The following is a 56,779-nucleotide window of genomic DNA, read 5'->3' as shown; positions in this document are numbered from 1 at the left end:
ACGTGAGCACCGCGTCGCTCGACGATGTCGTGCGCGTATTCGCCGGCAATCCGAACTATGGCTACGGCGTGGCGCCCGAGAACGTGATCGGCCTGCGGCTCGACATGCAGGACGGCAAATACACGAGCACCTATCCGGCCGGCTGGCATTTCAACTGGGGTCCCGGCAAGACGGTGGGCATCCGCAACGTCCTCGCATCGAAGAAGGGCTACGGCCCGCTGCTGGTGTTCGGCGACAGCGACGGCGACGCATGGATGCTGCGCGACTTCAAGGACACCGCGGCCGGTGTGATCGTCAACCGGATGAAGAAGGGCGAGATCGGCGCGGACAGCAAGCTCGCGGCCGAACAGATCGGCAACCCGGACGCCCGCTTCCTGCTGCAGGGCCGCGACGAGCACACGGGCCTGATGATTCCGGACGAGAAGTCGATCAAGTACGGCAAGACCGACCGCAAGCTGCTGGCCTGACGCGGGCCGGGCGCCGGGCCGCCGCGGCCGGGCGCCCGTCGGCATCGGCATCGGCTGCGGCGTCGTGCGGGCCGGCGCCCGCGCGGCTCAATGCTCGCGCGGCGAGCCCAACCGGTCCAGCAGCGCCCCCAGCAGATCGATCGGCAGCGGAAACACGATCGTCGAGTTCTTGTCCGCCGCGATCGTCGTCAGCGTCTGCAGATAGCGCAGCTGCATCGCCTGCGGCTCCTGCGCGAGCCGCTGCGCGGCCTGCAGCAGTTTCTCCGACGCCTGCAGCTCGCCCTCCGCATGAATCACCTTCGCGCGCCGTTCGCGCTCGGCCTCGGCCTGCCGCGCGATCGCGCGCACCATCGTCTCGTTCAGGTCGACGTGCTTGATCTCGACCGTCGACACCTTGATCCCCCACGCATCCGTTTGCGCGTCGAGCGTCTTCTGGATGTCGGCATTCAGCTGCTCGCGCTCGGCCAGCAGCGCATCGAGCTCGTGCTTGCCCAGCACCGAGCGCAGTGTCGTCTGCGAGAGCTGGCTCGTCGCGTCGAAGAAGCGCGCGACCTGGATCACGGCCTTCTCCGGATCGACGACGCGGAAATACACGACCGCATTCACCTTCACCGACACGTTGTCGCGCGTGATCACGTCCTGCGGCGGCACGTCGAACACGACGGTGCGCAGGTCGATCCGCACGACCTGCTGGACGATCGGGATGATCAGCACGAGCCCCGGCCCCTTTACTTTCCAGAAGCGGCCGAGCATGAACACCACGCCGCGCTCGTACTCGCGAAAGATGCGGATCGACGATGCGACGAGCACCACGACGAAGACGATCAGGACGCTGCTGAAGCCAAACGTGTAGCCCATCATGACGGTGCTCCCTGGTGTTGTTGTTCGTGTGCCGGCACGTCGTAGAGCGGTGCGACCGTGAGCGTCAGCCCCTGGCGGCCGGTGACGCGCACGCGGCAGCCCGCGGCGAGCGGCACGCTGCTCGCAACGCGCCAGCGCTCGCCATGCACGCGCGCCCAGCCCGCGGCCGATGGTGCGGGGCCGGCCGCGCCGTGCGGCTGGTCGGCCTGCAAACCGTCGTCGAGCACTTCGCCGATGCTGCCGACCATCGCCTCGGCGCCCGTCACGACCGGCCGCCGCCGCGCGCGCAGCGCGACGCTCGACACGCCCGCGACGAGCAGCCCGCCGCCGAGCGCGAGGCTCCCGATCACGGGCCACGGAATACCGTAGCCGGGCACGTCGGTATCGATCAGCATCAATGCGCCGATCGTAAACGACACGATTCCGCCGAAACCGAGCACGCCGAAGGTCGGCAGGAACGCCTCGGCGACGAGGCAGCCGAGCCCGAGCAGCACGAGCCCGAGGCCCGCATAGCTGATCGGCAGCAATTGCATCGCGAACAGCCCGATCAGCAGGCAGATGGTGCCGGCGACGCCCGGCAGCACGAACCCGGGATTCGCGAATTCGAAGAAGAGACCGTAGATGCCGATCGTCAGCAGGATCAGCGCGACGTTCGGATCGGCAATGATCGACAGGAAGCGGCTGCGCCAGTCGGGCGCGAGCACGACGAGCGGCGCATGCGCGGTCGCGACGTGCAGCGTGCCGGCCGTCGTCGTCACGGTGCGGCCGTCGACTTGGCGCGCGAGGTCGGCCGGGTCCTGCGCGATCAGGTCGACGACATGCTGCGCGCGCGCCTCGGTCGCGGACAGGCTCAATGCCTCGCGCACCGCGCGCTCGGCCCATGCGGCATTGCGTCCGCGCAACTGCGCGAGGCCGCGGATGTACGCGGCGGCGTCCTGGGTCGCCTTGCGGATCTCGGTCGACTGCGTATCGTTCGGCAGCTCGGCCGGCGTCGCGGATGCACCGGCGGCACCCGATGCCCCGGCTGGGGGCGCTCGGGGCGCGCCTGGCGTCCCCGGCGCGCCACCGCCGATCCCGAACTGCACCGGCGACGCCGCGCCGAGATTGGTGCCGGGCGCCATCGCGGCGATGTGGCTCGCGTAGACGATATAGGTACCGGCGCTCGCGGCCCGTGCGCCACCTGGCGCGACGAACGCGGCGACCGGCACCGGCGAGCCGAGGATCGCCTTGATGATCTGCCGCATCGACGTGTCGAGCCCGCCGGGCGTATCGAGTTGCAGGATTGCGAGCGGCGCGTGCTCGCGCGCCGCGCGCTCGAGCGAGCGGACGATGAAGTCGGCGCTGGCCGGCCCGATCGCGCCGTTGACCGGAATCACGAACACCGGCGGCGCGGCCGCGGGTGCGGCGGCGGGGGGCGGGGCGGCAACCGCCGCGCACACGACGAGCAGCGCCGCGAACAGCGCGGCGCGCGCGACCCGCGCGGACAGCGGGTGACGGGGACGGCCGCCGGGCGATACAGGTGCCGGCGGCGGCCCATGACGGTGAATGCGCATCGGGGCGTCCGGGTGGCGCGCAGCCGCACGCCGTCCGGCTCGCGTAAAGGGCGTTGGCCCGATGATTGAAGATTAGGCGGTTTCCGCGGAAAGCGCGAAGGTGCGGCGGCAGGCCGCTGATTCAGCCGGCGCCGCCGCCGCGCGCGAGCGCTTCTTGCCGGTATTCGGCCGGGCTGCGCCCGCTCCATTTGCGAAACGCGCGGTAGAACGCGCTCGGTTCCGCGAAACCGGTGGCCGCTGCGACGTCGGCGATGGTCCGCGACGGATCGGCCAGCGCCTCGAACGCGAGGTCGCGCCGCAGCGTGTCCTTGATCGACTGGTACGCGTGGCCTTCCTGGTGCAGCTTGCGGCGCAGCGTCGCCTCGGCCACGTGCAGCCGCGCGGCCATCCCGTCGGCGCCGGGCCACGCGGCGGGCGGCATGCCGCGCAGCACCGTGCGCACGCGTTGCGCGAGCGCGTTCGGGTTGCGGTACTTGACGATGAAGCTGGCCGGCGCGTTGCGCAGGAACGTTTTCAGCGTCCTGGCGTTCTGCACGACCGGCAGCGTGGCGAATTCGGGATCGAAATCGACATACGAATCGGGCTGGTTGAACCGCATGTCGTCGCACAGCATCGACGGGTATTCGTGGTCGGCCGGCGGCGTGTCGCAACGGAAGCTCGCGTGGAGCAGCGGGATGCGTCGCCCGATCAACCAGCAGGTGAGCCCGTACACGATGATGAAATAGGTCGCGTACGTGAACATCGCGGGCGCCGAGGTGCTGTTGCGGTGCACAAAACGCAGCCGCACGCGCTGCGGGTTGGCGTCGAGCTCCGCGTGCAGGTCGTCGAGCACGCAGTGCATGAAATTCACCGCGCGCGCCATCGCATGCAGCCCGTCCTTCGCGGACAGCGCCGCCTGGCTCATCGCGATGAAGCTGCCGCTGCGCATCGGGTGGCGATCCTGCCCGAAAAACTCGTCGTCGAGCGCGCGCGCAATGGCGTTCCACAGCGCCCCGTACTGCTGCGCGGACACCCGCGCACGCGGCTGCGCGAGCAGCGCGGGCGCGATGCCGGCTTGCGCGAGCAGCGGCTCGGCCGCGACGCCGCGCCGGGTGGCGAGCGCGACGCTGTAGGCGACGAGGCTGATCGCGACGGTTCCCTTGTCTTCCTGCTTCATCGAAGCCGCCGGTATGGCAAAAACGCTCAGTGTAAATGAGCGGCGCGAGCATCGAACAGTCGCGCGCGCTTGCCTACACTTGTTGCATCGAAACGAAAGGTCGGTCGCGGCACGCGGCCGCAGGAGACAGCAGCGCCATGGACGAGCTTTACACCGAAGACCAGCGGATGATCCGCGACGCCGCGCGTGCTTTTGCCACCGAGGTGCTGGCACCGAACGCCGCGCAGTGGGACCACGACGCGCACCTGCCCGACGCCGTCGTCGCGCAGCTCGGCGAACTCGGCCTGCTCGGGATGATCGTGCCGCAGGAGCTGGGCGGCGCATATACGGATTACGTCGCCTACGCGCTGGCGATTGAGGAAATCGCCGCCGGCGATGCCGCGTGCGCGACGCTGATGAGCGTGCACAACTCGGTCGGCTGCGGGCCGATCCTCGGTTTCGGTACGCCCGCGCAGAAGGATCGCTGGCTGGCCGAGATGGCGGCGGGCCGCATCATCGGTGCGTTCTGCCTGACCGAGCCGCAGGCCGGCTCCGAGGCGAACAACCTGCGTACGCGGGCGGAACTGCGCGACGGCAAGTGGGTGTTGAACGGCGCGAAGCAGTTCGTGACCAACGGCCAGCGCGCCGGGGTCGCGATCGTTTTTGCCATGACCGACCCGGAAGCCGGCAAGCGCGGCATTTCCGCGTTCCTGGTGCCGACCGACACGCCGGGCTTCATCGTCGGCAAGCCGGAAAAGAAGATGGGCATCCGCGCATCCGACACATGCCCGATCACGTTCGAGAACTGCGCGATTCCGGAAGAAAACCTGCTCGGCAATCGCGGCGAAGGGCTGAAGATCGCGCTGTCGAACCTGGAAGGCGGGCGCATCGGCATTGCCGCGCAGGCGCTCGGCATCGCGCGTGCCGCGTTCGACAAGGCGCGCCGCTATGCGCGCGAGCGCGTGCAGTTCGGCAAGCCGATCGCCGAGCACCAGGCGATCCAGCAGAAGCTGGCCGACATGGCCACGCAGATCAACGCGGCGCGCCTGCTCGTGCATCACGCGGCAAAGCTGCGCACGGCGGGGCTGCCGTGCCTGTCCGAAGCATCGCAGGCGAAGCTGTTCGCGTCCGAGATGGCCGAGCGCGTGTGTTCGGACGCGATCCAGATCCACGGCGGTTACGGCTACCTCGTCGATTACGAAGTCGAGCGTCACTATCGCGACGCGCGCATCACGCAGATCTACGAGGGCACCAGCGAAGTGCAGCGGATGGTGATCGCGCGAGAGCTTTGAGTCCTGAATCGCGACGCGCGCTCCACCGACAACCACGCGAAGAACCAGACAGGCAGGCAAACAGGCAGGGCACGAAGGCAGCGCGGCAATCGCGGCACGCAACGACGTGACCGTGCGCCGCGCGACACGGAACCGGGCATGCGCTGCAGCACATGCACTGGACCGACCGCACGAGGCATGGGATGAGAGCAAGCGTTGATGCGCCGACTCTCGTCGACAGGAGACAGGAGACGACACGATGACGGTACAGGCATTCCTGGACGCACGCGACTTTCTGCTGCGCCATCGCACCGACTACGAAACCGCATACCGCGATTTCGAATGGCCGGTGCTCGATGCGTTCAACTGGGCGCTCGACTACTTCGACCCGATGGCGCGCGGCAACGACAAGCCCGCGCTGTGGATCGTCGACGCGGCAACCGGCACGGGCGACCCGTATTCGTTCGCGCAGATGTCCGAGCGCTCGTCGCGGGTCGCGAACTGGCTGCGCGGCATCGGCGTCGTGCGCGGCGACCGGATCCTGCTGATGCTGCCGAACCGTGTCGAGCTGTGGGACGCGATGCTCGCCGCGATGAAGCTCGGCGCGATCGTGTTGCCCGCGACCACGCAGCTGTCGGCCGACGACGTGCGCGATCGCGTGCAGATCGGCGGCGCGAAATACGCGATCGTCGACGAGAACGAAACCGCGAAATTCGAACAGGCCGATCTCGGCCTCAAGCAGAAGATCGTCGCCGGCGCGCCGCGCGCGGGCTGGCTCGCGATGAACGACGGCTACGCGGCGAGCGCCGCGTTCGAGCCCGACGCCATCACGCACGCGAACGATCCGATGCTGCTGTACTTCACGTCGGGCACGACCTCGAAGCCGAAGCTCGTCGAGCATACGCACCGCACCTATCCGGTCGGGCACCTGTCGACGATGTACTGGGTTGGCCTGCAGCCGGGCGACATTCACTGGAACATCAGCTCGCCGGGCTGGGCGAAGCACGCGTGGAGCTGCTTCTTCGCGCCATGGAATGCACAGGCGTGCGTGTTCGCGTTCAACTACGCGCGCTTCGAGCCGAAGGTCGTGCTCGACGCGCTCGTCAAATACCAGGTGACCACGCTGTGCGCGCCGCCGACGGTGTGGCGCATGCTCGTGCAGCAGCCGCTCGCGTCGTTCGACGTGAAGCTGCGCGAGATCGTCGGCGCCGGCGAGCCGCTGAATCCCGAGATCATCGAGCGCGTGAAGAAGGCGTGGGGCATCACGATTCGCGACGGCTACGGCCAGACCGAGACGACCTGCCTGATCGGCAACACACCGGGCCAGCCCGTCGTCGCCGGTTCGATGGGGCGCCCGCTGCCCGGCTACCGGATCGCGCTGCTCGACCCGGACGGCGCGCCCGTCAGCGAAGGCGAGGTCGCGCTGCCGATCGGCGCGGGCGTGACGCGCCCGGTCGGCCTGATGAACGGCTATGCGAACAATCCGGACGCGACGGCCCACGCGATGCGCGACGGCCATTACCGCACGTCGGACATCGCGATGCGCGGCGACGACGGCTACTACGTGTACATCGGCCGCGCGGACGACGTGTTCAAGTCGTCCGACTACCGGCTGAGCCCGTTCGAACTCGAAAGCGTGCTGATCGAGCATCCGGCGATCGCGGAAGCGGCCGTCGTGCCGAGCCCGGACCCGGTGCGGCTGTCGGTGCCGAAGACCTTCATCACGCTGCGCCAGGGGTATGAGGAAAGTCCCGCGCTCGCGCTGGAGATCTTCCGCTTCTCGCGCGAGAAACTCGCGCCGTACAAGCGCATCCGGCGCCTGCAGTTCGCGGAGCTGCCGAAGACCATCTCGGGGAAGATCCGCCGCGTCGAGCTGCGCCGCCGCGAGATCGAGCGCGGCGACGATGCAACCACGCGGATGCCCGGCGAATACTGGGAAGAAGATTTCGCCGCCGAACTGAAATGACCTGCCGTGGGCCGCGTGCCGCATGTCGCGGCCGTCGCCCGCGACACCGATTGAACCGGCCGCGCGTTGCATGACGCGACACGGCCCACTGCAAGGAGAGTGCATCGATGAACGCGAATCCGACGCCCCGCACGGGGCAAGACGTGCCGACGGTCAAGCTGCTGATCGACGGCGCCTTCGTCGAGTCCACCACGAGCGAGTGGCGCGACATCGTCAACCCGGCGACGCAGCAGGTCCTCGCGCGCGTGCCGTTCGCGACCGTCGCGGAAGTCGACGCGGCCGTGCAGGCCGCGCACGCCGCGTATGCGACATGGAAGAACACGCCGATTTCCGCGCGCATGCGCATCATGCTGAAGTTCCAGGATCTCGTGCGCGCGAACCTGCAGCGCATCGCGAAGACGCTGACGGCCGAGCAGGGCAAGACGCTGCCCGACGCCGAAGGCGACATCTTCCGCGGCCTCGAAGTGGTCGAGCACGCGTGCTCGGTCGGCACGCTGCAGCTCGGCGAATTCGCGGAGAACGTCGCGGGCGGTGTCGACACCTACACGCTGCGCCAGCCGCTCGGCGTGTGCGCGGGCATCACGCCGTTCAACTTCCCCGCGATGATTCCGCTGTGGATGTTCCCGATGGCGATTGTGTGCGGCAACACGTTCGTGCTGAAACCGTCGGAGCAGGATCCGATGTCGACGATGGCGCTCGTCGAACTGGCGATCGAGGCCGGCGTGCCGAAGGGCGTGCTGAACGTCGTGCACGGCGGCAAGGAAGTGGTCGACGCGATCTGCACGCATCCGCTCGTGAAGGCGATCTCGTTCGTCGGCTCGACCGCCGTCGGCACGCACGTGTACAACCTCGGCAGCCAGCACGGCAAGCGCGTGCAGTCGATGATGGGCGCGAAGAACCACGCGATCCTGCTGCCCGATGCGAACCGCGAGCAGGCGATCAACGCGCTGGTCGGCGCCGGCTTCGGCGCGGCTGGCCAGCGCTGCATGGCGACCTCCGTCGCGGTGCTGGTCGGCAACGCGCGCGAGTGGCTGCCGGACATCGTCGCGAAGGCGAAGCAGCTGAAGGTCAACGCGGGCTCGGAAGCGGGCACCGACGTCGGGCCGGTGGTGTCGCGCGGCGCGAAGGCGCGCATCCTGTCGCTGATCGACACGGGCATCAAGGAAGGCGCGAAGCTCGAACTCGACGGCCGCGACGTGAAGGTCGCCGGCTTCGAGGAAGGCAACTTCATCGGGCCGACGATCTTCTCCGGCGTGAAGACCGACATGACGATCTACACGCATGAAATCTTCGGGCCGGTGCTGGTCGTGATGGAAGTCGACACGCTCGACGAAGCGATCGCGCTCGTCAATGCGAACCCGATGGGTAACGGCGTGGGCATCTTCACGCAGAGCGGCGCGGCCGCGCGCAAGTTCCAGAGCGAGATCGACGTCGGCCAGGTCGGCATCAACATCCCGATTCCGGTGCCCGTGCCGTTCTTCAGCTTCACGGGCTCGCGCGGCTCGAAGCTCGGTGATCTCGGCCCGTACGGCAAGCAGGTCGTGCAGTTCTACACGCAGACGAAGACGGTCACCGCGCGCTGGTTCGACGACGACACGACGGCCGGCCCGGTGAACACGACGATCCGGCTGCATTGAGCCGGGGAGGACACGAACATGAAGATCGGATTTATCGGACTCGGCCACATGGGTGGGCCGATGGCGCTGAACCTCCTGAAGGCTGGCCATGAAGTGCACGCGTTCGACCTGAGCGCCGACGCATTGCGCGCGCTGCAGGACGCCGGCGCGCAGGTGGCCGGGTCGCCGCGCGAAGCCGCATCGGGCGCGACCTTCGTCATCACGATGCTGCCGGCCGCGCCGCACGTGCGCTCGGTGCTCGCCGGCGAGAACGGCGTGCTGGCCGGCCTCGGCGCCGGCGCGACCGTGATCGATTCGAGCACGATCGATCCGGCGAGCGCGCAGGCGTTCGGCGCGCTCGTGCGCGAGCGCGGCGGCGCGTTCGTCGATGCACCTGTGTCGGGCGGCACCGGCGGCGCGGCGGCAGGCACCTTGACCTTCATGGTCGGCGGCAGCGACGCCGATTTCGAGCGCGTGAAGCCCGTGCTCGCCGGCATGGGCAAGAACATCGTCCATTGCGGCGCGACGGGGATGGGGCAGGTCGCGAAGGTATGCAACAACCTCGTGCTCGGCATCTCGATGGCGGCCGTGTCGGAGGCGATGTCGCTCGGCGTCGCGCTCGGCATCGACCCGAAGGTGCTGGCCGGGATCGTCAACACGTCGACGGGCCGTTGCTGGAGCTCGGACACCTACAACCCGTATCCGGGCGTGATCGACACCGCGCCGTCGTCGCGCGGCTACAGCGGCGGCTTCGGCACCGACCTGATGCTGAAGGATCTCGGCCTCGCGAACGACGCCGCGAAGCAGGCGCGCCAGCCCGTCTATCTCGGCGCGCTCGCGCAGCAGCTGTACCAGACGATGAGCAGCCGCGGCGACGGGCAACTCGATTTCTCGGCGGTGATCCGCCTGTACCAACCGGCCACGAAGAAGGACGCCTCATGATCGAACTGGACTACGTCGACGACGGCGCGATCGCGTGCGCGACGCTCAAGCGTCCGCCCGCGAACGCCTTTACCGCCGACGGGCTGCGGCAACTGCAGGAAACCGTCGCCGAACTGAACGCGAACCCGCGCGTGCGCGCGCTGGTGATCACCGGCGACGGCCCGAAGTTCTTCAGTGCGGGCGCCGACCTCAACACGTTCGCCGACGGTGACCGCGCGGTCGCGCGCGCGATGGCCGCGCGCTTTGGCGCGGCGTTCGAGGCGCTGCATGACGCGCGTGTCGTGACGATCGCGGCGATCAACGGCTATGCCATGGGCGGCGGCCTCGAATGCGCACTCGCGTGCGACCTGCGGATCGCGGAGACGCACGCGCAGATGGCGCTGCCCGAACCGTCGGTCGGCCTGCTGCCGTGCGGGCTCGGCACGCAGACACTGCCCTGGCTCGTCGGCGAGGGCTGGGCGAAGAAGATCATCCTGGCCGGCACGCGCGTCGACGCGGCAACGGCGCTCAGGATCGGCCTCGTCGAGGACGTGGTCGAAAGCGGCGCGGCACGCGATGCGGCGCTGGCGCTCGCGCGCAACGTCGCGCGGCAGAGCCCGCACGCGATTGCATACAGCAAGGAACTGATCGGCCTCGCGCGCCGCGGCGTGCCGCGCAGCGCGGCGCTCGCGGTCGAGCGCGAACGCTTCGTCGATCTGTTCGACACGAACGATCCGCGCGAAGGCGTGGCCGCGTTTCTCGGCAAGCGCGCGCCGCAATGGCATACCGATGGAGAGCCGCAACGATGAGCACGCCGGTCAAGACTCATGACAGCTTCGCGCAACCCGCGCCGGAGGTGCTGTTCCGCGTGGTGAACCGCGTGGCGCTCATCACGCTGAACCGGCCGGCCGCGCTCAATGCGTTGTCCTATTCGATGATCGGCGAGCTGGCCGCACACCTCGAACGCTGCCGCACCGATGACCAGATTGTCGCGGTCGTGCTGCGCGGCGCGGGCGAGAAGGGCTTCTGCGCGGGCGGCGACGTGCGCGCGCTGCACCGGATGGTCGCGCAGCGCGAGACGTGGCTGCCGTTCTTCGTCGACGAATACCGGCTCGACTACGCGATCCATGCGTTCCCGAAGCCGGTCGTCGCGCTGATGGACGGCGTGACGATGGGCGGCGGAATGGGGCTTGCGCAAGGGGCGGCGCTGCGCGTCGCGACCGAGCGCAGCAAGATCGCGATGCCGGAGACGCGCATCGGCCTCGTGCCGGACGTCGGCGCGACGCATTTCCTGTCGCGCATGCCGGTCGAACTCGAGCTGTACGTGGGGTTGACGGGCGCGATGCTGTCGGGTGCCGACGCGCTGACCGCGAAGCTCGCCGACCTGTGCGTGCCGTCGTCGTGGCTCGATACGTTCGAGACGCGCATCGAAAGCGTCAAATGGGACGGCGACGTGCTGCCGGCGCTGCGCAAGGTGTTCGAGCCGCCGTGCAACGTCGTGCCGCATTCGGCGCTCGACAGCCAGATGGCGTGGATCGTTCGTCACTTCGACAAGCGCTCGACCGTCGAGCGGATCGTCGCGACGCTGAAGCAGGAGCTTGAACGCGACGAGCTGGCGCGCGAGCATCGCCAATGGCTGCAGGCGACGCTCGACGCACTCACCGGCCATTCGCCGACGATGCTGTGCGTGACGCGCGAAGCGCTGCTGCGCGGCCGTCAGATGACGCTCGCCGAGTCGTTCCGGATGGAGCTCGGCATCGTGGCGCGCGCGATCGAGGAGGGCGACTTCTGCGAAGGCGTGCGCGCGCACCTCGTCGACAAGGATCGCAAGCCGCGCTGGGCGCCGGCGTCGCTCGTCGAACTGCGCGCCGAACGCGTGCGGCATTTCCTGACGTCGCCGTGGAAACTGTTCGCACATCCGCTCGCCGATCTTGGCGCGGCGTGAGTTGACGCGATGCACCGACGCGCCTGTGCGGCGCGTCGGTTTCAACCCATTTCCTTTCTGCGCGTCTGCGCTCAGCGCTCGATCATCGGCGGCACCGCCTGCACGAGCGCGTCGATCACGCAGCGCGTCTTGCGCGGCAGGTAGCGCGTTTTCGGCCAGATCGCGTGGATGTCGCCTTCGCAGACGAAGCAGCGGTCGAGCACGACGACCATTTCGCCGCGCTTCACGTAATGATCGAGCAGCCAGCTCGGCAGCCAAGCGATTCCGAACCCCGAGGCGCCTGCCGCCGCGATTGCCTGCACGTCGTCGAAACTGAGCTGATGCGGCATGTCGATGCGCACCCTCGAGCCGTCCGGCGCGCGCAGGTCCCACGGCTGCGCGACGCCCGAGCGTGAATACGCGATCGTCCGGTGGTTCCTGAGGTCGTCGAGCGATTGCGGCATTCCGTGGCGCGCGAGATACGACGGCGCCGCGCCGAGGCTCCCGTATTGCGTGCCGAGCCGCCGTACCGCGAGGCTTGTGCTGTCCGCGAGCGGGCCGATTCGTACCGCGAGGTCGATCCCTTCCTCGACCAGATCGACGAAACGGTCGGTGATCGACACGTCGATCCGCAGGTGCGGATAGGTGCGCGCGAGATCGAGCACGATCGGCGTCACGCAGTGATGCCCGAATGCGAGCGGCACGCTCAGCCGCAGCTTGCCGCGCGCTTCGTTGCGGCCGCAATCGAGATCGGCTTCGGCCGCTTCCAGCTCCGCGAGCGCGCGCACGCAGCGGTCGTAGTACGCCTGGCCGTCGTCGGTCAGGCTCTGGCTGCGGGTCGTGCGCTGCAGCAGCCGCGCGCCGAGCCGCTTCTCGAGCCGCGCGATCGCCTTGCCGACCGCCGAGCGCGTCATGTCGAGCCGTTCCGCGGCGAGCGCGAAGCTGCCGGATTCCACGACCTGGACGAAGGTCGTTACGCCGTCGAGTCTGTCAGTCATGGCGGGTTGGATCGATTGCGTCCTGTGATTCCCTGGTTCGTGGAAATAGGCGCGTCAATGGGGAGCGAAATTCTCACTATAGTACCGATTCCCGTTCAGCGTGCGTCGCCGGCCGCGCGCGGCGAACCCTTCTCACTGGAGGCGCGCGGCCCGTTGCCGGGCCGGCGCGCAATACGCATGACGCTATCCGACTCCCGCAGGAATGCGGTCGCGCTCGCGGCCGTCTGTCTCACGTCGCTGATGTTCGGCCTCGAGATCTCGAGCGTGCCGGTGATCCTGCCGACGCTCGAACACGTGCTGCACGGCGACTTCAACGGTATGCAGTGGATCATGAACGCGTACACGATCGCGTGCACGACGGTGCTGATGGCGGCCGGCACGCTTGCGGACCGGTTCGGCCGCAAGCGCGTGTACGTGATCGGCACCGTGCTGTTCGGTGCGACGTCGTTGCTGTGCGGGCTCGCGCCGACCGTGCCGGTGCTGGTCGCGGGCCGGCTGCTGCAGGGCGCGAGCGGCGGCGCGATGCTGATCTGCCAGATCGCGGTGCTGTCGCACCAATTCCGCGAAGGGCGCGAGCGCGGCCGCGCGTTCGGGATCTGGGGGATCGTGTTCGGGATCGGTCTCGGCTTCGGGCCGCTCGTCGGCGGCGCGATCGTCGCGCTGGCGAGCTGGCCGTGGGTGTTTCTCGTGCATGCGCCGCTCGCGGCCGTCGCGCTCGTGCTGATCGGCGGCGCGGTGCGGGAGTCGCGCGATCCGCACGCGGGCACGCTCGACGTCGCGGGTATCGTCACGCTGTCGCTTGCCGTGCTCGGTCTCGCGTTCTACATCACGCAGAGCGCGGAGCTGGGGCTCACGAGTGCGGCCGGGCTCGGCGTGCTCGGTGCGACCGTGCTCGCGCTGGCCGGCTTCTTCATCGCGGAGCGCACGAGCGCGCGGCCGATGTTCGACTTCTCCGTGTTCCGGATTCGCGCGTTCACCGGCGCGATCTTCGGCTCGATGGGGATGAACTTCAGCTTCTGGCCGTTCATGATCTACCTGCCGATCTGGTTCCAGGTCGCGCTCGGCTACGACAGCGTGACGGCCGGCCTCGCGCTGCTCGCATACACGCTGCCGACGCTGGTCGCGCCGCCGTTCGGCGAGCGGCTCGCGCTGCGCTATGGGCCCGGTGTCGTGATTCCGGGTGGCCTGTTTACGATCGCGGCCGGCTTTGCGTTGATGCGGATCGGCGGCGGCGTCGAGCATGCCAGCTGGCTCACGATGCTGCCAGGCTGCGTGATCGCCGGCATCGGGCTCGGGCTCACCAACACGCCGGTCACGAACACGACGACGGGCGCGGTGCCGAGCTCGCGCGCCGGGATGGCGTCAGGCATCGACATGAGCGCGCGGATGATCTCGCTCGCGCTGAACATCGCGACGATGGGCTTCGTGCTGGTTGCGGGGATCGTCGCGAGCTTGAAGGCGGGCGTCGCGGGGGCGGTCGATGCGGGGGCGCTGCGCATGCTGGCGCAGCAGATCGCATCGGGCCGCACCGATGGGCTGCAGGCGATCGCGCCGGCGCTCGCAAAGGCCGACCCGACCGGGGCGGCGCTGCACGCGGCGCTCTTGCACGGGTTCGGCTGGGTGATGGTGTACGGCGCGGCTGGCGTGGCCGTGCTCGCGACCGCGAGCGCGGTGGCGTTCGCGCCGGCGAGGCGCGGGGCGACGGTGTGTGAATGACGCGCGCGGTGTCGCGCGCGGGCGGTTCGGGGCGCTTACGCGCCGTTGCCGCGAGCGTCGATTCGGCGTTGCGTGTCCGCGTCGACGATCGCGCGGATCGTGCTGAATAGCGGCGCCGCGTCGGTGTAGCGCCGGCCGTAGCCGAGATTGAACGCGTAGTCGAAATCCGGCGGATTGCTGCCCTGGTTGTGCTGGAGGATCGTTTCGAGCTTGTCGAGTGCCTTCGCGGCGCGCGCTTCCGGTGATGCCGCCGCCTCGTATTCGTCCCACAGTGCGACGATCTCGTCGCGCAGCACGCGATCGAGCCCGGCCGTCAGCGTCAGCAGGTCGTCGCGTTCGTGTGCGTTCTTGTCCGGATGCGCGGCCTGCTCGATCGCAGGGATGTCGCCGTGCAGCGCTTCGCCGAGATCGTGGACGACGCACAGCTTCAGCAGCTTCGTCGTGTCGACGTCGGGTAGCGCATCGGCAAACACGAGCGCCATCAGGCACAGCCGCCAGCTGTGTTCGGCCGTGCTTTCGGCGCGCCCGGTCGACGTATGGCCGCTGCGCAGCACGTCTTTCAGGCGTTCGGCTTCGCGCAGGAAATCGAGCCGCGCGTGGATCGTGTCGAGGTTCATGGCAGGGAAGTGCTTGATTCGAGCCCTCAAGCGTACGTCGCGCGCACGCGATGCGTCCACGCATGAAATATGCGCGCCGCGCTTGCTACAACGTTTCGACGAGCCGCGCGGCGGAGCCGTCCGACAGCGTCATCCGTGTCCATCGGCAGGTGCTGCCGCGGATCGGCACGACGCGCGATGCATTTGCGCCGGTCGCGAATTCGACGCTCGGCGGCCCCGCGCGATCGTGCCAGCCAAGCGGGTCGAGCGCGGCTTCCATGCGGACGATTTCCGGCGTCGCGTAGCGCCACAGCGATGTGCCGAGCAACGTCGGCAGCGGCCGCGAGAACTCGGCCGCGCGCGATGGCGAGCAGGCGAGCAGGCGGTGCGTGAGGTCGCACACGAGATGCATGCGGGCCGTGCTGCTCGCGATCAGCCGGGCGAGCGCGTGGTCGCCCGCTGAATCCAGGCGCGCGGCAAGCAGCCGCTCGGCCATCGCGCGCTCGTCGGGCGACATCTGCTGGATGCCGGCTTCCCAGCGCGAAATCGTCGATTGCGCGACGCCGAACAACTCGGCCGCGTGGCTCTGCTTCATGCGATGCAGCGTGCGCCACCGCTTGAGTTGCGGGCCGAGCGGCGGGGTGTGAAGCGGTGAGGCGCGCATATTCGTGCTCCGTTCGGGATGCGGGCCGCACTGGCGCCGCGTTGCGAAATGGATCAGTAGGCCGTTGTTCCGGGGATGCCTGGATCACGACGAGCTTGACGTCGGGCGTCAGGACTCACCGGAATTGTTTTCGCCAGGCTTTCAACCGGCTCCTCCATATCTTATTATTCGGCGAAAGCGGAGTGCGCCGGCTGTCATTGTTCATGTTGAAACATGATGCGCCGGTCAGCTCTGGCTTCCGACTTCCGCATCGCACGAACGCGCGGTCGGCACGACGCGGGACGCGTGGCCAGCGCGTATCCCGAAAAAACATACGAGGGCGCCATGGTACGACTGGTCTTGCTGCTGCTGGGCATCGAATATCTGCGAACGCGCTCGCGCGGGCTGACCGTGCTGGGCTGGCTGTGGGTCGTCGCGGGCGTCGGCATCTTCGTCGACGCGCTCGACGGTGCGCTGCATTTTCCGATCGAACTGTTCGCCTGGCTGTTCCTGATCGAGGGGCTCGCGACGCTCGCGGTGGCTGGCAGCGGCGTCGGCGGGCAGCGCATCCTGCGCTACGTGAAGGGCATCGCGGTCGTGGTGGCCGCCGGGCTCGTGTTCGCGGGCCATCATCACGGCCACTTCCTCTTGTCGATGATCTTCGGCACGCTGTTCCTCGTCGACGGGCTGCTGCAGTGCACGTCCGCATGGATGGTGCGTTACCGGCGCTGGAACGTTGCATTCGCGTGGGGCGTCGTCGAGATCCTGCTGGCCGTCTTCTTCTATCAGCCGTATCCGACCCACTATGTGGGTACCGTGCCGTACTGCCTTGGCCTGCTGCTGATGTTTGGCGGGATGCACATGCTGAGCCTTGCCGCGCGCGTGCGGCGGCTGACGCGCAATCCCGCGTTCGTCACATCGCCGGCGCCGTCGATCGTGCCCGACATCGACGCGGCGCCCGACGTCCCGCGCTTCACGCAATCGGAATGGGACGGCCCGCCGGCCGACCACGAGCACGCGCTGACCGTGCACGTGTGGACGCCGACCGGCACGTCGAAGGCCGAAGCCCAGCGCTATCCGGTGATCGACCGCTACATCGCGGCGGTGGACGTCAACGGCGTGATCTCCACTGGCCATGCGGCGCTGGAGTCGCCCGAGGGCGTCTACATCAGCCTCTATCCGGCGGTGGAAATCGATCGTTCTCCGGACGAATTCACGCGGATTCTGCGCGCGACGCGCGAGAACGACGTGCCGGGCCTGTTCCAGCCCGACTATGCGACCGAGTCGAAAGCGTGGTGTCCGTCGACCGTGCGCGTGCGGATCCGCAATTACGATCCGGCGAAGCTGGCCGCATTCTGGTCGTCGTATCGGCAGACCGTCACGTACAACCTCACGCACCGCAACTGCTCGAGCACTGTCTCGAACGCGCTCGAAGCGGCACTCGACGGCGCGGTGTGGCGGCTCAGGGGCACGCGTGCCGGGTGGGGCGCATTCATCCGGCTGCTGCTCACGCCCGAGCTGTGGGTCGCCGCGCAGATCCGCAAGCGTGCGGTGACGATGGCCTGGACGCCCGGCCTCACGCTCGACTATGCGCGCGCGCTCAGCATGCTCGCCGATCCGCGGCCGTTCGCGTGGTGGAAGGTCGCGCGCTCGGCCGTGAAGGCGATCATGGCGTCGCGCCGCGCGTGGCGAGCGCAGGACAGCGCGGCACTGTCACCGGGTGAATCGGAAGCCGCGTCGGTGAAATAATCGCGTGGCGCCGGACGAGGCGCCGTGCGCGACAGGCGCCGCCGCCGGACGATCCGGTGTCGTGGCCCGCTATCGGAACTTGCCTGGCGAACAACAACGACGCCACGAGCGCATTCCGCATCCTGATTCCCGTTTGAAGCTCCCCCGTTCCCGATCTCGACGCGGTATGGCTTGCCTGGCCGGGAGGCCGTCATCCTGGGATGCTCCGTCGCAGGATGAAGATGGCGAGAGGGCAGGCCGGCGTCGCAGGCGCAGGAACGTGAGCGTTGGGATCGGTACCGGTGATAACGGGCTCGGCGTTGCACGACGAATTCCTTCGTCGACCTTCATATTGATGCCACGTTGCGCGGACAACAATCGCGGGCAGACATTCGACAATCTTGCGGCGCATCCCGCGACCGCAAGCCTTTTCCGAGGAAACGCCATGCTCAAGACGCTCGCCCGCGCCGCGGCCGCACTCGCCGTCGCATCCGCCTCGCTGCACGCCGTCGCGCAGACCAGCTACGACTACCTGTTGCTCGCGGCTTCGTGGGAGCCCGGCTTCTGCGCGTCGCACGACACGCCGGAGTGTACGAACCTCGCCGGCACGTACGCGGCGACGAGCCTGTCGCTGCACGGCCTGTGGCCGAACAGGTACGACGGCAACCAGCCGTTCTACTGCGGCGTGCCGCAGAGCGACGTCGATCTCGACAACGCGCACCAGTGGTGCAGCATGGATGCGTATCCGGTCAGCACCGCGACGCGCAACACGCTGTCAACCTACATGCCGGGCGTGGCGTCGTGCCTCGACAAGCACGAATGGTTCAAGCATGGCACCTGCTCGAATTCGGCATCGCCCGACGCATACTGGAACGACGCGGCCGGCATGATCAGCCGGCTCGGCAACACGTCGTTCAACGCGTTCCTGCAGGCGAACGCGGGCAAGACCGTGACGCGCAACCAGCTGCTGTCCGCGTTCGAAGGCGCGTTCGGCAGCAATACGCGCAGCGCGGTGTCGCTGAAGTGCACGAAGACCAACGGCGTCAGCTATTTCACGGAAGCGTGGATCACGGTCAAGACGAATGCGACCACGCAGTTTCCGAGCTCGGCCTCGCTCGTGACGGACGGGAATACGCAGGGGACGTGCCCGACGTCGGGCGTGTATATCGCGAAGTAACGCGCGAAGTTGCGCGGGATGCGCCGGTCGGAAGCGTTCCGGCCGGCGTGGCGCGGGTGTTGCACGTCTATGCGAGCAGCAGCAGTGCGTCGGCGAGCGACAGCACTGTCGTGCGCGTCTCGAACGCCGTCGCGAACAGATGCTCGTGCACGACCTGATCCGGGTCGTAGCAGCAGTCCTTAACCGTATACAGCCGGAAATCCGCATCGCTTGCGTGCGCAACCGACGACAGCACGACGCCGGTCGACGCAATTCCGACGAGGATCAGCGTGTCGATGCCCTGCGCGACGAGCCGTGACTGCAGGTCGGTGCGGAAGAACACGCTCGCGCGATGCGCGACGGTCAGCGGCTCGTGGTCCAGCCGTCCGAGTTCCGGGCATGGGCCGTCGTCGACGAAGAGGCCGAGCTGCTTGATCCCTTGCCCGTTCTTGTTGCGTGGACTGACTTCCGGATAGCCCGGGCTGAAACGGAGATTGGCGAAACACACGTGGACGCCGCCCGCCCGGGCTGCATCGCACAGCTTGCGCGTGTTGGCGAGCAGGGTAGGGGCGACCGATGGAAAGAGACCGAGAATGTCGGTCTGGTAGTGCATCACGACCAGTGCGGTTTTTGCCGGCACGATCGGCGGAATCGGTGTGTGCGTGCGGCCTTCCGCGTTTGCGTGGCGAGTCGTTGCGAGATCTGAAGCGTGTTCCGGTTGCATGACTGATGCTCTCCCATGAGTCATTTCGGTGTCTCAGAAAATCGATCGCTCGTTATACGTCGTCAACCATTCCGATGCAAGCGTGCCGGAACTCGGTCAATACGACCTGACATGCAATCTCTTCGGGCGAGTGGCGTAGATCGATGCCATCGTCGCCGGCAAAAAACCGCCCTTTTCTCTCCGAGGTTGGTCAGGCCAGCGGCGGCGGTCTAGGGGCATTTCTACATCGGCGCCAACACCTTCTCGATTGCATTACGCACGCCGCTGCTTAGGAAATGAATTTTTATTGGTTCTGCTTCCCTGTTCGCGCTCGCATAGTGGTGCTGACGGCTATAGACAGCAAGCAAGCTGCACCGGCCGCATTCCCGGTTGTTTTTTGATCATACGAATCTGCGAGAACAAGGAAGCGTGATGACGTTTGCATTGGAAGAACGAACGGCCGCCCGGCAGGCGCTCGACGACGCCCGCGCGGTCGCGGCAGCGGTGGGCACGCCTTACGCGGGGGGCGTGGCGCCCGACGCCGCATGGGCGCTGTTTTCCGCTGGCCATGCGTTGCTGGTCGACGTGCGGACTGCGGAGGAACGGAAATTCGTCGGCCACGTGCCGGAGTCGCTGCACGTGCCATGGGCGACCGGCACAAGCCTGACGCGCAACCCGCGCTTCGTGCGCGAGCTGGAAGCGAAGACAGGCAAGGACGCGGTGGTGCTGCTGCTCTGCCGCAGCGGCAACCGGTCCGCGCAAGCGGCCGAGGCTGCCACCAAAGCGGGCTTCACGCAGGTGTTCAACGTGCTCGAAGGGTTCGAGGGCGACCTCGACGAACAGCAGCATCGCGGCGACCGCAACGGCTGGCGCCATCGCGGCCTGCCGTGGACGCAGGACTGAATCACGGCCGTTACGGGGAGAAGTCAGCATGGCCGCATTCGAAATCGACGACATCGTTCAGTCGCTCCAGACCGTGCGCCGCGCGTGGCGCGAGAAACAGCGGCGCTCGCTCGAACCGGGCGGGCGCGACCTGCCCGCGCGCGAAGCGCTCGCACAGATCATCGGAGCGCTGAAGGGCGTGCTGTTCCCGATGCGGCTCGGGCCGCCCGACCTGCGACAGGAGAGCGAGAACTTCTATGTGGCCCATGCACTCGACGCGGCGCTGAACGCGTTGCTCGCGCAGGTGACGCTGGAGTTGCGCTACGCGGCGCGGCAACGCAATGCCGACGCGCAAATCGACGAGGCCGCGTCCGCGGCCGTGCAGGCGTTCGCCGCACGCTTGCCGGATATTCGCCGGCTGCTCGACAGTGACGTGCTGGCCGCATTTCACGGCGATCCGGCGGCCGGCAGCGTCGACGAAGTGCTGCTGTGCTATCCCGGCATCCTCGCGATGATTCACCACCGGCTCGCGCACGAGCTGTACCGGCTCGGGCTGCCGCTGCTCGCGCGCATCATTGCCGAGCAGGCGCACGCCGAAACCGGTATCGACATTCATCCGGGCGCGCGCGTGGGCGGCGGCTTCTTCATCGACCACGGCACGGGCGTCGTGATCGGCGAAACCGCGATCATCGGCGAGCGCGTGCGCGTGTACCAGGCCGTCACGCTCGGCGCGAAGCGCTTCCCGCGCGACGCGGCAGGGCATCTGGAGAAGGGGCTCGCGCGCCATCCGATCGTCGAGGACGACGTCGTGATCTATGCGGGCGCAACGATCCTCGGCCGCGTGACGATCGGCCGCGGCGCTGTGATCGGCGGCAACGTGTGGCTGACGCAGGACGTGCCGGCCGGCGCGAACGTCACGCAGGCCGTGCTGCGCAGCGAGGCGAACGCCGTCCCGCCCGCGCGGACCGAACCGGCTCGGCCGGCCGCGCAGGTGACGCCATGAGCGACCTGATCCAGCACTTCGGCGCCAACGTGCGCAAGCTCCGCGAATCCCGCACGTGGTCGCAGGAGCAGCTCGCGGAACACGCGGGGCTGAACCGCTCGTACGTCGGCGAGATCGAGCGCGGCGAGGCGATCGCGTCGATCGTCACCGCCGACAAGATCGCGCGCGCGTTCGACGTGTCGATCGCGACGCTGCTGCGCGGCGTGTACGCCGCCTGACGCATCGCGGTGCTTTTCCCGTTCGGTGGTGCCATATGACGGCTATAGCATGTTGAGCCGGCAGGTGCGTGCTTCCGATAATCATCCCGCGTCATAAGCAATCCCGTTTTTCATCTTAAGAATCCGGAGCCACACATGTCGACCGTTGCAAGCGGCACGGCCGCGCTGAGCGATCACGCCGCCCGCCAACTAGCGAACGCTACCAAGACCGTCCCGCAGCTTTCCACGATTACGCCGCGCTGGCTGACGCACCTGCTGCAGTGGGTGCCGGTCGAGGCCGGCATCTATCGGCTGAACCAGGTGAAGAACCCGGAGGCCGTGCGCGCCGCGTGCACGCAGCTCGAGGACGAGCGCGTGCTGCCCCGAACCTTCGTGCCGTACGAGGAACAGCCGCGCGAATATTTCCTCAACGCGGTGAGCACGGTGCTCGACGTGCATACGCGGATCTCCGATCTCTACAGCAGCCCTCATGACCAGATCAAGGAACAGCTGCGCCTGACGATCGAGACGATCAAGGAGCTGCAGGAAGGCCAGCTGATCAACAACCCGGACTACGGGCTGCTCGCGAACGTGACCGACGAACAGCGGATCTTCCCCCTGACCGGCGCGCCGACGCCCGACGATCTCGACGAACTGCTGACGAAGGTGTGGAAGGAGCCGGCGTTCTTCCTCGCGCACCCGCTCGCGATCGCCGCGTTCGGCCGCGAATGCACGCGGCGCGGCGTGCCGCCGCCGACGGTCAGCCTGTTCGGCTCGCAGTTCCTCACATGGCGCGGCATTCCGCTGATCCCGTCGGACAAGGTGCCCGTCGCGGACGGCAAGACGAAGATCCTGCTGCTGCGCGTCGGCGACAAGCGCCAGGGCGTCGTCGGGCTCTACCAGCCGGGCGTCGCGGGCGAGCAGGGGCCGGGCCTGTCGGTTCGCTTCATGGGGATCAACGACCAGGCGATCGCGTCGTACCTGATTTCGCTGTACTGCTCGCTCGCGGTCCACTCGCCGGATGCGCTGGCTGTCCTCGATGACGTCGAAATCGCCAAGTACCATGACTATCCCGACACCTACCGTTAATCCCGGCGCGATCGGCGGCGACGCTCCGGCGCGGCCGCACGCGCCGCTGCCTGCCGGTTTGCCGGACCCGGCGGCGCTCGCACGGCTCGCGTCCGAGTTCTTCGCGACGCCGCCCGGGCAGGCGCCCGCGCCGGGCCTGTCGGCCGGCAGTGGCGCGGTCGGCGGCGTACCGTCGGCGTTGCCGGCCGCAGCGCCGATTCTCGCGTCGGTGAGCAATCCCGCGCCGGCCGGCTCGCCGCTCGCCGGGCCGGGCGGCACGGGCACCGGCGTGCCGGGCTTCGCGCTGCCGCAAGGCAAGGCACCGGGTGCGAATCTCGCGCCGTCCGCACCGACGCACGTGCTGTCGCTCGGCAATCGCGTGCCGGCGCTCACGCCGCATGCGGCCGCACAGAACGGGCTGCCCGACAACGCCGTGTCGATCGCGCCGGCGCTGGAGCCTCGCGTCGGCGGCGCGGCGCTCGGCGTGCCGCAGGCGAACGCGGTCGCGGCGGAGGAAAGCGCGAAGGCCGCATCGCCGTACTACTTCACCGACGGCGTGCGGCAAGGCTGGCAGGCGACGCCCGAGGACATCGTCGTGCCGTCGAATGGGCTGGCTTCGCCAGAAGCGTTCGGGCTGCCGGGCGACGACGAATTGCGCGAACTGCTCGCCGTGCAGCTCGACCTGCCGGTCTCGCGTGCATCGGGCGCGGACGTCCGGCGTTATTTCATCGACGATGCGCATGCCATCGAACCGTCGAGCCAGTTGCATCGCGGCGCGCACCCGCCGTTCGACGTCAACGCGATTCGCCGCGACTTCCCGATCCTGCAGGAGCGCGTGAACGGCAAGCCGCTCGTATGGTTCGACAACGCGGCGACGACGCACAAGCCGCAGGCCGTGATCGATCGCGTTGCGTATTTCTACGCGCACGAGAACTCGAACATCCACCGCGCCGCGCATGCGCTCGCGGGCCGCGCGACCGATGCGTACGAGCATGCGCGGGAGACCGTGCGCCGCTTTATCGGTGCATCGTCGCCGGACGAGATCGTGTTCGTGCGCGGCACGACCGAGGCGATCAACCTGATCGCGAAGACGTGGGGCGTGCAGCATGTCGGCGAAGGCGACGAGATCGTCGTGTCGCATCTCGAGCATCACGCGAACATCGTGCCGTGGCAGCAGCTCGCCGCGCAGAAAGGCGCGAAGCTGCGCGTGATTCCGGTCGACGATTCGGGGCAGGTGCTGCTCGACGAATACCGGAAGCTGCTCAACGACCGCACGAAGATCGTGGCCGTCACGCAGGTGTCGAACGCACTCGGCACGGTCGTGCCCGTGAAGGAAATCGTCGAGCTCGCGCATCGCGCGGGCGCGAAGGCGCTCGTCGACGGCGCGCAGTCGATCTCGCACATGCGCGTGGACGTGCAGGCGCTCGATGCGGATTTCTTCGTGTTTTCCGGGCACAAGATCTACGGGCCGACCGGGATCGGCGTCGTATACGGCAAGCGCGCGATCCTCGACGACATGCCGCCGTGGCAGGGCGGCGGCAACATGATCGCGGACGTGACGTTCGAGCGCACGGTGTTCCAGCCGCCGCCGAACCGCTTCGAGGCCGGCACCGGCAACATCGCGGATGCGGTGGGGCTCGGCGCGGCGCTCGACTACGTGAGCCGTGTCGGCATCGAGAACATCGCGCGCTACGAGCACGACCTGCTCGCGTACGCGACGAGCGTGCTCGCGCCGGTACCGGGCGTGCGGCTCGTGGGCACCGCGCGCGACAAGGCGAGCGTGCTGTCGTTCGTGCTGAAGGGCTATGAAACCGAGGAGGTCGGGCAGGCGCTGAACGAGGAGGGCATCGCGGTGCGCTCCGGGCATCACTGCGCGCAGCCGATCCTGCGGCGCTTCGGGCTCGAGGCCACGGTGCGGCCGTCGCTCGCGTTCTACAACACGTGCGACGAGGTCGATGCGTTGGTGCGTGTCGTCCGGAGGCTGTCGACGCGCCGTTGACGGTGTCCGGATCTGAAGGTCGAGCCGCTTGCGGGCGTCATTCGTGACGTGTCGCAGGCGGCTTTCTGTTGGGTTCGTGGAGGACGGCTGAACGCGATGCATGTTGTCCGCATCCGTCGATGGACGACATGCGATCGGCACAGGTGAATCGCCGGGCGGGTCGTGCGCCGTCAAAGGCGCAGATATTCGGTCACGCGCGCCTGCAAATGCTCGATCGCGTGCGGAAGGCGCAGTGCGCGTCGACCTGCATCAGCGTCCGTTCCTGGCCTTCGTCGCCGAAGCGGATCGCGGCGATGTCCGCATCGCTCAGCCAGCCGGCGAAGAACCACCGCGGCAGGCTGTCCTGCCGGGTCGACGGATAGGCGGTGGCAGACGAGACGCGCGGGCAACGACGAAGGCGGCACTTCCTTCGCGCGGCACCGGCTTTCGCCGTCAGGCCGGCCCACCATTAGATCGGGCACGACGGGGATTGAACGATGGTGCGCTTTCTGGATTGGGATTGCGGATCTGGCGGAGATGAAAAACAACGCGTGGCGAACTGGGTCGCCACGCGTTGCGCATGAAACCGGAGCGTTGCGCCGCGCACTGCCGCCGAACGGGCAATGCGCGCGCGCCGGTCAGAAGTCGAAGCCGGGCCCACCCGCACCCGGGCCGCCGGGAGCCGCCGCCGGCGCCGCGTCCTTCGGCGCTTCGAACACGGTCGCATCGGTCGTCAGCAACAGCCCCGCGACCGACGCCGCGTTCTGCAGCGCGGTGCGCGTGACCTTGGTCGGATCGAGCACGCCCGATTCGACGAGGTCGCCGTATTCGCCGGTCTGCGCGTTGTACCCGAAGTTGCCCGAGCCTTCGGCCACCTTCGCGACGACGACGCTCGCTTCCTCGCCCGCGTTCGTGACGATCTGGCGCAGCGGTTCCTCGAGTGCACGCAGCACGATCTTGATGCCCGCGTTCTGGTCTGCATTCACGCCCTGCAACTCGCGGATCGCCTGCCGCACGCGGATCAGCGCGACACCGCCGCCCGGCACGATGCCTTCCTCGACGGCCGCGCGCGTCGCGTGCAGCGCGTCGTCGACGCGGTCCTTCTTCTCCTTCACTTCGATCTCGGTGGCGCCGCCGACCTTGATCACCGCGACACCGCCCGCGAGCTTGGCCACGCGTTCCTGCAGCTTTTCACGGTCGTAGTCGGAGGTTGCTTCCTCGATCTGCACGCGGATCTGCTTCACGCGCGCCTCGATGTTCTTCGCATCGCCCGCGCCGTCGATCACGGTCGTGTTTTCCTTGCCGACCTCGATGCGCTTTGCCTGGCCGAGTTCGGCGAGCGTCGCCTTCTCGAGCGTGAGGCCCGTTTCCTCGGCAATCACCTGCCCGCCGGTGAGGATCGCGATGTCCTCGAGCAGCGCCTTGCGGCGATCGCCGAAGCCCGGCGCCTTCACGGCCACCGTCTTCAGGATTCCGCGGATGTTGTTCACGACCAGCGTCGCGAGCGCTTCGCCTTCGACATCTTCCGCGATGATCAGCAGCGGCCGGCCCGACTTTGCGACCTGTTCGAGCACCGGCAGCAGGTCGCGGATGTTCGAGATCTTCTTGTCGTGCAGCAGGATGTACGGGTTCTCGATCTCGGCGATCTGCTTGTCGGCGTTGTTGATGAAATACGGCGACAGGTAGCCGCGATCGAACTGCAGCCCTTCGACGACGTCGAGTTCGTCGGCAAGCGACTTGCCGTCCTCGACGGTGATCACGCCTTCCTTGCCGACGCGGTCGATCGCCTCGGCGATGCGCTGGCCGATCGATTCCTCGCCGTTCGCGGAGATCGTCGCGACCTGCGCGATTTCCTTGCTCGTGGTGGTCGGCCGGCTGATCTTCTTCAGCTCGTCGACGGCCGCCGAGACGGCCTTGTCGATGCCGCGCTTCAGGTCGAGTGGATTGAGCCCGGCCGCGACGTATTTCTGGCCTTCGCGGACGATCGCCTGCGCGAGGACGGTGGCCGTCGTGGTGCCGTCGCCGGCCGCGTCGCTCGTGCGAGACGCGACTTCCTTCACGAGCTGCGCACCGATGTTCTGCAGCTTGTCCGCGAGCTCGATTTCCTTCGCGACCGACACGCCGTCCTTCGTGACGACAGGGGCGCCGAAGCTGCGTTCGAGCACGACGTTGCGGCCTTTCGGCCCGAGCGTGACCTTCACCGCGTTCGCGAGAATGTTCACGCCTTCCGTCAGCTTGGCCCGTGCGACGTCGCTGAAAATGATTTCCTTCGCTGCCATGATTGCGCTCCGTTATTGATTGACGACGGCGACGATGTCTTCTTCGCGCAGTACGAGAAACTCGTTGCCGTCCACCTTGACGGCCTGGCCCGCGTACTTGCCGAACAGCACGCGCTCGCCGACCTGCAGGTCGGGCACGATGCGCTGGCCGTCCGCATCCTTGCGGCCGGGGCCGACGGCGATCACTTCACCCTGGTCGGGCTTTTCCGCGGCGCTGTCGGGGATCACGATGCCCGATGCGGTGGTGGTTTCCTGGTCGAGTCGCTTCACGATCACGCGGTCGTGCAAGGGGCGTAGGCTCATTGGTTCGTCCTGTGCTGTTCTGTCGAGATTGGCTGGCACTCTTTAGAAGAGAGTGCTGACGAGTATAAAAATGCACGGCGCCGCGATCCAATAACGGATTCGGAAATGCATTCGCGCCGTCGTGCAAAGCGTGTGGCGCCGGCTATTGCGACACGGCTTGCTGCGCGGAGGGCGTGCAGATCGGGCGGATCGTCTCGCCTGCGAGCACGCGCTTCACGAACGGAATCGAATCGGCGAGCGACGCGTTCACGGTGCCGTTGTGTTCGCGGCCCGCATACAGGTGCGCCTCGACCGTCGTGCCCGCCGCGCACGCGTCCTTCGCGAGCGCGAGTTCGAGCGGCGCGAGCCCGTCGTCCGCGCCCGCACCGATGAAGACGGGCGTGGCGATCTTCAGCGTCGGATACGTGAGGTATTCGTCCCACCACGCCTTCAGCCGTGCATCGCCGCCGGGCTTCACGGTGTTCGCGTGCGTGAGGTGCGCGAGCGCGGCGTCGTCCTCGAGCGATGCGAGGCAACTGATGCGCGACTGTTCGAGAATCGGCAATGCCTGGTCGGTCAGCACCTCGTCCGCGCGCAGCGACGGATCGATCTGCTGCGCGGACAGCACCGAGTAGAACTGGTACGCGAGCGTCGGATCGACGCGATCGGGATCGCGCCGGTACGCGCTCTCGAACTTCGGCAGCGACGCGAGCGTGGCGGGAGACGCGTTGTAGATCGTGCCGGTGGCAACGGTCGCGCGGATCGCGAGTTCGGGCGCGTAGGCGCTCGCGTAGCCGGCCGCCGCGAACACGGCCGAGCCGCCCTGCGACTGGCCGACGAGCACGACCTGGTTCGCGAGGCCCGGCACCCCGCCGAGCACCGCGCGCACGCTGTCGAGCAGCGTGTAGCTGTTCGAGCGGTTGTTGAGCTGCGGATTCGGGCCGGGCGTGCCGAGCCCCTGATAGTCGGTCGCGACGACCGCGAACCCTTGTTGAAGCCATGCGTTCAGGTAGCGCACGTCGCGATACGAGCGGCCGTACCACGAAGGCGCGCAGATGTCGGCCATCCCGAACGTGCCGTGCGCCCACGCGACGATCGGCCAGCCGCCCGCCGGCGGCGTGCCGCGCGGCACGAACAGCGCACCCGACACGGCGATCGGCGTGCGGCCGCCGACGCCGTCGGTCGATGCATAGAGGATGCGCAGCTGGCGCCCGGCGCTCGCGAGCCCGAGCGTCGCTGGAAGCGGCTCGGTGCGCAGCAGCACGCCGGGCGTCGCCGGAATGTCGCGGTCCCACGTGTAGAACGCGGACACGCGACCGTCGCCCTGCAATGGATCGGGTGCAGGAACGCGGCCCGGTGAAGCCGCATGCGAGAGGAGGGACGAGACGGCGAGCGCCGAAGCCAGCAGCGTGCGCGCGGCGTATCCGCGCAGGGGGAGGAGCGTCATGGTCGGATGGAGGTCGGAGAGTTCGGATCGGACGCGCTGCACGTTGCGCGGCGCGGGCCGACCACAACGCAAGTTTCGAACCAGCGCAGCCGTTGGGCGCGTGGCGCGAGGCAAGACGGGCCGCCGTGTCGTACGGCGTGCCGCGCACGCTTTCAGCGGCTGCGTGTCGGGCAGCAATCCGGGCCGGCAGGCTGTTGCTCCCGCAACAGAGGCGCACGCGTGGTTCTGACGGCGCGCATCGTGCGTGGCGCACGCGCACCGTGGCGCGGGCCTTCGACACATGCATGCCTGGCTGGCACGATTGCTGCTGATCCGGTGGCCGTGCGTCGCGGCGTTACGACATCGCGATGCGAGCCCATCCGTTCACCCGATCAAGGAAACCGTCCTCATGTCCGTCACCTCAACCATCGACAGCGGCGAACTCGTGGCATTCGTCGAGCGCGCCACGCGCGAATTCACGCAGGCCGAACGCGTGCTGAAGGACACGCGCACGCTGTCCGCGACCAACACGTTCCAGGCGTTCCAGCGCGTGCCGGGCACGGAACTCATTGTCGCGCTGTCGGCGCCGAGCCCGTGGGCCTCGTCGCGGGAGATCCAGCCGGTCGTCGTGACGTTCGACGGCGACGTGCTGCACGGCGACGCGCGCGCGGGCGGCAACGGGCCGCGCTATGCGGACGTGTTCCGCGAGGTGCCGGAAGTCGGCGTCGTGATCCACGTGCACGGCCCGTACCTCGGCGCCTGGGCGAGCGCGCATCGCCCGCTGCCGATCCGCTATGCGCCGGCCGCGCGCTACACACGCGCCCGCGAGATTCCGGTGTATGTCGATCGTCGTCCCGGCGAGCCGCGCTTCATCGTCGACACGATCCGCCGTGACCGCGAGGTACCGGCGATCATCGAAGCGAATGGCGGCGCGACGTTCTGGGGCAAATCGATCCTCGATGTGTCGAAGTACATCCTGATCCTCGAGGAAGCCGCGTATTTCCAGGCGCTCGCGGAACCGCTCGGCGGCTCGCTCGAATTCGGCCCGGGCGCGCTCGAGCAGCAATGGAAGATGACCGGGCTCGCGTGACCCCATGCGGCGGCCGGCGCAATCCGGCCGCCGTCATACCGATAGCTCGATGAATTGGTTCGTGGCCGGCGCGCGCCTTGCTATCGTCGAATCTTCCCCGTTCAACCCGCCTGTCGTGCCATGGCCATCTTCAGCTTGCCGGACCCGACTTCGCACGCGATCACGATTCGTGCGAAGGCGCTGACGTTTGACGATCCCAAATCGCGGGTGCTGCTCGAGCGCATCCAGCTGGTCGCGCCAAGCGACGCGACCGTGCTCGTCACCGGCGAGAGCGGCACCGGCAAGGAGCTGATCGCGCGCCTCGTGCATTCGCTGAGCGAGCGCCATGACGGCCCGTTCGTCGCGGTCAACTGCGGCGCGTTCTCCGAGACGCTGATCGAGAGCGAACTGTTCGGCCATGAGCGCGGTGCGTTTACCGGCGCGATCAACAGCCAGCCCGGCTGGTTCGAATCGGCGAATCGCGGCACGCTGTTTCTCGACGAGGTGGGCGATCTGCCGCTATCCGCGCAGGTGAAGCTGCTGCGCGTGCTGCAGGAGCGCGAAGTGACGCCGGTTGGCTCGCGCAAGACCGTGAAGATCGACGTGCGGCTCGTCGCGGCGACCAACGTGAATCTCGAAGCCGCGGTGCGCGCGGGCAATTTCCGCGAGGATCTGTACTACCGGCTCAACGTCGTCAAGCTGAGCCTGTTGCCGCTGCGCGAGCGGCCCGGCGACATCGCGCCACTGATCGAGCACTTCATCGACACCTATGCGAAGCGGCTGCGCGTGGCCGCGCCGACGCTGACGGACGCCGCGCGCGCCCGGTTGCATGCGCATGCATGGCCCGGCAACATCCGCGAACTCGAGAACGTGATCCACCACGCGGTGCTGATCTGCGCGGGCGGCGCGATCGACGTGAGCGACCTGCAGTTTTCCGCGCTGTCACTCGCGCCCGATGCCGGCGACCCGCGCATCACGGCGGCGGCACCGCCGCGCCGTGCGCGCGACGTGGCCGAGGCCACCGATGCGCTGCGCCACGCGGTGATCGAGCTGCTGGATCTCGGCACGCCGGCGCTGTGGCAGCACATCGAGGACACCGTCTACCGCAGCGTGTTCGACTACAGCGACCACAACCAGCTGCGCATGTCGCGCCTGCTCGACCAGTCGCGCAACATCGTGCGCGCGCGGCTCGCGCAGCTCGGCATCCTGAAGCCGCGCGACGCGGGCGACGCCGACGCGCGGCTGCGCCGTCAGGCGTGATCGCGCCAGCGCAGCGCGCGCTGTGCGATCCGCTCGCATAGCGCACTCATGCCGACGGCGAGCGCCGTCACGCCCAGCACGCAGACCATCAACACGTCGGCACGCGCGCCGGCCTGCGCGTTCTGCATCAGGCTGCCGACACCCGCGCCCGCGTTGAACAGCAGCTCGCTGCTGGTTGCCGTGATCCACGCAAACGGCACGGCCTGCAGCACGCCCGCGAACAGGTCGGGCAGCGCGCCCGGGATCAGCACGTCGCGCCACAGGCCGGCGCGCGTCAGGCGATACGACTGCGCGAGTTCGACATAGCGCGGATCGACGCGGCGCAGCCCGTCGAAGCTGGCGGTGGTCATCGGGTAGAACGCGGCGAGCGCGATGATGAACACCTTCGCGAATTCTCCGGTGCCGGCCCACAAGCTCAGCAGCGGAATCAGCCCCAGCAGCGGCACGTAGCGCAGCGCCTGGAACGCCGGCTCGCCGAGCTTGCGCGCGAGCGTCGAGCGCGCCATCGCCGCGCCGAACACGAGCCCGAACACGATGCCGGCCGCCAGGCCGAGCGTCGTGCGCCGCAGGCTCGCGCCGAGATCGGTTGCGAGTTCGCCGCTGCGTGCGAGTTCGACGAGCGCGGCGCCAACCTGCTGCAACGGCACGAACGCGTATTGATGGGCCGCGTCGCCGGACGACGCGTATTGCCATGCGGCGACCAGCACGGCCGGCACGACGAGGCCACGCGCACGGCGGCGCATCGCGGCGAACGAGAAGGGGGGCTTGGCGAGGGTCATTCGGAAACCTGTTCGTTCAACGCGCGGGCGTCTGCCAGCGCAATGCGTAGCGTTGCACGAGCGCGATCGACCGGTCGATCGCGAAGCCGATCAGCCCGATCACCGCGACGTCGATCAGCACGACGTCGAGGCGCAGCATCTGCCGCGCCAGTTCCATCATCTGGCCGATCCCGCTGTCGGCGCTGAGCAGCTCGACCGCGACGAGCGCGAGCCAGGCGCGCGCGAGCGCGATCCGCACGCCAGTCAGCAGGGGCGGCAACGCGGCCGGCAGCAGCACGTCGCGCAGCAGGGCGAAGCGGCCCAGCCCGTAGTGGCGCGCCATCTCGACGAGATCGCGCGGCGCGTCGTGCACGCCCGTGTACGCGGCCAGCGCGACCGGAAAAAATACGGCCTTGGCGACGACGACGAGCTTCAGCGGTTCGTCGACGCCGATCAGCAGGATCAGCAGCGGAATCAGCGTGAGCGTCGGCACCTGCCGCAGCAGGTCGAACGTCGGCCGCAGGTAATCGGCGAACAGCCGGCTGCGCGCGAGCAGGATGCCGAACGCGGCACCGCTGGTCGCACCGATCGCAAAGCCGAGCGCGAGGCGATGCAGCGTGATCAGCAGGTTGTCGCGCAGTTCGCCGGTGTCGAGCAGCGTGCGCAGCGTTGCCGCGAGCCGATCCGGCGGCACGACGAGCTGCGGCGGGAACCAGCGCTGCGCGCTCGCGAGCCACCATAGCGCGACGAACGCGACGGGCGTGGCCCACCACAGCGCGATTCCGCCGAGCCGAGCGAGTCCGGGCAGGCGGAGCGCGCGTGCGCCGTTCGACGCGAGGGCATGCGTCGGCATCAGCGGCTCGCGACGCGCGCCGCGTCGGTGCGCCAGTAGCCGTCGAGCCCGAGCTGCTTGAGCGCGGTCGACACGAACGTCGGCGCGAGCAGCGTGTTGACGTCGACCGGCGTGGACGTCAGGCCGGCCTGGCGGCTGTACGCGACGACGTCGCGGTAGTGGCCGGTCAGCGCGGGCGTGAAGAGCGGCGTCCATTGCTCCTTCCAGGGTGTCGCCTCATCCGCGTATTCGCGGCGCACGACGCTTTCCGGCTGGCCGGACGCGCTCAGGATCTTCACGTACGCGTCGCGGTTCTGCGGTTGCGAGATCCAGTGCGCGGCGCGCACGTAGGTCGTCGCGACGAGCTGCGTGACGTCGGGGTAGCGCCGCACGAAATCGTCGGACGCCCACAGTTCCGCGCGCATCTTCCAGTCGTCGGGCGCGGTCTTGGTCGACCAGATGATCTTGCCGACGTTCTTGTCGACGAGCGAATACGCGTCGGACAGCGTGAAGAAGCCGTCGACGCGGCCGGCCGCGACGGCTGCCGCACCGGCCTGCGGGTCGAGGTTGTAGATCTTGAAGTCGGACAGCTTCAGCCCGTTCTGGGCGAGCAGCTTGCTGAACGTGACTTCCCACGGTCGGCCGCGATTGAGCGCGATGCGCTTGCCTTTCAGATCGACGATCGACTTCGCGGTCGAGCCGGCCGGCACGACGAGATACGTGTTGCTGCCGACACCGCCCGGGACGATCAGGCGCGTGCGGGTGCCCGATGCGTTGACGACGACCGACGGCAGGTCGCCGTAGCCGGCGAAATCGATGCTGCCGTTCGTGAATGCCTCGTTCACGAGCGTGCCGACCGCCGCGGTCGATACAGGCACCCATTGCAGCTTCACGTGCCGCGCGGCGAGCGCCTTCTCGAGCGACTTGTCGGCGTCGATCAGTGCCGACGCACCCGCGTATTGCGTCTTGCCGCCGCTCGAATAGGCGACGACGGCGATCCGCACGACCTTGGGCGCATCGTCCGCATGCGCGGCCGGTGCGGCGAGCGATGCCGCGGCGAACGGCAGCGCGGCGAACAATGCGCGCAGCGGGCGGCGCAGCGACGCGAGGGAGAGCGTGTGTTTCATGATGGTCCGGAACGGTAGGCGGAAAAGGGGACTCACGCACGCTTCTGCAGCGATGGCCGCAGCACGTCGGCGAGGGGGCGCGGGTCGATCCAGTCGGCGACGTCGAAGTCGGCTTCCAGAAAGCCGTGGTCGTGCAGAAAGGTCTTGAAGTCGTCGAGCGCGGCGACTGATTCGTCGTCGAGGTTGACCCCGAGATGCCGGTGCAGCTGGTTGCCGTACGCGGCGCGGACCCAGTCGATCGACGACGCGGTTTCGCCGGCAACGTAATGCGCGGTCTCGTCGGGATGCGTGCCGGCCCAGTCGCCGGCTGCGACCACGAGCTTCAGGAAACCGGCGACGATGTCCGGATGATTCGCGAGCACGTCCGCGTTGACGGTCAGTGGGCGGGGCGTGCCGTTGTTGTTGCGGATCGCGCGCTCCGGATGAAAGCCGATGTCGATCACGACGTGCGCGCCGATCAGCTGTGCGATCTCGAGGCCGGTCGAGCCCTTCACGTAGATCGCGTCGACCTCGCCGCGCAGCAGCGCGCCGGCTTCGGCCGCGTACAGCGCGCGGCTCGAAAAGCCGTGCGGTGACGCGAACAGGTCCGCCGCGTGTGCCGGCCCGACGGCCTGCAGCGTGCGGGCGCGCACGTCGACGAGTTCGACGTCGCGTATGGCCAGCCCGTCGAGGCTCAGCGCATTGACGAAGCCGCGCAGTGCCGACGCACGAAAGATGTCGATGCGGTCGTCGGGGCGGCTCGGGATCGCGATGCGGCGCCCGCGCAGCGCCTTCAAGGAGCGGATGCCCGACTCGGGCCGTGCGAGGATCAACTGCGATTCGTCGACCCACGACAGCCCGATCACGCGCGTATTCGCGCCGTTCGAGCGTGCCCACATCGCGGGGATGCTGCCGCCCTGGCGAAACGACTGCGCGAGCGTTTGATCGCTGATCGACGACACGTCGTGCCGTGTGGCGCCGCGCGGCGAGCGGATCGCGACGCCGTCGGCCGACGTCTCGCCGTTGAGCCAGCCGAGATGCACGGCGATGCCGAGCGGGGTCGGCACGGGCGATCGGGCGTACCAGAACGTCTGCTGCTTGTCCGATGACGAATCGGGCCTGTCTGTCATGGGTGAGATTCCCTCTCTGCTTGAGCATGGTTGAAGCGCGGTTGCGCACGGTGTCGGTGTCGCACGCGCGGGCCGGTCAACGTAGCAAGTTCCGGGCCAGTGAACGGAAGCGACGCGGCCGCACGCGACGCGGGCATCGCGCGGGAGGCGCGGTGCTTGCGCCGATGCAAGGCCTGTTGCGCCAGCAACAGTCGCGTCGGCCACTGTTGCGCGCGCAGCAGCGGTGTGGTCGGTGCAGCAGTGCGATACGTGCGCGTCGTGACGGCCTGGGCAATCGCGAGCGGGTGCGATCCGATTGCCGCAGATGCCCGGTGTGCAAGGCACTGCGCAGGTTCGCCGGCGGCCACGCACGTGCTCTTGAGCGCGCGTTGGCACACCGCGTGCTTTACAGCGCAGCACACGCGCGGCACGCCGATGCCGCACGCAATCCGAATGGCCCGACCAGGAGAACTCCGATGGCTGTTGAATTTCTGTGGCGCCTGCCGATGCATGGCGACGGCCGGCGCGCACACGACCTGCATACGCGTGGCGAATGGAACCGCCAGCGCGCATCGCGTGTCGCGCCGAAAGTCGACGATGACGATTTCGGCTACATCGACTATCTGTCGCAGGTCGCGCGCGCGGCCGATATCGCCGGCTTCCACGGCGCGCTGATTCCGATCTTCCGCTTCACCGAGGAGCCGTGGGTCGTGGCGGCCGCGCTGGCGCGCGAGACGCGTCGGCTGCGGCTCCTGATCGCGCTGCAGCCGCATTTCGTGCATCCGGTCTACGCGGCGCAGATGGCCGCGAGCCTGCAGCGGATCAGCCGCGGCCGCGTCGAGTGGAACGTCGTCACGGGCGGCGGCGGCCCCGACCAGCGTGCATACGGCGACTTCATCGATCACGACAGCCGCTATGCGCGCACCGACGAATTCCTCGATGTCGTGAAGGGCGTCGCGGCCGGCGAGCCGTTCACGTTCGACGGCCGCTTCTACCGCGTCGAAGCCGGTGGCCTGCTGCCGCCGCTGAGCGGCCAGAAGCCGCCGCGCATCTACCTGGCCGGCGCGAGCGACGCTGCGCTCGCGGTCGCAGCGAAGCACGGCGACGTGCATCTGAGCTGGGGCGAGCCGCTCGCAAAACAGAAGGAGGTGATCGATGCGGCGCGTCGCGCGCTCGATCGGCAGAACGCCGAGCGTGACCTGCGCTTCGGCATGCGCATCGACATCCTGGCGCGCGAGACCGAGGCGCAGGCGTGGGCCGAGTTGCGGCAGATGTTCGCGACGGTGGGCGACGTGACCCGCAACGGCTTCGGCGGGCGCGGCGAATCGTCGGAGTCGGTCGGCGCGAAACGCCAGTTCGCGCTGCACCAGGGCAACACGCAGCACTTCGACGACCTGATCGTCGGCCCGAACCTTTGGGCCGGGATGTCGCAGATCCGCGGCGGCCCCGGTTGCGTGATCGTCGGCAGCCACGAGCAGGTGGCCGAGCGGCTCGCGGAATACGTCGACATCGGCGTCTCGACGTTCATTCTCGCGAGCAACCCACATCTCGAGGAGGCGTACCGCGTGGGCGAGGAAGTGCTGCCGCTCGTCGACGGCGCGCTGAACGCGCGCGGTACGCAGGCGGCGCTGCGCGTGGCCGGCGCATGAACGCGACGGCATTCCCGCGCCATCCAACGACATCGACAAGGATATTCACCATGACGACACTCGCTGCGCAGGTCACGGCCTGCGACGCACTCTGGTACACGCGCTGCCCGGTGCCGACCGCGCTCGGCATCGCCGTGCACCGCGGCTGGTTCGACGAGGAGTTCGGGCCTGACGGCATCGCGCTGCATTCGCTGCAGGAGACGGCCGACGCCGGCAAGCGCGAATCGCATTTCGATCACAGCCTGCCGCACTCGTTCCGGCAGGGCGGCAACATTCCCGCGCTGTGGGCGCGGGCTCGCGGCGCCGATACGCGCGTGATCGGCCTGTCGTGGACCAACGAATTCCAGGCGATCGTCACGCTGCCCGATCGCGGCATCCGCTCTGTGCGCGATCTGCGCGGCCGGCGGCTCGGGCTGCCGCGCCATCCGATCAGCATCGACTTCTGGCGGGCGGCCGCGCTGAAAGGCTTCCTGAGTGCGCTCGAACTGGAAGGGCTCGGGCACGGCGACGCCGAATGGGTCGACCTGCCGGACGAACGCGAACGGCGCACCGGGCCAGCTTCGTTCATGCGCGGCCCGCACGAGTACGGGCTCGAGGTCGCGGCGCTCGTGCGCGGCGAGGTCGACGCGGTGTTCGTGAAAGGTGTCGAAGGGCTCGAAACCGTGCATCTGATCGACGCGCAGGTCGTCATCGATCTCGGCGCGCACCCCGATCCGCTCGTGCGGATCGGCAACGGCACGCCGCGCACGCTGACCGTCGATCGTGCGCTGATCGACGCGCGTCCCGATCTCGTGAGCCGCTTTCTGTCGGTGGTGGTGGGGGCGGGCGACTGGGCCGCGCGCCATCCGGCGGAGACGGTCGCCTATATCGGCCGCGAGACGCGCGCATCCGACGAGTGGGTGCGCTATGCGTACGGTGCCGATGTGCACCGCCATCTGGAGACGGGGCTCGCGCAGACGTCCATCGACGGGCTGGTCGCGTTCAAGGACTTCCTGGTCGAGTGGGGCTTTCTCGAACAGGATTTCGATGCGCGCGCCTGGATCGACCCGGCGCCGTTCACGCGCATCGATCGGCAACGGCATGCGTGGGTCGCGTAGCGCGCCGCGGCGCGTCATTGCAAGGAGTCGAGCATGACAGGTCTGACGATCGAATACGGCTTGCCGCCGGCACGCCGACACGCGGCGCGTACTGCGCCGCGCGCGGGTACGGGCAGGGAGGCGGAGGTGGTGCGTCCGCCGTCCGCTTCGCCTTCGGCACGGCCGGATGCGCGAGCGGCGAAGCCGGGCGCGTGGCGCGTCACGGGTGGGATTGCGCTCGCCGTCACGGCACTGCATGCGGGTGTCGCGCTGCTGGCCGCGCGCGCACCTGCCGCGCCGCCGCTGCAGCCGCCGCGGCCGCTGCCGATGACGGTCGAACTGACGCGTCCGCCCGAACCGTTGCCGCAGGCCGTGCATCAGCCGCCACCGGTGGTGCCGCCGAAGCCGCTGAAGCAGGCGCCGACCCCGCCGAAGCCGCGTGCGGCCGTCGCGCATGCGGCGCCTGCACTGACCGCCGCGCCGCAAACAACGCGCGAGGCGGCCCCCGCGACGGCGACACCGGCCATCGCGGCGCCAGCCGCACCGGCCGCGCAAGCCGCACCCGTGCGTGAAACCGCACCGATCGGCGACGCCGCCTACCTGCGCAACCCGGCGCCCGACTATCCGGCGTTCGCGCAGGACCAGGGCTGGGAAGGGCGCGTCGTGCTGCGCGTGCGCGTGCTCGCGAACGGCACGCCGGATTCCGTCGAGGTCCGCACGAGCAGCGGCCGCCGCATGCTCGACAACGCGGCGGTGGCCGCGGTGAAGCGCTGGACGTTCGTGCCCGCGAAGCGCGGCGACGAAGCAGTCGACGGCTGGGTCAACGTGCCGATCGATTTCAAGCTGGGCTGACCCGCCGGGTGGCCCGCCACATTCTTCAAGGAACTCACATCATGAATGGTATCCCGACCACCTTCATCGTCCAGGGCGCGCTCTGGCTGCTCGTCCTCTTCTCCGTCGTCACGTGGACGCTGATCGTCGTGAAGGCGATCCAGAGCCTGCGGGCGAGCGCGCGCAACCGGCGTTACGTCAGCGCGTTCTGGGCGGCGAACAGCTTTCACGAGGCCGCCGCGCTCGACGGCGCGAACAGCCCGGTGGGCGAACTCGCCGCGACGGGCTTCGACGCGCTGCGGCGCGCCGACGAGAGCAGCGCGCACGACCTCGAACACAGCTGGAGCCGCCACGACCTGCTCGAACGTCATCTCCGGCAGCAGATCCACAACGCGCGCCGGCGCGAGGAGGCGGGGCTGGCGGTGCTCGCGTCGATCGGCAGCACCGCGCCGTTCGTCGGCCTGTTCGGCACCGTGTTCGGCATCATCCACGCGCTGACCGCGATCACGCACAGTGCGTCGGCGAGCATCGACGTCGTGGCCGGACCGATCGGCGAGGCGCTCGTCGCGACCGGGATCGGCATCGCGGTCGCCGTGCCGGCCGTGCTCGCGTACAACTTCTTCGTGCGTCGCGTGAAGGCCGCGTCGGCCGATCTCGATGCGTTCGCCACCGATTTCGTCACGCTCGCGCAGAAAGCCGGCTTCCGCGTGCCGGTCGCAGCCGCCGCGCTCGCACCGGTACGTCGTGCCGACGACACCCGTCAGGAGGCATTCGCGTAATGGCTTTCTCCTCTTCCTCCGACAACGACGACGTGCTCAGCGAAATCAACATCACGCCGCTCGTCGACGTGATGCTCGTGCTGCTCGTCGCATTCATCGTCACGGCGCCGCTGCTCAACAACGCGGTGCACGTGAATCTGCCGAACACCGTCGCCACGGCGCCGGCCGATCGCAAGCCGAACGTGACCGTGAGCGTCGACGGCAAGGGCGTCGTGTATCTCGACAAGCGTGCGGTCGCACTGGCTGCGGTGCCGGCCGAGCTGGCTGCGCTGAAGGCCGGCCGGCCCGATGTCGCGCTCGACCTGCAGGCCGACGAGCACGTGCCGTACGGCACGGTCGCGAAGCTGATGGCCGCGATCGAGCATGCGGGCATCACGCGGCTGTCGGTGCTCACCGCGCCGCGCGGCTGACGCGCGGTTCACGACTTCCTTTACGAACGCATCCATGAGCATCACGGCTTCCCGTAACGTCCAGTCGATCTGGTACACGCGCTGTCCGGTGCCGACGCCGCTCGGCATTGCCGCGCATCTTGGCTGGCTCGACAGCGAATTCGCCGGCGACGGCATCACCGTGCGTGCGCTGCAGGAGAGCCAGCACGCGGCGCTGCATCACGCGCACATCGATCATTCGCTCGACAACGCATTCCGGCAGGGCGGCAGCATTCCCGCGCTGTGGGCGCGCGCGGCCGGCGCCGATACACGCGTGGTCGCACTGACCTGGGTCGACGAGGCGCAGGCGATCGTCGCGCTGCCGGAAAGCGGCCTGAGGCGGCCGAAGGACCTGCGCGGGCGCCGCATCGGCCTGCCGCGCCGCGACGGCGAGCGCATCGACATCTTCCGTGCGGCCGCGCTGCGCGGCTTCGTCAGCGCGCTGTCGCTCGACGGGCTCGGCCCCGCCGACGTCGAATGGATCGACGTGCCCGCGTCGACCCTGCGCGCACCGGTGTCGATACCGGCGACGCGCGACGCGGTATTCAGCCATCCCGCGAGCCTGTCGAGCCGCCGGCTCTATGCGGCCGAAGCGGCTGCGCTCGTGCGCGGCGAGGTCGACGCGATCTACGTGAAGGGTTCGCTCGGGCTCGAAACCGCGCACCTGATCGGCGCGCAGCCGGTCGTCGACATCGGCTTTCATCCCGATCCGCAGATCCGCATCAACAACGGGTCGCCGCGGCCGCTGACCGTCAATGCGTCGACGCTCGAACGCCATCCCGACATCGTCAGCCGCTTCCTCGCGCGCGTGACCGATGTCGAAAGCTGGGCGCGCGAGCACGAGCAGGAAGTGCTCGGCTATCTCGGCCGCGAGACGGGATCGGGCCATGACTGGCTGCGGCTCGCGTACGGCGCGGATGTGCATCGGCGGCTGCGCACGGACCTCGACGAAGCATCGATTGCCGCGCTCGACGATTTCAAGCGCTTCCTCGTGGAATGGCGATTTCTGCCGGCCGACTTCGACGTGCGTGCGTGGGTCGACCGGCGCGCGCTCGACGGCATCGCGACGCTGTCTCGCGACGCTGCGCGGTGAGCGCGCCGGCACGCGTCGCCGATGCATGGCGGCGCGAGCGTTTCACCGGCGGCTTCATGCTGCTGGCGCTCGCGAGCGGCACGACGATCAGCATGGCGCAGCTCGCGACGACGCTGTACGCGCTCGCGCTCGGCGTCGACAGCGCGCGGCTCGGCATCATCGCGGCGATGGAGCCGCTCGGTATCGCGTTGATGACGCTGCCGGCCGGGCTGCTCGTCGCGCGCTACGGCGCGCGGCGCGTGTACTTCGTCGCGAGCATGGGCCCGATGCTGCTCAATCTCGTCGTGCCGTTTACCGGCGCATGGCCGCTGATCGCGCTCACGCAAGTGTTGATCGGGCTGTGCATCCCGTTCCGGATCGTGTCGATCAGCGGCGTGTTCCTCGCGCGTCTCGCGCAGATCGGACTCGCGCGCGCCGGTTGGTACCGCGCGGCGATGTCGGTCGGTACCGGCATGGTCGGGCCGTGGCTCGCGAGCTGGCTGATCGGCGCGCATGGCGCGGTCGCGACGTTCTGCGCGGCATCGGCGAGCTTCGCGGGCATGGCGCTGTTCAGCCGGACGCTGCTCTGTGGCGCGGAGCCTGCGGCACGCGGTGAGCAACCTGAACCCGGTGGCCTGCGCGCATTGCTGGCGCTCGCATGGAGTCACGACGTGCGCGAGCAGCTCATGCTGGAAGCCGTAAACAGCGCGACACGTTCGCTCGCCGGCGCGTATACGGTGGTGCTGGCGATCCAGTCGCTCGGGCTGTCGCAGACGAAAGCCGTCGCGCTGCTGACGCTGCAGGGCGTTGTCGCGGTGATCGCGCTGTTCGGGCTCGGGCATGTCGCGCAGCGGATGACGGCGCGCCGTTGCCACGCGCTCAGTCTTGCCGGTGGCGTGGCCGGGTTGCTCGCGCTGGGTCTTGCGCATGACGCATGGATCGTCGGTGCGGGACTCGCCGCGCTGTGCGCCGGGTCGTCGCTGCTGCATCTCGTCAACATGCAGCGTCTCGGCCGTCACCCGGCCGACAAGAGCCAGGTGTCGAGCCTCTACAACCTCGCGTCGATGACGGGCGCGTTCTGCGGCCCGCTGGCCGGCAGCGCGCTCGTGCCGGTCGTCGGGTTGCCGGGCATGTTTCTGTGCTGGCTGCCCGTCGTCGTGCTGGTTGCGTTCGCGTTGCGCGTCGCAACGGGGCGGTGCGAGGCATCGCATCCGGTGACTGAATAGCTGTACTGACGACCATCGGATCGGGTGTTGCGGAATCCGCGCGGTGTTGCGTGACAAGCAGTTTGCTTCCCGTCACAGATGCGCATGCAGCAACACCTGCACCACACCCATGCCGGAAGCCACGTCCGACGGGCCTCTCGATGCTGGCATCCGAATTGCAATAGGTCACCCGTGCGTCGTGCACGCACGTGCGTTCAACCGATCAAACAGGATGACTCATCGATGTTCAGGAAAAAACTAATCGTCACCGCGCTGGGGGGACTGCTGACGGGCGGGGCCGTATCGTTGCCCGCATGGGCGGAAGATGGCGCGGTGGCGGCGGCACCGGACGCGAAGCCGGCGCAACAGGGCGCGGACGATGCAGCCGCGGCGGCACCGACGGCAGCCCGCGCGACCCGCCGCGCGGCCGCACGCGAAACGAATCTCGGCACGGTGACGGTGACCGCGCGCCGGCGCAAGGAGAGCATCCAGGACGTACCGGTCGCGGTGAGCGCGCTGAGCGGCGACACGATCAGGAACAACGAGTTGCGCGTGGTGAACGACGTCACGAAATACGTGCCGAACTTCACCGGCCAGTCGACCGAAGGCCGCGAGCGGCCGCGCTGGTTCCTGCGCGGCGTCGGCAGCAACGATCCGTCGGACTTGTCGCTGAGCCCGATCGGCGTGTATTTCGACGACGTCTACATCAACAGTGTGTTCGGGCAGGGCTTCCCGCTTTTCGACCTCGATCGCATCGAAGTGCTGCGCGGCCCGCAGGGCACGCTGTGGGGCAAGAATACCGTTGGCGGTGCGCTCAGCATCACGTCGCAGAAGCCGACCTTCGACGTGAGCGGTTACGGCAAGATCGGAATCGGCCAGTACAACAGCCGGCTCGCGGAAGCCGCGATCGGCGGGCCGATCGGCAAGAACGACGTGCTGGCCGCGCGCGTGTCGGTGTATCACGAGAACGCCGACAGCTTCTACACGAACACCGTGCAGCAAGGGCGCTTCGGCGGCTTCCACGACAATGCGGTGCGCTTCCAGGTGCTGGCCGTGCCGACCTCGGACACGGACTTCCTGTTCAACATCCACGGCCGCAACTACACGGGCGGCGGCAATGCGTGGCACGCGCAGGGCGCGGGGCCGGGCGGCGCGAACCAGTTCGGCTTCGTCGGGTCGAGCGATCCGTACACGGTATCGCTCAATGCGCCGTCGAACGATCACATCTCGACCTGGGGCACGTCGCTCACCGCGCACTGGCGCATCAACCCGGCGGTGACGCTGACGTCGATCACCGCGTTCGAAGGGCTGCACCGCTGGTACCAGGACGACGAGGACTATTCGGCGTTCGATGCCGCGCGCTCGCACGATCGCTTGTCGAGCCGCCAGTTCTCGCAGGAATTCCGGCTCGAATCGCCGCAGAACGACCGGCTCAGCTGGCTCGTCGGTACGCACCTGTTCACCGAGCAACTGGCCGAGCAGGGTGCCGGCGGCGGCCTGCCGGGCGCGCCGTCGCCCGCGTTCTACCACTTGACCGACCTCACGCAGCACACCCAAAGCGCGGCGATCTTCGGCAGCGTGAAGTACCGGTTCACCGACCGCTTCAACGTGACGGGCGGGCTGCGTTATACGGTCGAGCGCAAGAACATCAACCTGACCGGGCTTCAGAACGCCGGCAACGTGACGTTCAGCAATCCGGGCAGCTGGTGGGATCCGTCGTCGGTGTCGTCGCCGCTGGCGGTCAGCGCGCGGCAGAACCAGACGAACACGTGGCGGGCGCCGACCTGGGACCTCACGCCCGAATATGCGCTCAGCAGCAACGTGCGCGCATATTTCCGCTATGCGCGCGGCTTCCGTTCGGGCGGCTACAACGGCAACGCGTATACGCAGAGCACAGTGTCGACCGTGTCGCCGGAGTACCTGACCGACTACGAAGTCGGCATCAAGAGCGAGTGGTTCGACAAGCGGCTGATCGTCAACGCGAGCGTGTTCCACTACGACTATCGCGACATCCAGGTGTTCGCGCTGGCGCCGAACCCGTTCGGCGGCCCGCCGGTGTCGACGCTGTCGAATGCGGGCCAAGGGCGCGCGGACGGCTTCGAGCTGGAGCTGAAGGCGCAGCCGGTCAACAGTCTGTACCTGTTCGCGAACCTCGGGATGCTGAACACGCGCTACACGGAGTTCCGCTATGTACCGACCGCCGTCGGCAATTCGTTCGCGCGTTCGCCGCATACGACGATCAACGCGGGCTTCGACTATCGCGTGCCGGTATCGGTCGGCACGCTGACGGCCGGCGGCGACGTGAATTACCGCAGCCGCGAGTACTTCAGCGCGACGCGGCAGACGATGCCGCAGCTCTGGCAGGGTGGCTACACGGTGCTGAACGCGCACGTGTCCTATACGACGCCGAACCAGAAGTACATCGTGACGGGCTACGTGACGAACCTGACCAACAAGGTCTACAAGAAACTCGAGCTGCTGCCGTCGTATGGAGCGTATCCCGTGCTGTACGGCGATCCTCGGACTGTTGGACTGACGTTCACCGCAAAAATCTAGGTACCGGGTGGTGCCGCACAGTCTCCCGGAGCGAACCTGATTTCCGGGAAGCCGGTTCGAGCGCATCGAAGTCATCGGCGGAAGGGGGCGCGCGATCCGCGTCCCCTCCGAACCAGGTTTGACATGCGGTTCCGCTTGAGCGACGAATCGGACGGCGCGGCATGTCCCGTTGGTTTCCACTGCATGAATCGCCGGAATATCCGTCAAGACCGGACTCGGGAAGTCGCGGGACGTGAGAAAGCCTAGCCGAACGTGATGAACTGCGCCGACGACCACACCTTGCTATCGTTGCGCTGCCGCCCAAAGAAATAGACAGGGCGGTTGCCGAACTCCGCATTGCCGGGCGTCACCTCGATGCTGCCGGAGAGATCGACGGGCAGTGGCTGGTCGGTCAGCCGCTCGATCGCGACGAACAGCTCCGTGCCGCCAAGCGCATGCGTCGCCGTACCACGCGCGAGCAGTTCCGCACCGCTGATCTCGAAACGGAATTCAGGCGCATGGACGAATGGATTGCGTTGTAGCGGATCGCCGACCTTCGCGAAGCTGTCGATCGTGCCTTCGACCACGATCGTCGCGGCGGCGAGATTGCCGATGTCGAGCTCGATGCTGTCCGCGTCGCCATAAGTGTCGCTGCGGAATTCGACATCGGTTGCGCCGGTTCGCCATGCCGACTCCTCCACGTGCTCGAACCCGTTCGACCCGAAACGATGGATCGTACCGTTGACGATGCGGATCCGGCCGCGCCACGCGGCCCAGCGATAGCGGTCGCGGATGCGGGCGCCGCCCCAGCGCACGCGGATCAGGCGATCCGCGTAGCCGAGTTCCGCATGCAGGTTGCGTTCCCACAGCAGCCCTTCGTGATCGTACGCGGCCACATATTCCCAGCCCGACTGGCCGAGCAGCCGGTAGTCGAGCCGCGCCGGCCCGCGATGCGCAAACGCATCGCCTTGCCAGTGATCGCCGCAACGCACGAGCAGCGCACTGTGCTCGCCGGTGGTTGCCCACGTGCGGCGGGCACGCAGCGCTTCGCCGACGTGCTTGCGATCGAGCACGGGCGCGAGCACGCCCGTCAGTCCGCCGTGCACGCCGAACACCTGCACGCCGGGCGCGCCACCGCCCGGCCGGCCGCGATGTTCGTCGCCGCTGGCCGCGACGCCAAGCTGATAGCCGCGCGCGATCACGTCCTGGTACAGCCAGCCGAAATGCCCCCATGACGATGCGATCTCGACGAGCCGCTCGAGCTCCGGATGGTGCCAGTCCGGGATGTAGCGGCGGCCGCCCACGTGCGGCATCACCAGGTGTTGGGCGGCAGCGTCCGCATACGCGTCCCACAGCTCCTCGACGGGCCAACGGCCGAGTTCCACCGCATTCCCCTTCATGTCTTCGTTCCAGACGAGCGTGCGATTGTGTTCGCCGCGCGCGTTGTATGGAAAATCCGGCCGCGTGTCGCCGAGGAAAACAACGTTGTGGTCGCCGCCCGCGGTCGAGCTGCCGCACCATTCCTGCACCGGATAGACGACGAATCGGCCCGGCTCGTTGAAGCGCTCGACCGCGTCGACGCCAAGTTGCCAGTTCTCGTCGGTGATCTGGAAATCGTTCGCCGTGTAGCCGAGCACGTCAATACCTCCGATGTCGCGCGCATAGCGTGCGTTGTACTCGGGACTGTTGGTGCCGACCGTATCGTGGGCATGGACGTGCAGGTCCGCATACAGCGCGCGCGGCGCGGGCAGCGACGCGTCGACCGTCAGCCATGCTTCCGCGATGCGCACGTCGGGCCGCGCGGGCAGGTCGGCTACGATCCGCAGCGTGCCCGCGTCGACCGGCAGATCGTCGAGCGCGCAGCTCGCAAACCCGGCATCGGGCAGCACATGTTCGCGCCGATAGACGGCCTCCCCGCGACCGTTGCAAGCGACGACACGCGCAATGCCGCCAACATCGCGGCACGCATTGCCCCAGCGGTCCTGCAGCGACAGCCTGAACGGTGCGCGCGTGCCGGGATGCACGAAGCGCGGGCCGCTCAGCAGTAGGTCGGACGGCGCGCCGGCGCGAATGTCGATCGATATGTCGCCCGGCACCGCGACGAAGCGCGACGTGCCGAGCGGATCGACGTAGAGCCGGAACCGGAAGTTGTCCTCCGCGAAGGTCTGCACGCGCGTGCCAGGGCCTCGACGGCGATCGCCGAGACGGATCACGATCCGGTCGCCCGCATTGACGTATCCGTCGACGATGTCGACGATCACGGCCTTCTGGAATGGCCGTTCGTGCCCCTTCTGGTCGAAGCGCACATTCAGCGCCTGGACGGTGGCCGGACTCTGGCCTGGTGCGAGCGGGGCGGCATGGTATTCGGCGCTGATGTAGTTGGCCGCGGTCGGATCGCTCGTCTGGAACAGCGCCCAATCCGAATAGAACTTGAACGTGGCCTTGAGCCAGCCGCCATCGGCGATGCCGGATGAGCCGACTTCGTAATCGAGCACGATCTCGCTCCATTCGCCGGCTTCGAGCCGTGCGACGTTGCAGCGCACGCGTCCGGCGAACGGCAGGCGTTTGTGGCGTTCATACAGGCCTTCGGGTGCGACGTGCGGACCCAGGCGCTCGCGCAGCGCAGCGGCGCGGGCATCAACGGTATCGGCGGGGGCGTTGTTTTCGTTCATGGGGAATTTGAAAAATGTCGACGGAAGGCAGCGCATTTCAATGTGCGAACGGCCACGGCGCACTCGGATCCCAGACGGGGATGCCCATGTACGCGTACCACGGCGCGATCACGCAGAGGCCGTACACGATCGCGATCAGCACCGACACCACGCCGACCTTCGCGTAGTCGGCGGTCGAGAATGCACCGCTGCTGTACGCGATGACGCCGGCGGTAATCTGCGTGGGCAGCAGGTAAGCGAAGCTGTCGGTGTCGCTGACGAGCATCGTGAAAGCGACCGGATGCAGCCCGAGACGCGGCGCCAGTGCGAGCGCGATCGGCGCGATCATCGTGACGGCCGCGACGTTGGACAGCATGCCGATGCGGATCACATGCGTGCCGAGCATCACGATCGCGATCGCCAACCACCAGCCGCGACCGCGCGCGGCGACATAGATGTGATCGGCGGCCCAGTTCGCGAGCCCCGACGTACTGATCGCCGACGACAGTGACAGCGCGCCGGCCAGCAGGAACAGCGTGCCCCAGATCGTGCGCTGCTCGACCTCGGCCCAGCCGAAGCGCAGCACACCGGGCGCGAACAGCAACGCCAGCGCGATCAGCGCGACGATTTCCGACGGCAGATGATGCAGGGGCTCGGTCGCCCACGCCACGGCGACGGCCGCGAACAGCACGAGCACGGCCCAGTCGTTGCGAGCGGCGCTCGGCTGCGCCCGGCGCATTGCGGCGATTGCGCCGGGGCCGCCGGGAATCGCGATGGCGCGCGAGCGGAAGTAGAACTGCACCCAGGCCTGCGTGATCGCGAACATCCCGAGGTACGGCCACTGCAGCTTCAGCCACGTCAGATACGAGATCTTGATGCCGAGCTGCTTCTCGAGCAGGCCGGACACGACCATGTTCGGCAGGTGGGCCGTCAGGATGCACATGCCGCTGATCATCGCGCCGTACACGAGCGTCTGGATCACGATCGCCTTGCGCGCGGCCCGCTCGCGCGGCGACTCGCCGAACAGCCGGACGATCCCGTTCGTGACGGGCAGCAGTGTGGCGGCCCGTGCATTCGCGGCCGGCACGACGAGCGCCATCACGCAGTTCACCGCGAACATCGCCCAGATCACGCCGTTGGCGGTTCGCACCTTCAGGCGGTCGAGCAGCAACAGGGCGATGCGGCGGTCGAGCCCGCACGCCTGCATGATCGCGGAGAACAGGAATGCGGCGAGGCACAGGAACACGACGGGCGCGGCGAAGCCGCTGGCCGCCTTCGGAAACGACGGGCTCGCATGCGACAGCACGAGCAGCATTGGCAGCAGGATGCCGCTCACGCCGACGGGAATCGCATCGGTGATCCATACGATCGCGATCCACGCGACGACCGCGAGTGTCGCCTTGCCTTCGACGGACAGATGCGCGGGCGCGGGCAGCCACCATGCGATCGCGAAGAACGCGAGCCACGCGGCGGCGAAGCCGAGCGCGGCACGCCACCGCACGCTTCGCGATCGGCCTGCCGCGTGCGGATCGGCGTGTGGAACCGCCGCCGGTTCCGCCCGTGATGGTAGGCTTGTCTGCGCGCCGCCCAGTGGCGGCGTGCCGATTGCGTTTTCAGTCACTGCTATGCTCCCCGTGCGTCGAGCCCTGAAACGGCAGCCCCGACCGTCTATCGAGATGTAATAATACGTATTAATACAAGTTGGACGATCCAATTGCTTTTCATATCGATATCGGGAATCGCGCATAACGCGAGCCGAGCACGGAGAGGAACAATCGATGACGCTGGTGCGTGACGACGCAACGTCGCTTTACGAGCAGATCGCGACGACGCTGCGCGAGGAGATCGAGCAAGGGGTGTACGAACCGACCGGCAAGCTGCCGTCCGAGGCGCAGCTGAGCGAGCGCTTTCAGGTGAGCCGCGTGACGGTCCGGCTCGCGCTCGATCGCCTGACCGACGCGCGCATTGTCGAGCGCAAGCAGGGCAAGGGCACGTTCGCCGCGAAGCGGCGGTTGCGGCATCGGCTCGACGTGCTGCGCGGGCTTTACGATTCGATCGCCGGGCAGGGCGCACGCGCACGCATGGAATTGCTGCGGATGGAGGAGTGCGACGTGCCGCCGGGCTTGCGCCAGGCATTCGCCGCCGACGTCACGCGCTGCATCTATCTCGAACGCCTGCACTGGGTCGACGAGGAACCCATCGCGCTCGCGCAGACCTGCCTGCTGCCCGAAGCAAGTGACGCGGCTTATGCGCAGGCCGACAGCCTGCCGACTTACGAGCTGCTGGAGCAACTGCTCGGCTGGCGTATTGCCGACGCCGACATGTCGGTGACGGCCGTGGCCGCGCCGGACGATATTGCCGCCCGGCTAAAGGCCGGCAAGCAGGCGCCGCTCCTGGTGTTGCGGCGCACATCTCGTCTGCCCGACGGCCGCACATGTGAAGCCACCGTGTTTCATATTCGGCCGGAGCGCTTCGACCTGGTGGTGCGAAGCGGTGTCGAAGCCCGATTTGTCGCTTGAAGCGCGCCGTCCGTCGTGGATCGCGGCGACGGCCCTGCGCAGTCAATCGATCGGACAGTTCGTTCAGACGCCTGCTAATTCCCGTCCTGATTTGGTTTTCCCATTTTGGCAGTGCCGAGCCGGCCTCGCCGCAGCACGCCGCGCTTGGCGCCGCGTTCAATCTCGGCGGGCCGTCGCATTCGGCCGCGGCGACCGGCTGCCGTTCGTGATGAACTCGTTCCATTCGGTGATCGGCGAATCCGATGCCGCGCGACGGTTGCGTGACAAGCATGCGCGCATCGACGACGAACAGGGCAGACTGAAGCTCGCCGACATGCTCGGCGGTGGCGTCGACCTGCGCGAGCTGCCGCTCGACCGGCCGTTGCCGGAATCGCTGCTGACGGCGATCGAAAGCGCGCACCGCCGGCGCGGACGCGTGGCGATCTTCGTCGGCTACGCACGCCAGAGGCTGACGCTGCGCGAGCTGATCATCCGTGCGCAGGAGACCGGCCACTGGTCCGTCGCCGGCACGCCGGAGCAGCTCGCCGATGCGATCGAAACGCGCTATCGCGCAGGACTCGTCGACGTGCTGTCGCTGCACGGGCTCGGCCAGCCGGACCAGGAAGACCTGCTGCTCAACGGGTTGCTGCCCGAGCCGCGCCGTCGTGATCTGATCGATACCGACTATGTGGGCGGCGATTTCCGCGCGAATCTCGAGTTGCCGGCGTTGCAGCGCGAAACCGCGGAGGCGTGAGTGGGCGAGCGCGCGAACGATGCACCGTGCTTTACATTCGACGGGGCGCCGTTCCGCCATATCGCGCGACCAGATATCCATCGAAAAAATAACCATTTGGTACACGCTTCGGCAGGCATTACAGTCTCGCCTCCTGCCGGCTGCGACGCCGGTCGTTCGACGTTATTTCAGAAATTCGCCACATGAATCGTTTGATGCGTTCCAGGATCCGCCGTGCCGCGGCCGCGCTGTTCGTGCTCGGCCTTGCGCCGGTTTCCCACGCAGCCCAGCCGACGTTGCGCGTCGGCATCGACGCCGAGTCGTATCCGCCGTTCTTTTCGAAGGACGCGAGCGGCAAATGGAAGGGCTGGGAAATCGACCTGCTCGATGCCGCGTGCGGCAAACTGAACGTGCGCTGCGAGCTCACCGACATTGCGTGGGACGGCCTGATTCCGGCGTTGCAGAACCGCAAGATCGACGTGATCTGGTCGTCGATGACGATTACGGGCGACCGGCAGAAGGCGATCGATTTCAGCCGTGCATATTACGAGTCGCCGACGGTGTTCGTCGGCGCGAAAAGCGACCGGCGCCGCGTCGATTGCGCGGTGCCCGCGAGCTTCAAGGGCCGCGTGATCGGCGTCGAGGCCGGCACGAACTTCTCGGCGTTCCTCGATTCCCGCTTCAAGCCGGAGGCGCAGATCAAGGCCTTCGACAAGTTCGACAACGCGCTCGCGGATCTGGCGTCCGGCCGGGTCGACTACGTGCAGGAAGGCAAGGGGCTGTTCACGGCATTCCTCGCGTCGCGCGACGGCAAGGACTTCGAAGTCAAGGCGACCTGCGCGGACAATCCGGTGCTGGGCCTCGGCATCGGTGCTGGCGTGCGTCAAGGCGATGCGCTGCGCGGCAAGCTGTCGACCGCGATCGCGCAACTGCAGCAGGACGGCACGTGGGATGCGATCACCGCCCGCTATCCGAACCTGAAGGGCACGATCGAGAAGGGCCGCTGACTCGATGGCCGCGGACGATTCGCTGCTCGCGCTGCTCGCATTCGGCGACGGCGGCTATGGCCGCGTGTTCGTCGGCGCATTCACGCTGACGTTCGGCGTCGCGGCAGCGTCGTTCTGCACCGGTGCGCTGCTCGGCATCGCCGGCGCGCTCGGCAAGCTGTCGCGGCACGCGCCGCTCGCATGGCTCGCGCGGCTCTACACGATGCTCGTGCGCGCGCTGCCCGAGCTGCTGTGCCTGCTGCTCGCGTTCTATGCGCTCGCGCCTGCCGTCGAGGTCGCGCTGCACCGCGGCGGCCTGGTGCCCGACGGCTTCGCGTTCCCGCCGTTCCTCGTCGCGGCGCTGTCGCTCGGTTTCATCCAGGGTGCGTATCTGACCGACATCTTCCGCGCGGCGCTCGTCAACGTGCCGCCCGGGCAGATCGAAGCCGCGCACGCGTACGGGATGACGCCGTGGCAGACGCTCACGCGCATCCGGCTTCCGGCCGCCGCGCGGCTCGCGTTGCCGGGCACGGGCAACGTGTGGCTGAACGCGACCAAGGATGCGTCGTTCATCAGCGTGCTCGGCTCGTTCACGGATCTGCTGAAGGCGAGCCAGCTCGCGGCCGGCGCGACGCGCCACTACGTATTCTTCTATCTCGTCACGGCCGCGCTGTTCCTGTTGCTGAGCATCGCCTCGACGGGCCTCTTCGCGGCGCTCGAGCGCCACGCGAACCGTGGCACGAGGCGCGCAACCGCATGATCTTCTCGCTGCCATTTCTGCTCGACACGGTGATGCCGAAGCTGCTCGCCGCGGTGCCGACGACGCTCGAGCTGACGCTTCTGTCGGGCGCTGCCAGCGTGCTGCTGGGCGTGCCGCTCGCGCTCGCCGCCGGTGCACGCCGCGCGCCGCTGCGCTGGTCCGCGCGCGGCTGGCTCATGCTGATTCGCGGCACGCCGCTGCTCGTCCAGCTCTATCTGCTGTATTACGGATTCGGGCAGATCGTCCCGCGCGAATGGATGCGCGACAGCTGGGCGTCGCCGCTGCTGCGCGACGCGTTCTGGTACGCGATCGTCGCGTTGAGCGTGAATGAGAGCGCGTACGTCGCGACGATCCTGCGCGGCGCGATCGCCGGCGTGCCTGCCGGCGAGATCGAAGCCGGGCACGCATACGGGATGACGCGCGTGCAGGTGCTGCGCCGGATCGTCGGCCCGCGCGCATGGCGGATTGCGCTGCCCGCGCTCACCGGCGAGGCGATCCTGCTGCTGAAATCGACCGTCCTCGCGTCGACCGTTACCGTGTTCGACGTGATGGGGACGGCCAATACGCTGCGCTTCGAGACGTTGCGCGTGTACGAACCGCTGGTCGGCGCGGCTGTCGTCTATGTGATGCTGGTCGCGCTGCTGACCATTCCCGCTGCCCGACTCGAGAAACGCGTCAATCGCTATCTGACGCGCGCGCCCGACGCTCGCATGCGTGTCCGGCGCCGCGGCGCAGCGTCGGGCGCGTGGGCGGCACCCAACTGATTCCTGCCCTGGTAACGAATTCCACGATGTCCGATCCTCGCCCGTTGTTGTTTTCCCTGTATGAACAAGCCAGTGTCGGCTGCGGCGGTGCGCCCAGCCTCTGGACCCATCCCGCCGATGAGCGACTGCGCGCGAACACGCTCGCGTTCTGGTCGAACCTCGCGCGCACGGCCGAGCAGGCCGACCTCGACATGCTTTTCTTCGCCGACGTGCTCGGCCTGTACGACGTTTATGGCGGGTCGGCCGACGCGGCACTGCGATGGGCGGTCGAGTCGCCCGCGAACGATCCGATGATGCTGATTCCGGCGCTCGTCGCGCAGACTGAGCGGCTCGCGTTCGGCGTGACCGCCAGCACGACCTACGAGCATCCGTTCGCGCTCGCGCGCCGCTTCAGCACGCTCGATCATCTGAGCGACGGCCGGATCGGCTGGAACATCGTGACGTCCTACCTGACGAGTGCGGCGCGCAACTTCGGGCTCGACCGGATGATCGGCCATGACGAACGCTACGCGCGCGCCGAGGAATTTCTCGACGTCGTGTACAAGTTGTGGGAAGGGAGCTGGGCGGACGACGCGGTCGTCGCCGACAAGCACGCGCCGCGCTATGCGCGCGGCGACCGCGTGCGGCCGATTGCGCACGAAGGCACGCACTATCGCGTGCAGGGGCCGCACGTCTGCGCGCCGTCGCCGCAGCGCTCGCCCGTGCTGATCCAGGCCGGCTGGTCGGGCCGCGGGCGTGAATTCGCGGCGAAGCACGCGGAGGTGGTGTTCGTCGCGAAGTCGAATCCGCACGAGATTCGTGCCGGCCTCGACGAGATTCGCCGTCTCGCGACGGAGCGCGGCCGTGCGGCGGACGACGTGAAGTCGTTGACCGTGTTGCGCATCGTGACCGCGCGCTCGTCGAGCGACGCGAAGGAGAAATACCACACGCTGCAGCAGCACTATCACCAGCACGCGCAACTCGTCAGCTATGCGGGCGACACCGGGATCGACATCGACCGCTATGCGGACGACGAGCCGCTGACGACGCAGACGGAAGGGCTCACGTCCTACGTCGTGCGGCCCGATGGCAGCGGCAAGCCGCTTACTGCCGGCGACGTGCGGCGCAAGTTCGCGAGCGTCACGCGCGGCACCGACCTGATTCTCGTCGGCTCGCCCGATGAAGTCGCCGACCAGATCGCCGAGCATGCGCGGCAGTCGACGACCAGCGGCTACATGCTCAATCCGCTGATCAGCCCCGGCACGCTCGACGATTTCGCCGAACTGATCGTGCCGGAACTGAAAAAGCGCGGACTGTACCGGACGACGGCGCCGGCCGGCACCTTCCGCTCGCGGCTGACCGGCCGCGACCGCCTGCCGGACACCGCGCATGGTGCGTCGTTCCGGCAATCCGCATCCGACTGGCGCTGACGCGTCGGTCGATACGGTATGACTTTGCGTGACATGAACCATCACGTGCTGGTCCGGTTGCGACCGTCCCGCGCCCGCCGGTACGACGCGTGAAGATCGATCACGTCGATCTACGTCGAGCTGGCGTCGTCGCGCGCGAGTGACGGGCCGGGACAGATCTATGGCGCGTCGGGCGGCGGGGGGCAGCCTTAGCGCGGTGGCGGCGCCCGAGTCACGGGTAATGGGCGGCCGGCGAGTGGCGGACGGCCCGTCCTGCGGCCCCGCCGCCCGAGCAGCGATCTTTATCGCTGCAGCAGATAAACGTATCCGAATCGCTTCGTTGACGCAGTCCGGCACGCGCTCGTAGATTCGAATTTTCATCGAATCAGGGGCTGTACCGTGACGACTCCCGCCATCCGCGCCGCCGCATCGACGTCCGCCGGCCATCGACCCGCGTTGCCGCTCGAGGCGCGCGCGCAGTGCTTCGACATCGTTCCGTTCGATGCGCCGCTCGGCGCCGAAGTCGTCGGGCTCGACCTGTCGCAACCGCTCGACGCGGCCGGTTTCGCGCGCATCCACCGCGCGCATCTCGATCATCACGTGCTGGTGTTTCGCGACCAGCGCATCACGCCGGACGAACACATCGCGTTCAGCCGCCGCTTCGGCCCACTGCAGATCCACGTGCTCCACCAGTTCGCGCTCGCCGCGCATCCGGAAGTGCTGATCGTGTCGAACATCGTCGAGCACGGCAAGCCGATCGGCCTCGGCGACGCCGGCCATTTCTGGCACTCCGACCTGTCGTACAAGGAAAAGCCGAGCCTTGGCTCGCTGCTGCATGCGCAGGAGCTGCCTGCCGAAGGCGGCGACACGCTATTCGCGAACATGCATCTCGCATGGGACACGCTGCCCGCGCACCTGCGCCGTGCGGTCGAAGGGCGGCGCGCCGAGCACACGTATCTCGCGCGCTATGCGGAGCTGCAGGCCCGCAGCCCGTGGCGCCCGAACCTGTCGGCCGAGCAGATCGCGCAGGTCGACGCGGTCGTGCATCCCGTCGTGCGCACGCATCCGGAGACGGGCCGCAAGGCTCTGTTCGTCAGCGAGCATTTCACGACGCGCATCGTCGACTTGCCCGACGACGAAAGCCGCGCGCTGCTCGACGAACTGTTCGCGCACAGCGTGCGTGCCGAGCATCTGTATCGCCATCACTGGCGCGACCACGACCTCGTATTCTGGGACAACCGCTCGCTGATGCATCTCGCGGCCGGCACGCCAGACCATCTGCGCCGCAAGCTGTATCGCACGACGATCGAGGGCGACGCGCCGTTCTGAGCGTCGCGCCCTCTCTGCCGCCTCATTCTCACTGGAGTTCCGATGTCGTTTCCGCTTTCTGCGGCCCTGTGCCGTACGACGCTGTCCGCGCGCCGCGCGCTGGCCGCCACGCTCACCGCCGCGCTGGCATTCGCCGCCGCGGGCACGCCGCAAGCCGCGCATGCGGAGGGCCACATCCGCATCGCCGAGCAGTTCGGCGTCGTCTACCTGATGCTGAACGTCGCGCGCGACCAGCAGCTGATCGAGAAGGAAGGGCGCAAGGCCGGCGTCGACATCAAGGTCGACTGGGTGCGGCTGTCGGGCGGGGCGGCCGTGAACGACGCGCTGCTGTCGGGCGCGGTCGATATCGCCGGCGGGGGCATCGGGCCGTTGCTGACCGTATGGGACCGCACGCGCGGCCGACAAAACGTGAAGGGCGTCGCATCGCTCGGCAATTTTCCCTACTACCTCGTCAGCAGCAACCCGAACGTGAAGACGATCGCCGACCTGAGCACGAAGGACCGCATCGCGGTGCCGGCCGTCGGCGTGTCGGTGCAGTCGCGCGTGCTGCAATACGCGGCCGCGAAGCAATGGGGCGACAAGCAGTTCGACAGGCTCGATCCGCTCACGCAGGCGATTCCGCATCCTGACGCAACGGCCGCGATCCTCGCGAACAGCAACGTGATTACCGGCCACTTCGGCAATCCGCCGTTTCAGGATCAGGAACTCGCGGGCAATCCGAACGCGCACATCGTGCTGAATTCGTACGACGTGCTCGGTGGCCCGAGTTCCGCGACGGTGCTGTACGCGACCGGGAAATTCCGCGACGACAACCCGAAGACGTATCGCGCATTCGTCGCGGCGCTCGCCGACGCCGCGCGCCAGATCGCGGCCGATCCCGAGCGTGCGGCCGACACCTATATCCGCGTGAACGGATCGAAGATCGATCGCGCGTTGCTGCTGAAAATCCTGCGCAATCCGCAGGTGCAGTTCAAGACGGCGCCGCAGAACACGCTGAAGCTCGCGCAGTTCATGTATCGCATTGGTGCGATCCGCAACGAGCCGAAGTCGTGGCACGACTACTTCGTCGACGATCCGGCGACGGCCGACGGCAGTTGAACTGCAGTCGAACGGCGGTGGCGTTCCCGCGTCGCGATCGACGCTTATGCGTCGGTGCGGTTTCGATATGTGCAATCGTTGGTTGGGTCACGCGCCGCGCCGCCGTATGTTGATGCTTTACCCGCAAGAGTTTCGATCGTGAACGCCACTTCTCCCCGAATCGCATTGCCGCCGTATGCGGCGCGCGGTGCCGCTGCGCCGGCCGTACCTCCTCCTACCGACGCAGCGCGCACGGTGAGCCGAACCGCGCCGCACCCCGCACCGGCCGGCGCACCCAGCGAGCGCCTGCTGGCGATCGATCGGGTGAGCCTCGAATACCGGAGCGGCGCGCGAATCGTCCGCGCGACCCATCAAGTCAGCTTCGACGTGTACGGCAGCGACCGCTTCGTGCTGCTCGGCCCGTCCGGGTGCGGCAAGTCGACGTTGCTGAAGGCAATCGCCGGCTTCATCGAGCCGGTGTCGGGTTCGATCGCGCTCGACGGCCGGCCCTTGCA

51 protein-coding genes and 1 pseudogene (2 of these 52 cut by a window edge) are annotated in these 56,779 nt (G+C 68.1%); 36 read left to right on the top strand and 16 right to left on the bottom strand.

Features of this window, described 5'->3' with window-relative positions:
• Positions 1-467 carry the final stretch of a haloacid dehalogenase-like hydrolase gene (locus LGM71_RS09215; protein ID WP_226114687.1) on the top strand. Its footprint begins 811 nt before the window's first position, so 467 of the gene's 1,278 nt are visible here — the last part of the coding sequence; its start codon lies beyond the left edge, outside the window; its stop codon occupies positions 465-467.
• 87 nt (positions 468-554) lie between these two features.
• Here the strand turns inward: LGM71_RS09215 and LGM71_RS09210 are convergent, their stop codons facing one another.
• The 3 genes from LGM71_RS09210 to LGM71_RS09200 form a co-directional block, all read right to left on the bottom strand.
• Positions 555-1,328: a slipin family protein gene (locus tag LGM71_RS09210; RefSeq protein WP_059600179.1), complete on the bottom strand. Its 774-nt coding sequence runs from the start codon at positions 1,326-1,328 to the stop codon at positions 555-557.
• Positions 1,325-2,881 carry an NfeD family protein gene (locus LGM71_RS09205; protein WP_059600178.1) on the bottom strand — a complete coding sequence of 519 codons (1,557 nt, stop codon included), beginning with the start codon at positions 2,879-2,881 and terminating at the stop codon, positions 1,325-1,327. Before LGM71_RS09205 ends, LGM71_RS09210 begins: the two co-directional genes overlap by 4 nt.
• Before the next feature lie 121 nt (positions 2,882-3,002).
• On the bottom strand, positions 3,003-4,037 hold the full coding sequence (locus tag LGM71_RS09200) for an AraC family transcriptional regulator (protein WP_226114686.1): 1,035 nt from the start codon (positions 4,035-4,037) through the stop codon (positions 3,003-3,005).
• Positions 4,038-4,174: 137 nt separating this feature from the next.
• Between LGM71_RS09200 and LGM71_RS09195 the strand changes: the two genes are divergently transcribed.
• From LGM71_RS09195 to LGM71_RS09170, 6 genes are all read left to right on the top strand, one after another.
• Positions 4,175-5,308: an acyl-CoA dehydrogenase family protein gene (locus LGM71_RS09195; RefSeq protein WP_124622021.1), complete on the top strand. Its 1,134-nt coding sequence runs from the start codon at positions 4,175-4,177 to the stop codon at positions 5,306-5,308.
• Between the two features lie 238 nt (positions 5,309-5,546).
• Positions 5,547-7,253 (top strand): AMP-binding protein, encoded by a 1,707-nt coding sequence (locus LGM71_RS09190; protein WP_226114685.1) that lies wholly within the window; start codon positions 5,547-5,549, stop codon positions 7,251-7,253.
• A gap of 107 nt (positions 7,254-7,360) precedes the next feature.
• Positions 7,361-8,890 carry a CoA-acylating methylmalonate-semialdehyde dehydrogenase gene (locus LGM71_RS09185; RefSeq protein WP_124901159.1) on the top strand — a complete coding sequence of 510 codons (1,530 nt, stop codon included), beginning with the start codon at positions 7,361-7,363 and terminating at the stop codon, positions 8,888-8,890.
• Positions 8,891-8,908: 18 nt separating this feature from the next.
• The gene (gene mmsB / locus LGM71_RS09180; RefSeq protein WP_059600174.1) at positions 8,909-9,811 is read left to right on the top strand and encodes a 3-hydroxyisobutyrate dehydrogenase; all 903 of its coding nucleotides are present in this window, start codon (positions 8,909-8,911) and stop codon (positions 9,809-9,811) included.
• On the top strand, positions 9,808-10,599 hold the full coding sequence (locus tag LGM71_RS09175; RefSeq protein ID WP_124901160.1) for an enoyl-CoA hydratase: 792 nt from the start codon (positions 9,808-9,810) through the stop codon (positions 10,597-10,599). The genes mmsB and LGM71_RS09175 overlap by 4 nt, the downstream gene beginning before the upstream one ends.
• Positions 10,596-11,735 (top strand): enoyl-CoA hydratase/isomerase family protein, encoded by a 1,140-nt coding sequence (locus LGM71_RS09170; protein ID WP_124622013.1) that lies wholly within the window; start codon positions 10,596-10,598, stop codon positions 11,733-11,735. Before LGM71_RS09175 ends, LGM71_RS09170 begins: the two co-directional genes overlap by 4 nt.
• A gap of 71 nt (positions 11,736-11,806) precedes the next feature.
• Here the strand turns inward: LGM71_RS09170 and LGM71_RS09165 are convergent, their stop codons facing one another.
• Positions 11,807-12,712, bottom strand: coding sequence for a LysR family transcriptional regulator (locus tag LGM71_RS09165; RefSeq protein ID WP_226114684.1), 906 nt, complete (start codon positions 12,710-12,712; stop codon positions 11,807-11,809).
• A 177-nt stretch (positions 12,713-12,889) separates the two neighbouring features.
• Between LGM71_RS09165 and LGM71_RS09160 the strand changes: the two genes are divergently transcribed.
• Complete coding sequence (locus tag LGM71_RS09160; protein ID WP_226114683.1) at positions 12,890-14,428, top strand: MFS transporter; 1,539 nt, start codon at positions 12,890-12,892, stop codon at positions 14,426-14,428.
• A 35-nt stretch (positions 14,429-14,463) separates the two neighbouring features.
• On the opposite strand, the gene LGM71_RS09155 is transcribed toward LGM71_RS09160, so the two are convergent.
• The gene (locus tag LGM71_RS09155; protein ID WP_226114682.1) at positions 14,464-15,045 is read right to left on the bottom strand and encodes an HD domain-containing protein; all 582 of its coding nucleotides are present in this window, start codon (positions 15,043-15,045) and stop codon (positions 14,464-14,466) included.
• 85 nt (positions 15,046-15,130) lie between these two features.
• Entirely contained in the window at positions 15,131-15,688 is a 558-nt protein-coding gene (locus LGM71_RS09150) for a helix-turn-helix domain-containing protein (protein ID WP_059600331.1), read from the bottom strand.
• Between the two features lie 324 nt (positions 15,689-16,012).
• Here LGM71_RS09150 and LGM71_RS09145 point away from each other — a divergent pair, with 324 nt between their 5' ends.
• Positions 16,013-17,416, top strand: a complete 1,404-nt coding sequence (locus LGM71_RS09145; protein WP_226114681.1) for an HdeD family acid-resistance protein — start codon at positions 16,013-16,015, stop codon at positions 17,414-17,416.
• A 424-nt stretch (positions 17,417-17,840) separates the two neighbouring features.
• Positions 17,841-18,572: a ribonuclease T2 gene (locus LGM71_RS09140; RefSeq protein WP_226114680.1), complete on the top strand. Its 732-nt coding sequence runs from the start codon at positions 17,841-17,843 to the stop codon at positions 18,570-18,572.
• 67 nt (positions 18,573-18,639) lie between these two features.
• On the opposite strand, the gene LGM71_RS09135 is transcribed toward LGM71_RS09140, so the two are convergent.
• Positions 18,640-19,275, bottom strand: coding sequence for an isochorismatase family cysteine hydrolase (locus LGM71_RS09135; RefSeq protein WP_059600169.1), 636 nt, complete (start codon positions 19,273-19,275; stop codon positions 18,640-18,642).
• A gap of 411 nt (positions 19,276-19,686) precedes the next feature.
• Here LGM71_RS09135 and LGM71_RS09130 point away from each other — a divergent pair, with 411 nt between their 5' ends.
• From LGM71_RS09130 to LGM71_RS09105, 6 genes are all read left to right on the top strand, one after another.
• Complete coding sequence (locus tag LGM71_RS09130) at positions 19,687-20,157, top strand: rhodanese-like domain-containing protein (protein ID WP_226114679.1); 471 nt, start codon at positions 19,687-19,689, stop codon at positions 20,155-20,157.
• 28 nt (positions 20,158-20,185) lie between these two features.
• A complete protein-coding gene (gene epsC, locus LGM71_RS09125; protein ID WP_174906494.1) occupies positions 20,186-21,139 on the top strand; it encodes a serine O-acetyltransferase EpsC in 954 nt (317 codons plus the stop codon).
• Positions 21,136-21,357 carry a helix-turn-helix domain-containing protein gene (locus LGM71_RS09120; protein ID WP_124622001.1) on the top strand — a complete coding sequence of 74 codons (222 nt, stop codon included), beginning with the start codon at positions 21,136-21,138 and terminating at the stop codon, positions 21,355-21,357. Before epsC ends, LGM71_RS09120 begins: the two co-directional genes overlap by 4 nt.
• A gap of 135 nt (positions 21,358-21,492) precedes the next feature.
• Positions 21,493-22,425: a family 2A encapsulin nanocompartment shell protein gene (locus tag LGM71_RS09115; RefSeq protein WP_124901169.1), complete on the top strand. Its 933-nt coding sequence runs from the start codon at positions 21,493-21,495 to the stop codon at positions 22,423-22,425.
• A complete protein-coding gene (locus LGM71_RS09110) occupies positions 22,400-24,403 on the top strand; it encodes a family 2A encapsulin nanocompartment cargo protein cysteine desulfurase (RefSeq protein WP_226114678.1) in 2,004 nt (667 codons plus the stop codon). The genes LGM71_RS09115 and LGM71_RS09110 overlap by 26 nt, the downstream gene beginning before the upstream one ends.
• Positions 24,404-24,522: 119 nt before the next feature.
• Positions 24,523-24,765, top strand: coding sequence for a hypothetical protein (locus LGM71_RS09105; RefSeq protein ID WP_226114677.1), 243 nt, complete (start codon positions 24,523-24,525; stop codon positions 24,763-24,765).
• Between the two features lie 255 nt (positions 24,766-25,020).
• On the opposite strand, the gene groL is transcribed toward LGM71_RS09105, so the two are convergent.
• The 3 genes from groL to LGM71_RS09090 all read right to left on the bottom strand — a co-directional run bounded on the left by groL (position 25,021) and on the right by LGM71_RS09090 (position 28,390).
• On the bottom strand, positions 25,021-26,661 hold the full coding sequence (gene groL, locus LGM71_RS09100; RefSeq protein ID WP_124621993.1) for a chaperonin GroEL: 1,641 nt from the start codon (positions 26,659-26,661) through the stop codon (positions 25,021-25,023).
• A gap of 12 nt (positions 26,662-26,673) precedes the next feature.
• Positions 26,674-26,964: a co-chaperone GroES gene (locus LGM71_RS09095; RefSeq protein ID WP_011356207.1), complete on the bottom strand. Its 291-nt coding sequence runs from the start codon at positions 26,962-26,964 to the stop codon at positions 26,674-26,676.
• 142 nt (positions 26,965-27,106) lie between these two features.
• Positions 27,107-28,390, bottom strand: coding sequence for an alpha/beta hydrolase (locus LGM71_RS09090; RefSeq protein ID WP_124621991.1), 1,284 nt, complete (start codon positions 28,388-28,390; stop codon positions 27,107-27,109).
• A gap of 388 nt (positions 28,391-28,778) precedes the next feature.
• Between LGM71_RS09090 and LGM71_RS09085 the strand changes: the two genes are divergently transcribed.
• Both LGM71_RS09085 and LGM71_RS09080 read left to right on the top strand, forming a co-directional pair.
• Positions 28,779-29,459 carry a class II aldolase/adducin family protein gene (locus LGM71_RS09085; protein ID WP_124621989.1) on the top strand — a complete coding sequence of 227 codons (681 nt, stop codon included), beginning with the start codon at positions 28,779-28,781 and terminating at the stop codon, positions 29,457-29,459.
• 120 nt (positions 29,460-29,579) lie between these two features.
• Positions 29,580-30,698 (top strand): sigma-54 interaction domain-containing protein, encoded by a 1,119-nt coding sequence (locus LGM71_RS09080; protein WP_174906488.1) that lies wholly within the window; start codon positions 29,580-29,582, stop codon positions 30,696-30,698.
• Here LGM71_RS09080 and LGM71_RS09075 read toward each other — a convergent pair.
• The 4 genes from LGM71_RS09075 to LGM71_RS09060 are packed head-to-tail and all read right to left on the bottom strand — an operon-like array spanning position 30,689 to position 34,524.
• On the bottom strand, positions 30,689-31,477 hold the full coding sequence (locus tag LGM71_RS09075; protein WP_226114676.1) for an ABC transporter permease: 789 nt from the start codon (positions 31,475-31,477) through the stop codon (positions 30,689-30,691). The two genes, LGM71_RS09080 and LGM71_RS09075, sit on opposite strands and share 10 nt — an antisense overlap.
• 16 nt (positions 31,478-31,493) lie before the next feature.
• Positions 31,494-32,309, bottom strand: a complete 816-nt coding sequence (locus tag LGM71_RS09070) for an ABC transporter permease (protein WP_124621983.1) — start codon at positions 32,307-32,309, stop codon at positions 31,494-31,496.
• A complete protein-coding gene (locus tag LGM71_RS09065) occupies positions 32,309-33,415 on the bottom strand; it encodes a PhnD/SsuA/transferrin family substrate-binding protein (protein WP_226114675.1) in 1,107 nt (368 codons plus the stop codon). The genes LGM71_RS09070 and LGM71_RS09065 overlap by 1 nt, the downstream gene beginning before the upstream one ends.
• A gap of 32 nt (positions 33,416-33,447) precedes the next feature.
• Positions 33,448-34,524, bottom strand: a complete 1,077-nt coding sequence (locus tag LGM71_RS09060) for an ABC transporter substrate-binding protein (RefSeq protein ID WP_226114674.1) — start codon at positions 34,522-34,524, stop codon at positions 33,448-33,450.
• Between the two features lie 455 nt (positions 34,525-34,979).
• Between LGM71_RS09060 and LGM71_RS09055 the strand changes: the two genes are divergently transcribed.
• The 8 genes from LGM71_RS09055 to LGM71_RS09020 all read left to right on the top strand — a co-directional run bounded on the left by LGM71_RS09055 (position 34,980) and on the right by LGM71_RS09020 (position 44,099).
• A complete protein-coding gene (locus tag LGM71_RS09055; protein ID WP_124621977.1) occupies positions 34,980-36,152 on the top strand; it encodes an LLM class flavin-dependent oxidoreductase in 1,173 nt (390 codons plus the stop codon).
• A 50-nt stretch (positions 36,153-36,202) separates the two neighbouring features.
• Positions 36,203-37,249, top strand: a complete 1,047-nt coding sequence (locus LGM71_RS09050; RefSeq protein ID WP_226114673.1) for an ABC transporter substrate-binding protein — start codon at positions 36,203-36,205, stop codon at positions 37,247-37,249.
• 33 nt (positions 37,250-37,282) lie between these two features.
• Positions 37,283-38,080, top strand: coding sequence for an energy transducer TonB (locus LGM71_RS09045; protein WP_226114672.1), 798 nt, complete (start codon positions 37,283-37,285; stop codon positions 38,078-38,080).
• Positions 38,081-38,121: 41 nt separating this feature from the next.
• Positions 38,122-38,838 (top strand): MotA/TolQ/ExbB proton channel family protein, encoded by a 717-nt coding sequence (locus LGM71_RS09040; RefSeq protein ID WP_226114671.1) that lies wholly within the window; start codon positions 38,122-38,124, stop codon positions 38,836-38,838.
• Positions 38,838-39,248 carry an ExbD/TolR family protein gene (locus LGM71_RS09035; protein ID WP_226114670.1) on the top strand — a complete coding sequence of 137 codons (411 nt, stop codon included), beginning with the start codon at positions 38,838-38,840 and terminating at the stop codon, positions 39,246-39,248. The genes LGM71_RS09040 and LGM71_RS09035 overlap by 1 nt, the downstream gene beginning before the upstream one ends.
• Positions 39,249-39,282: 34 nt before the next feature.
• Complete coding sequence (locus tag LGM71_RS09030) at positions 39,283-40,359, top strand: ABC transporter substrate-binding protein (RefSeq protein ID WP_226114669.1); 1,077 nt, start codon at positions 39,283-39,285, stop codon at positions 40,357-40,359.
• Positions 40,356-41,564: an MFS transporter gene (locus LGM71_RS09025; protein WP_226114668.1), complete on the top strand. Its 1,209-nt coding sequence runs from the start codon at positions 40,356-40,358 to the stop codon at positions 41,562-41,564. The genes LGM71_RS09030 and LGM71_RS09025 overlap by 4 nt, the downstream gene beginning before the upstream one ends.
• A gap of 222 nt (positions 41,565-41,786) precedes the next feature.
• Entirely contained in the window at positions 41,787-44,099 is a 2,313-nt protein-coding gene (locus LGM71_RS09020; protein WP_226114667.1) for a TonB-dependent receptor, read from the top strand.
• 242 nt (positions 44,100-44,341) lie between these two features.
• On the opposite strand, the gene LGM71_RS09015 is transcribed toward LGM71_RS09020, so the two are convergent.
• Both LGM71_RS09015 and LGM71_RS09010 read right to left on the bottom strand, forming a co-directional pair.
• The gene (locus tag LGM71_RS09015) at positions 44,342-46,750 is read right to left on the bottom strand and encodes a hypothetical protein (RefSeq protein ID WP_226114666.1); all 2,409 of its coding nucleotides are present in this window, start codon (positions 46,748-46,750) and stop codon (positions 44,342-44,344) included.
• Positions 46,751-46,787: 37 nt separating this feature from the next.
• The gene (locus LGM71_RS09010; protein ID WP_226114665.1) at positions 46,788-48,230 is read right to left on the bottom strand and encodes an SLC13 family permease; all 1,443 of its coding nucleotides are present in this window, start codon (positions 48,228-48,230) and stop codon (positions 46,788-46,790) included.
• A 277-nt stretch (positions 48,231-48,507) separates the two neighbouring features.
• On the opposite strand from LGM71_RS09010, the gene LGM71_RS09005 reads away from it, so the two are divergent.
• The 10 genes and pseudogenes from LGM71_RS09005 to LGM71_RS08965 form a co-directional block, all read left to right on the top strand.
• Entirely contained in the window at positions 48,508-49,248 is a 741-nt protein-coding gene (locus LGM71_RS09005; RefSeq protein WP_226114664.1) for a GntR family transcriptional regulator, read from the top strand.
• A gap of 208 nt (positions 49,249-49,456) precedes the next feature.
• Positions 49,457-49,981: a hypothetical protein gene (locus LGM71_RS09000; RefSeq protein ID WP_226114663.1), complete on the top strand. Its 525-nt coding sequence runs from the start codon at positions 49,457-49,459 to the stop codon at positions 49,979-49,981.
• Positions 49,982-50,163: 182 nt separating this feature from the next.
• A complete protein-coding gene (locus LGM71_RS08995; RefSeq protein WP_319000373.1) occupies positions 50,164-50,967 on the top strand; it encodes a transporter substrate-binding domain-containing protein in 804 nt (267 codons plus the stop codon).
• A gap of 4 nt (positions 50,968-50,971) precedes the next feature.
• Complete coding sequence (locus LGM71_RS08990; protein WP_226114661.1) at positions 50,972-51,706, top strand: ABC transporter permease; 735 nt, start codon at positions 50,972-50,974, stop codon at positions 51,704-51,706.
• Entirely contained in the window at positions 51,703-52,470 is a 768-nt protein-coding gene (locus tag LGM71_RS08985) for an ABC transporter permease subunit (protein WP_226114660.1), read from the top strand. Before LGM71_RS08990 ends, LGM71_RS08985 begins: the two co-directional genes overlap by 4 nt.
• 26 nt (positions 52,471-52,496) lie before the next feature.
• On the top strand, positions 52,497-53,879 hold the full coding sequence (locus LGM71_RS08980; protein WP_226114659.1) for an LLM class flavin-dependent oxidoreductase: 1,383 nt from the start codon (positions 52,497-52,499) through the stop codon (positions 53,877-53,879).
• 99 nt (positions 53,880-53,978) lie between these two features.
• A pseudogene (locus LGM71_RS33270) lies at positions 53,979-54,071 on the top strand (short-chain dehydrogenase); the annotation flags it as partial.
• Between the two features lie 186 nt (positions 54,072-54,257).
• Complete coding sequence (locus LGM71_RS08975) at positions 54,258-55,187, top strand: TauD/TfdA dioxygenase family protein (RefSeq protein WP_226114658.1); 930 nt, start codon at positions 54,258-54,260, stop codon at positions 55,185-55,187.
• A gap of 42 nt (positions 55,188-55,229) precedes the next feature.
• Positions 55,230-56,285 (top strand): ABC transporter substrate-binding protein, encoded by a 1,056-nt coding sequence (locus LGM71_RS08970; RefSeq protein WP_226114657.1) that lies wholly within the window; start codon positions 55,230-55,232, stop codon positions 56,283-56,285.
• A 78-nt stretch (positions 56,286-56,363) separates the two neighbouring features.
• Positions 56,364-56,779, top strand: the 5' end (the start) of a protein-coding gene (locus LGM71_RS08965; protein WP_226114656.1) for an ABC transporter ATP-binding protein. Its footprint extends 589 nt past the window's final position; the window shows 416 of its 1,005 coding nt (coding positions 1-416); it begins with the start codon at positions 56,364-56,366; its stop codon lies beyond the right edge, outside the window.

Origin of the sequence: Burkholderia sp. AU33545 (genome assembly GCF_020419685.1) — a bacterium.
Taxonomy (GTDB): domain Bacteria; phylum Pseudomonadota; class Gammaproteobacteria; order Burkholderiales; family Burkholderiaceae; genus Burkholderia; species Burkholderia diffusa.
Note: the sequence above shows the minus strand (reverse complement) of the source record. Positions and strands in the feature narration are given on the sequence as shown.

What these genes read in the sequence shown, in the direction of transcription:
- epsC (WP_174906494.1), top strand. Translation starts at nt 20,186, where the DNA reads ATGGCCGCATTCGAAATCGACGACATCGTTCAGTCGCTCCAGACCGTG.
- LGM71_RS09055 (WP_124621977.1), top strand. Translation starts at nt 34,980, where the DNA reads ATGGCTGTTGAATTTCTGTGGCGCCTGCCGATGCATGGCGACGGCCGG.
- LGM71_RS09200 (WP_226114686.1), bottom strand. Translation starts at nt 4,037, where the DNA reads ATGAAGCAGGAAGACAAGGGAACCGTCGCGATCAGCCTCGTCGCCTAC.
- LGM71_RS09075 (WP_226114676.1), bottom strand. Translation starts at nt 31,477, where the DNA reads ATGACCCTCGCCAAGCCCCCCTTCTCGTTCGCCGCGATGCGCCGCCGT.
- LGM71_RS09015 (WP_226114666.1), bottom strand. Translation starts at nt 46,750, where the DNA reads ATGAACGAAAACAACGCCCCCGCCGATACCGTTGATGCCCGCGCCGCT.
- LGM71_RS09085 (WP_124621989.1), top strand. Translation starts at nt 28,779, where the DNA reads ATGTCCGTCACCTCAACCATCGACAGCGGCGAACTCGTGGCATTCGTC.
- LGM71_RS09120 (WP_124622001.1), top strand. Translation starts at nt 21,136, where the DNA reads ATGAGCGACCTGATCCAGCACTTCGGCGCCAACGTGCGCAAGCTCCGC.
- LGM71_RS09020 (WP_226114667.1), top strand. Translation starts at nt 41,787, where the DNA reads ATGTTCAGGAAAAAACTAATCGTCACCGCGCTGGGGGGACTGCTGACG.
- LGM71_RS08990 (WP_226114661.1), top strand. Translation starts at nt 50,972, where the DNA reads ATGGCCGCGGACGATTCGCTGCTCGCGCTGCTCGCATTCGGCGACGGC.
- LGM71_RS09070 (WP_124621983.1), bottom strand. Translation starts at nt 32,309, where the DNA reads ATGCCGACGCATGCCCTCGCGTCGAACGGCGCACGCGCGCTCCGCCTG.
- LGM71_RS09035 (WP_226114670.1), top strand. Translation starts at nt 38,838, where the DNA reads ATGGCTTTCTCCTCTTCCTCCGACAACGACGACGTGCTCAGCGAAATC.
- LGM71_RS09110 (WP_226114678.1), top strand. Translation starts at nt 22,400, where the DNA reads ATGACTATCCCGACACCTACCGTTAATCCCGGCGCGATCGGCGGCGAC.
- LGM71_RS09080 (WP_174906488.1), top strand. Translation starts at nt 29,580, where the DNA reads ATGGCCATCTTCAGCTTGCCGGACCCGACTTCGCACGCGATCACGATT.
- LGM71_RS09040 (WP_226114671.1), top strand. Translation starts at nt 38,122, where the DNA reads ATGAATGGTATCCCGACCACCTTCATCGTCCAGGGCGCGCTCTGGCTG.
- LGM71_RS09030 (WP_226114669.1), top strand. Translation starts at nt 39,283, where the DNA reads ATGAGCATCACGGCTTCCCGTAACGTCCAGTCGATCTGGTACACGCGC.
- LGM71_RS09130 (WP_226114679.1), top strand. Translation starts at nt 19,687, where the DNA reads ATGACGTTTGCATTGGAAGAACGAACGGCCGCCCGGCAGGCGCTCGAC.
- LGM71_RS08995 (WP_319000373.1), top strand. Translation starts at nt 50,164, where the DNA reads ATGAATCGTTTGATGCGTTCCAGGATCCGCCGTGCCGCGGCCGCGCTG.
- groL (WP_124621993.1), bottom strand. Translation starts at nt 26,661, where the DNA reads ATGGCAGCGAAGGAAATCATTTTCAGCGACGTCGCACGGGCCAAGCTG.
- LGM71_RS08980 (WP_226114659.1), top strand. Translation starts at nt 52,497, where the DNA reads ATGTCCGATCCTCGCCCGTTGTTGTTTTCCCTGTATGAACAAGCCAGT.
- LGM71_RS09090 (WP_124621991.1), bottom strand. Translation starts at nt 28,390, where the DNA reads ATGACGCTCCTCCCCCTGCGCGGATACGCCGCGCGCACGCTGCTGGCT.
- mmsB (WP_059600174.1), top strand. Translation starts at nt 8,909, where the DNA reads ATGAAGATCGGATTTATCGGACTCGGCCACATGGGTGGGCCGATGGCG.
- LGM71_RS09205 (WP_059600178.1), bottom strand. Translation starts at nt 2,881, where the DNA reads ATGCGCATTCACCGTCATGGGCCGCCGCCGGCACCTGTATCGCCCGGC.
- LGM71_RS08970 (WP_226114657.1), top strand. Translation starts at nt 55,230, where the DNA reads ATGTCGTTTCCGCTTTCTGCGGCCCTGTGCCGTACGACGCTGTCCGCG.
- LGM71_RS09175 (WP_124901160.1), top strand. Translation starts at nt 9,808, where the DNA reads ATGATCGAACTGGACTACGTCGACGACGGCGCGATCGCGTGCGCGACG.
- LGM71_RS09050 (WP_226114673.1), top strand. Translation starts at nt 36,203, where the DNA reads ATGACGACACTCGCTGCGCAGGTCACGGCCTGCGACGCACTCTGGTAC.
- LGM71_RS09150 (WP_059600331.1), bottom strand. Translation starts at nt 15,688, where the DNA reads ATGCGCGCCTCACCGCTTCACACCCCGCCGCTCGGCCCGCAACTCAAG.
- LGM71_RS09145 (WP_226114681.1), top strand. Translation starts at nt 16,013, where the DNA reads ATGGTACGACTGGTCTTGCTGCTGCTGGGCATCGAATATCTGCGAACG.
- LGM71_RS09065 (WP_226114675.1), bottom strand. Translation starts at nt 33,415, where the DNA reads ATGAAACACACGCTCTCCCTCGCGTCGCTGCGCCGCCCGCTGCGCGCA.
- LGM71_RS09000 (WP_226114663.1), top strand. Translation starts at nt 49,457, where the DNA reads ATGAACTCGTTCCATTCGGTGATCGGCGAATCCGATGCCGCGCGACGG.
- LGM71_RS09005 (WP_226114664.1), top strand. Translation starts at nt 48,508, where the DNA reads ATGACGCTGGTGCGTGACGACGCAACGTCGCTTTACGAGCAGATCGCG.
- LGM71_RS09155 (WP_226114682.1), bottom strand. Translation starts at nt 15,045, where the DNA reads ATGAACCTCGACACGATCCACGCGCGGCTCGATTTCCTGCGCGAAGCC.
- LGM71_RS09105 (WP_226114677.1), top strand. Translation starts at nt 24,523, where the DNA reads ATGGACGACATGCGATCGGCACAGGTGAATCGCCGGGCGGGTCGTGCG.
- LGM71_RS09140 (WP_226114680.1), top strand. Translation starts at nt 17,841, where the DNA reads ATGCTCAAGACGCTCGCCCGCGCCGCGGCCGCACTCGCCGTCGCATCC.
- LGM71_RS09165 (WP_226114684.1), bottom strand. Translation starts at nt 12,712, where the DNA reads ATGACTGACAGACTCGACGGCGTAACGACCTTCGTCCAGGTCGTGGAA.
- LGM71_RS09195 (WP_124622021.1), top strand. Translation starts at nt 4,175, where the DNA reads ATGGACGAGCTTTACACCGAAGACCAGCGGATGATCCGCGACGCCGCG.
- LGM71_RS09095 (WP_011356207.1), bottom strand. Translation starts at nt 26,964, where the DNA reads ATGAGCCTACGCCCCTTGCACGACCGCGTGATCGTGAAGCGACTCGAC.
- LGM71_RS09060 (WP_226114674.1), bottom strand. Translation starts at nt 34,524, where the DNA reads ATGACAGACAGGCCCGATTCGTCATCGGACAAGCAGCAGACGTTCTGG.
- LGM71_RS09160 (WP_226114683.1), top strand. Translation starts at nt 12,890, where the DNA reads ATGACGCTATCCGACTCCCGCAGGAATGCGGTCGCGCTCGCGGCCGTC.
- LGM71_RS09045 (WP_226114672.1), top strand. Translation starts at nt 37,283, where the DNA reads ATGACAGGTCTGACGATCGAATACGGCTTGCCGCCGGCACGCCGACAC.
- LGM71_RS08985 (WP_226114660.1), top strand. Translation starts at nt 51,703, where the DNA reads ATGATCTTCTCGCTGCCATTTCTGCTCGACACGGTGATGCCGAAGCTG.
- LGM71_RS09190 (WP_226114685.1), top strand. Translation starts at nt 5,547, where the DNA reads ATGACGGTACAGGCATTCCTGGACGCACGCGACTTTCTGCTGCGCCAT.
- LGM71_RS09115 (WP_124901169.1), top strand. Translation starts at nt 21,493, where the DNA reads ATGTCGACCGTTGCAAGCGGCACGGCCGCGCTGAGCGATCACGCCGCC.
- LGM71_RS09170 (WP_124622013.1), top strand. Translation starts at nt 10,596, where the DNA reads ATGAGCACGCCGGTCAAGACTCATGACAGCTTCGCGCAACCCGCGCCG.
- LGM71_RS09135 (WP_059600169.1), bottom strand. Translation starts at nt 19,275, where the DNA reads ATGCAACCGGAACACGCTTCAGATCTCGCAACGACTCGCCACGCAAAC.
- LGM71_RS09210 (WP_059600179.1), bottom strand. Translation starts at nt 1,328, where the DNA reads ATGATGGGCTACACGTTTGGCTTCAGCAGCGTCCTGATCGTCTTCGTC.
- LGM71_RS09185 (WP_124901159.1), top strand. Translation starts at nt 7,361, where the DNA reads ATGAACGCGAATCCGACGCCCCGCACGGGGCAAGACGTGCCGACGGTC.